The following is a 50630-nucleotide window of genomic DNA, read 5'->3' as shown; positions in this document are numbered from 1 at the left end:
GCGGCGGCCCGCCCCCCGCCGGCGCGCCCCCGCATTCCGGGGGGGGGCCCCCCCCCCGCCCGGGCGCCCCCCCCCCACGCCCGTTTCCCTCGGCGACGACTGACAGCCCCCCTCGCCCGACTGGACGAGTCCCGTCCGGGGTACTCGCCCCTCAGGCGCTCCACGCCCTTCCCCTCCTGCGCGCCTCACCGGCGCCCCACAGGAACATCCCGGGGCGGGCACAGCGGGCCGCCGGATCATGAAGGAGAAGAGACCAGACCAGACCAGGGGCCGGCGAGGGCCGGGACGTGAAGGGAGCGGCGATGGATTCCACGGGGTTCGCGATCATGCTGTCGGTGCTGCTGATCGTCGGCGCGGTGGTGTGCGTGGTGACCCAGCGCCGCGACCGGCGGCGTCCCGCGTCCGGCCTGGACGCGGAGGCCGAGGCCCACCACTGGCTCGTCCGGCTGGCCGGCGGGCTCGTCCCACCGGACGTACGGGCCTGGGCCGGGGCCGACGCAGCCGCGGAGCGCTCGCTGACGCACGCGGCCGAATGCCACCGCGCGGCCCGGCGCCGACTGGCCACGGCCCGCACCCCCGCGGAGTACGAGGAGGCCACCCGGCTGGCGAAGACGGGTCTCGAGCACCTCACGGCGGCGCGCGCGGGCCTGGGGCCCCGCCCCGCCGCACCGCCCTCGCACGGAACGTCGTCGGCGCTCGCGTCCCGGTAGAACGGGCGCGGTGGGACGCGGTTCGGTCGGCCGGGGTTCGACGGGACGGGGGTCGGTAGGGCGGGATCTGGTGGGGCGGGCCTGGTAGGCAGGGCTCGCCGGGTGCTTCCGCCGTGAAGGGTTCCGGTAGGGCGGGTCTTGGTCGGGCGGGTCTCGGTAGGACCGGGCTCGCCGGGCGTCTTTGCCGTGAGCAGGCCGAAAACGAACGTGTGTGCCTGAGGGTCGCTGCCTGACCTTGCCGTTCCACAGGTCGTTCCCATGCCTCTGACAGCCCAGGTCCCTACCTTCGCGGCCATGACGGGAAACCACGAGAACAACGCGAGCAACGGGGACGTCACCGGCGGTCCGAACGCCACGGCCGGACGGCAAGGGCCGCGGCACAAGCGGGATCTGACGCGCCGCAAGGTCGTCGTGGCCGGTGCGGGCGCGGCCGTCGCCGTCGGCGCGGGCGGGGCGCTCGCCGCCGGCGCCTTCGCCGGGGAGAAGAAGCCCGCGAAGGGCGGCGCCAAGGCCACGGCCTCCGCCGGTTCCGCCGAGGCCTGCTACCTGCTCACCTCCGAGACCACCGAGGGCCCCTACTACATCGACGCCGACAAGATCCGCCGGGACATCACCGAGGACAAGGAGGGCATTCCCCTCACCCTCGCCCTGAAAGTGATCGACTCCCAGACGTGCAAGCCCGTCGCCGACGCCGCCGTCGACATCTGGCACTGCGACGCCCTCGGCGTCTACTCGGGCTACGAGAGCCTCTCCACCGGCGGTGGCGGTGGCGGCGGCGCCCCGACCGACGCGCCCACCGGCGCTCCGACCGGTGAGCCGCCCTCCGGAGGCGGGGGCGGCGGCGGTCACGAGGAGCCGACCGACGACGAGCGCTATCTGCGCGGCACCTGGAGGACCGACCGGCAGGGCCGCGTCACCTTCAAGACGGTGTTCCCGGGCTGGTACCGGGGCCGTACCGTCCACATCCACACCAAGGTGCACGTGGACGGGAAGTGGACCGACGCCGGGTACGAGGGCGGGCACGCCTGCCACACCGGGCAGTTCTTCTTCGACGAGACGGCCGTCCTCGCCTCGGCCGCGGTGGCGCCGTACTCCACCAGCACCACCGAACGCACCACCCTCGCCGAGGACACCATCTACGACCAGAGCGGCACCCAGGGAGGCCTGCTCAAGCTGAAGTACGACAGGAGGAACATCGCGAGGGGTGTGGTCGGCTCGATCACCATGGCCGTCGAGCCGGACGCCACCCACGACGGCGCCGGCGCCGGCGTCCAGCCCGGCGCGTCGGCCTCGTCAGGCTGACCGCCGCTCGCGCTCCGGGGGGCGTCCCGTTCACTCGTCCGGTGACGCCCCCTCCTCCAGCAGCCGTTCCGCGATGTCCGTCGACCAGGCCTGGGCCCACGCCCGCAGGTCCGTGAGCTGGTCCTCGCTGAGGCCGTACGCCTCGAACGCCGAGTCCGGGAAGTGGTCGGTGCCCTCCAGACGGGTTCGCAGGGCGGGCAGGTCGAAGTCGTCCCGGGCGTGACGGCGGGCCAGTTCCTCCAGCTCGGGATGGGTGAAGCGGGCGGACGCCGCCCTCGCGTCGATCAGGTCGACGGCCAGCCCCCGGTCGTAGAGCGCCCGGATCTTCGTGCCCACCGCGTCCCCCGGAGCGAGCGCCGGCCCGTACGGGGTCGCGACGGGCGGGCTCCAGAACGTCTCCTTGTGCAGGGCCAACCGGAGGACGGTGTCCGAGTCGGGGTCCGGCACGGTCAGGTGCGCGGACAGCGGGTCCGTGTCCTCGAGCGTCACCCCGTGACGGCCCGCGGCGGTGAGCGCCGTGCTCAGCGACTCGGCGAGCCGGGACATCGGCACCGCGCTCTCCGTCGCCAAGTCCACGTTGGCGTGCGGACGTTGGATCAGACCGTGTGCCTGCAGGGCGTAGCCGCCCGCCAGTGCCCAGGGGGCGCCGGGGGCGGCCGTCCCGAAGACCTCGGCCAGCAGGCGGAGGTGGGGTCGGAGAAGGTCCACCGGGTAGTCGTACCAGGTGACCGGGGCGCGGCGGGGGACGCGGGCTCAGATCACCCAGCCCAGCCCGTTTCCGCCCAGCAGGGTGAGGCTCTGCTGGGCGAGTCCGACCGAGGCGGCGGTGAAGACCCGGCTGCGGGCGGCGACGGGGCCGGCGGTGAAGCCGGGGAAGGTCCACACGGCGCCCGTGCCCCGCGTGAGTGTAGGGCGGACGCGGCGCGCCCCGTGTCGCGGCCGGGGGCGAGGACGCTATTTGGCCACGTACTGCGTGAGGATCGCCTGAACCTCGTAGATGTCGACGCCCTTGGTGAAGGTCTTCTCGATCGGCATGGACGAGCCGGAGACCCAGATCTTCAGCTCGGCGTCGAGGTCGAAGGTGCCGGCGGTCTCCACGGCGAAGTGGGTGATGCTGCGGTACGGGATGGAGTGGTACTCGGTCTTCTTGCCGGTGATGCCCTGCTTGTCGACGAGGATCAGACGGCGGTCCGTGAACATGATGGTGTCGCGGATCAGCAGGAACGCGGCCTGCACCTGCTCCCCGTGACCGAGCAGCCGCGCGTAGTCCTGCTGGGCCTGTGCGGGGTCGATGGGGTGTGCGTTGCCGAAGAGTGCCATGTGGGTCCCCCAGGTGAGGTGTGCCGGTGGGTGGGCGCGTCGGTGTGGACGTCGGTGCGGGCGGCGGTGCGGGCGTGCCGCCGTATCGCGTGCGCCCCCCCTTGTCCGGGGGCCGGTCCGGTCCGCCGATCTGCGGTGATCCCTCCCCCGTGGGGGCCGTTCGCCCCCGATGCGCACCTTAAGGGGGTGGTGCGGGAATCGTGAAGGCGTTTCCTCGCGAGGCGTCCGGGTCCGCCGAAAAAATTCTCGATCAGCGGCAACTCTTCACCGCACGGCGACCACTGACCGGTCGTAAGCCCGCTCCTCCCCGTAAGGATCCCCCCGTGGCAGCTGCCTCCCACCGCCGGTCCCTCCGCTCGCGCCGCGTCCTCGTTCTCACCGCCGCCGCGGTGGCCGCGGGCGTCGGCGCCGGAGTCGTCGTGATGAACGCGAACGCCTCGCCCGTCGACCTGTACCACCAGACGCTCGCGGCCAAGGACGGCTGGGGCTCCTCCGGCGCGGGCACCACCGGCGGCGCCAAGGCCGACGCCGCGCACACCTTCACCGTCTCCACCCGCGCCGAGCTGGTGAAGGCGCTGGGCTCGGCGTCCGACACCGCCCCCCGGATCATCAAGGTCAAGGGCAGGATCGACGCCAACACGAACGACGCCGGGAAGAAGCTGACCTGCGCGGACTACGCGGCGGGCGCCGGCTACTCGCTGTCGTCGTACCTCAAGGCGTACGACCCCGCCGTGTACGGCCGCTCGAAGCTGCCCTCCGGCACGCAGGAGAAGGCCCGCGCCGCCGCCCAGACCAAGCAGGCGAAGAACGTCGTCTTCAAGGTGCCCGCCAACACGAGCCTGGTCGGCGTGCCCGGCACGGCCGCCGGGATATCCGGCGGCATGCTGCTGATCCAGAACGTGGACAACGTCATCGTCCGCAACCTGAACTTCGCCGCCACCGAGGACTGCTTCCCGCAGTGGGACCCGACCGACGGTTCCACCGGCAACTGGAACTCCAACTACGACTCGGTCTCCCTGCGCGGCGCCACCCACGTCTGGGCCGACCACAACACGTTCACCGACGCGCCCCACCTGGACAGCGTCAACCCGAAGTACTACGGCCGCGAGTACCAGGTCCACGACGGGTCCCTCGACATCACCAAGAGCTCGGACCTGGTGACCGTCTCGCGCAACCAGTTCACCAACCACGACAAGACGATGCTGATCGGCAGCAGCGACAGCGAGCCGGCCGGCAAGCTGCGCGTCTCGATCCACCACAACGTCTGGAAGGGCATCGTCCAGCGCGCCCCGCTGGCCCGCGTCGGCCAGGTCCACATCTACAACAACCTGTACGACGTGACGCCCCTCAACGGCTACGCGACGCAGTACAGCATCAACTCCCGCGCCAAGGCGCAGGTCGTCGCCGAGGACAACTACTGGAAGCTGCCGTCCGGCGGCAAGGTCGCGAAGCTCCTCAGCGGCGACGGCACCGGCGCGGTCAAGGGCTCCGGCAACCTCGTCAACGGCACGGTGACCGACGTCGTCGCCGCGTACAACGCCGCGTCCTCGAAGGACCTGAAGACGACGGTCAACTGGACCCCGACCCTGACGGCGGGCCTGGAGACGTCGGCGAAGAACCTGCCGACCTCGCTGGCGACGACGACGGGCGCGGCCGTCCTGAAGTAGCCCCCCATACACGCGAGGGCCGGGAGACCACGAGCCCCCGGCCCTCGCGTCCCCACGCCGCGGGGTGGTTCACACACACGGCTCGCTTCGGGGACGGACGGCTCTCCTTACCGCTTTCAGTACCCCAGGCAGGTGATCTGGACGACGTAGACGCGTTCGCTGCGTACGACGACCTGGTATCTGAACATTTCCTCCGCACCGAAGGCGTACTCCCACTTCCAGCTCAACCGCGCACTGCCTTCATGGCTTCGTCCAGGACGGCGCTCAGCTCCCTCAGGGCCTCCTGGGCGATGGCGGCATCTTCGTGCTCCAGCCTGCTCTGTGCCCGTGCGAAGCGGGAGGAGAGGCCGGGGCGCCGGGCGATCTCGATGTCCCGGGCCCAGGTGAGGACCCAGCTCCGCACCGGGCTGAGGGACTGCCACTCCACGGCCTTGGCGAAGGCGTCGTCCTTCGTGGCCTGCATCTCGTCCAGGCGACCGGGATCGACGACGGCGAGAGCCGTGCGCAGGGCGTCAGGACTCTGCTCGGGACGCGGGATCAGCTCGTGTCCGTGATCGGCCTGAGTGCTCATGGTGTCCTCCACAGGGTGCCCTGGCCAGGGTATCCAGACGAGGCCGCGGAGGAGCCGGATCGGGAGCTGAGCGGGCTGTGAGCGGCCTGTCACGATCGCCCCTGTTCGGTGGGGGAGGTCTCCCCGATACCGGCGTCGGAGGCACTGGAACCATGGCCCGTAGAGGCGCAGCCCCGGCAATGGCGGGGGTCGGGGCCGCGGTAGCCGAGGTTGCAGGTGTCGCAGATCCGCAGGGGGTACCGGACGGGTGGTGGTGGCTCTGGGGTGCGGAAGGGTGGGAGGGGCGGGAGCTTGGCTGTCAGGCGGTGGGCCAGGAAGGCGGCGGGGCGGACCAGGGGCTCCAGGGGCAGGTCGCCGGCCAGGGCCTTGCGTACGGCGGTCGGGGTGAGCTCGCGCTCCAGCCAGGCGGCGACTCCGGGGGCCAGGTGCTCGGCGTCGGTGGCGGAGAGGAGGAGGCGGGGGTCCTCGCGGCGGAGCTCGGCGAGGACGTCGGTGGCCTGCCGAAGGAGGGCGGGGGAGGTGTACGCGGGCTTCGGTACGGCGGGGAGGGCGCGGCGGCGCGCGGGTTTCTGCTGCGGGGCGGCGGCCGCGCGGCGGGGCGGGGGCTTGGGCGCCTCGCCCGTTTCGGTCGTGGCGCCGCGTCGGCCGGGCTGGTTGCAGGAGACCGTGCGGGTGACGATGCGGCCGGTCGGGGTGCGTTCGCGGGTGCGGCGCAGGTAGCCGTGGGTCTCCAGTTCGCGCAGGGCGGCGGCGATCCGGGTCGGGCCCTCGGGGAAGCGGGCGGCCAGGGTCTTGATGTCGATGGGGGCGCCGGTGGGGAGGGACTGGATGTGGCAGGCCAGTCCGATCGCCAGCAGCGAAAGGTCCGGGTGCTGGGCGAGGTGGTTGCCGATCACCGTGAAGCGGGTGGTGTGGCGGGCGTTGTCGTGGGTGACGCCGCCGGGGTGCCCCTTCGCGTGGGCGTGCCGGTAGGGGTGGTTTTTCCCGCTGATACGGGGCTGGGCGTGCGGGCGCACGCTAGGGTTTTGGGTGTCCATCGGGAAGGGTCGACTTCCTTGGTGGTCAGGCCCTCGCAGTGGGATGCCAGTCCCCGCGAGGGCCGTTGCATGTCTGGGATCGTTGTGCGGTGTCGTGCTGCGCTGAGCGTAGAGCAGGCAACCCAGCACTTATCCAGCCCAGTTGGCGATGTTCACTCGCGCGAGTGAGCGTGCACCGTGGGCGGGAGGGGTGGGGCTTGGCGGGGTCCTTTCCCTCTCGTGGTCCTTTGGGAAAGACGGCCGACGGCACCGGAACCCACGCGGTCGGGTTCCGGCGCCCGTGTCGTCATCCGTCGGCCGGGCGGCGGGGCGTGGGTGGACTTTTCGCTGTTCACCTGACCGGGCGTGGTCGCCCGTGCTTACCGTGAGCAGTGACAGCGCCGATACGCAGGGTGACTGTCCGGAGCTTGTCGGCCGCTGTCCGGACCGTCGGAAAGGGGCCTGCGGGTATGGGCGTCACGGCACGGCGGTACGACAGAGGGGTGCGGTATGTCGGTGGACGGCGAGGCGGTACGGCTGCGGACCGAGGCGGACGAGCCGGGGTGGGAGGTGGACCCGGACGACGAGTGGGGCGTGGCCGTACTCGCCACGGTGGGACGGCAGTTGCGGCTGCGGCGGGAGGCGGTGGGGATGCGTGCCGGCGACTTCGCGGTGGCGATCGGGTACGGAGAGGACCTGGTCTACAAGGTCGAGGGCGGGAAACGGATCCCCCGCCAGGAGTACCTGGACAAGGCCGACGAGGTGTTGGGCGCGGGCGGACTCGTCGCGGCGGCCTGGGAGGACGTGAAGAAGGTCCGGTATCCGAAAAAGGTTCGGGAGCTGGCCAAGTTGGAGGCCCAGGCGGTCGAGATCGGCATTTATGAGAGCAACGGCATCAACGGTCTCTTGCAGGTCCCCGACCACGCACGCGCCCTGTTCGAAGCCATGCAACCTCCTTACTCCCCGGACGAGGTGGAGCTGATGGTGGCCGCGCGCGCGGCTCGTGCGTCGGTCTACGAGCGTTCACCCGCGCCCGCGCTCAGCTTCGTCCTGGAAGAGGCGGCCCTGCGCCGTCCGATCGGGGGCAGAATGGTGTTGCGCCAGCAGCTCGAACGTCTGTTGGAGGTGGGTCGGCTGCACAACGTCGTTCTTCAGGTGATGCCGTTGAACTGTGAGACCCACTCCGGCATGGACGGCAAGATCGAGCTGCTGAAGTTCGCAGACGGTTCAGCAGTGGGCCGCTCCGACGGCGCGTTCAACGGTCGGCCGACTTCGGAACCCAAACACCTGCGCATCCTTGAGTTGCGGTATGGCACCATCCGGGCTCAGGCCCTCTCGCCAAGGGAGTCGCTGGCCTTCATCGAACAACTGCTGGGAGAGACATGATCCGCAAGACCACTGCCGGGGACGCATCCGAGCTGGCGTGGTTCAAGAGCAGCTACAGCAGTGGCAACGACGGCAACTCCTGCGTCGAGCTTGCTGTCACCCCCGGCACTGTGCACGTCCGCGACTCCAAGAACGTCGAGGGCCCCCGGCTGGCGCTCGCGCCCGGTGCGTGGGCGGACTTCGTGGCGTATGCCTCGGAGCGCTGACCCGGGGGCGGCCCGCGGGGCGCTCGTGACGGGCACTGCGTGCGGGGCGTCTCTCGTAGGGGCGGCTCAGGTGTCGTACGTGCCGTCCCACGGCTCCGCGAAGGCGAGGCGGTCCGGGTAGAGCTCCGCCCAGGTCTCCGGCTCGCCGTCGTCGTCCTTGTCCTCGCGGATGACGAGGCCGAACAGGACGTTCTCGTACGTGAGGTGGAAGGGGCGGACGGCGATGTCCGTGTAGGAGCGGCGGGGCAGGCTGCGCAGCAGGGTGGCCAGGCGGACGCGGGCACGGGTGAGGACCGAGTCGTCGCCGTGCGGGTCGCGCTGCTGCTCGGCCCATGTGCCGGCGCACCAGATGTCCGAGTCGCGGTAGCGGCCCTCGGCGTCGAAGGTGTGCAGCACGGTGTAGAGGCGTTTGTGCTCTTCCCAGCCGTCGTCGAGCCGGAAGCCCTGCGGGAAGGCGTAGGTGACCGACGCGAGGAACTGACCGTCCGCGTACCGCCCGATGGACTCGGTGCGGCGCCTCGGCTGGTAGGCGATCGGAATGACCTCGGGGACTGCCATGGCGGAAACCATACGGCTTGGCGAGAACATGCCGAAGAGGGGGGAACCTCTTCGCCTTTTCCTCTACGTCTTCTCCGTTGTGGCTTCTCCTGCGGACACCCGGGGAGGGACGCGGAACGTCCCTCCCCAGGCGCGGCGCGTCACTCCTCGGTGCCGCCGAAGCGCTCCTTGTACGCCGCCAGGTCCTCGTCCTGCAGCTTGGCGAACAGGACCGGCGGGACGGTGAAGGGGGCGCCGGCGGGGACGGAGGCGAGGGCGCGGGCCTCGTCGGCCGTCACCCAGGTCGCCGTGTCGTGGGCGAGGGAGAAGGCCTCACGCATGATCTTCGCCGTCGCCGGGATGAACGGCTCGGAGACCACCGCGTAGAGGTGGATCAGGTTCATCGCCGTGCGCAGCGTGAGGGCCGCGCCGTCCTTGTCCGTCTTGATCTCCAGCCACGGGGCCTTCTCCTCGAGGTAGGAGTTGCCCGCCGACCACAGCGCGCGCAGCGCGGCGGCCGCCTTGCGGAACTGGAGGGCCTCCATCTGCGACTCGTACTCGGCGAGCAGTTCGGCGATCTGCTCCCCGAGCCTCGTCTCCGCCTCGCCGGGCGCGTTGCCCGCCGGGACCTCGTCGCCGAAGCGCTTCTTGGAGAAGGACAGGACGCGGTTGACGAAGTTGCCCAGGGTGTCGGCGAGGTCCTTGTTCACCGTGGCCGTGAAGTGCTCCCAGGTGAAGGAGGAGTCGTCCGACTCGGGGGCGTTGGCGATCAGGAAGTAGCGCCAGTAGTCGGCCGGCAGGACGTCCAGCGCCTGGTCGGTGAAGACGCCGCGCTTCTGGGACGTGGAGAACTTGCCGCCGTAGTACGTCAGCCAGTTGAAGGCCTTGACGTAGTCGACCTTCTTCCACGGCTCGCGCACGCCCAGCTCGGTGGCCGGGAACATCACCGTGTGGAACGGGACGTTGTCCTTGGCCATGAACTCCGTGTAGCGCACCGGGTTCTCCCCGCCGTCGGCCTCGTACCACCACGACTTCCAGTCGCGGGTCTCACCGGCGGGGGCGGCGTCCGACCACTCCTTCGTCGCGGCGATGTACTCGATCGGGGCGTCGAACCAGACGTAGAAGACCTTGCCCTCGGCGGCCAGCTCCGGCCATGTGTCGGCCGGCACCGGCACGCCCCAGTCCAGGTCGCGGGTGATGGCGCGGTCGTGCAGACCCTCGGTCAGCCACTTGCGGGCGATGGAGGAGGCCAGCTGCGGCCAGTCCGCCTCGTGGCGGGAGACCCACTCCTCGACCTCGTGCTGCAGCTTGGACTGGAGGAGGAACAGATGCTTCGTCTCCCGGACCTCGAGGTCCGTGGAGCCGGAGATCGCCGAACGCGGGTCGATCAGGTCCGTCGGGTCCAGGACGCGGGTGCAGTTCTCGCACTGGTCGCCGCGGGCCTTGTCGTAGCCGCAGTGGGGGCAGGTGCCCTCGACGTAGCGGTCCGGGAGGAAGCGGCCGTCGGCCGGGCTGTACACCTGGCGGATCGCCCGCTCCTCGATGAAGCCGTTCTCGTTGAGGCGGCGGGCGAAGTGCTGGGTGATCTCGACGTTCTGCGGGGAGGAGCTGCGCCCGAAGTAGTCGAAGGCCAGCGCGAAGCCGTCGTAGACCGCCTTCTGGGCGTCGTGCGCCTGCGCGCAGAAGTCGGCGACCGGGAGGCCCTGCTCCTTCGCGGCCAGCTCGGCGGGGGTGCCGTGCTCGTCCGTCGCACAGATGTAGAGGACGTCGTGGCCGCGCTGGCGGAGGTACCGGGAGTACACGTCCGCCGGGAGCATGGACCCCACCATGTTGCCCAGGTGCTTGATTCCGTTGATGTACGGAAGGGCGCTGGTGATGAGGTGTCGAGCCATCGGAGGCTGCTCCCAGTCGGTCGTTCTTCGGCGGTCCTCTTATGGGCCTTGAACTTGAAATCGTAGCCGACACGGGTGGGCCGCCCGCCTCCCGTTTTACGGGGTGGGAGGCGGGCGGCCGGAGGTACGGGCGGGGCGGCGGCCCCGGTCGGGCGGGTGCGCCGGGCCGGCCGGGCGGGCGGGTCAGGGGCGCCAGGTGGCCAGGACGCCCTCGTACAGTTCGGCGTCCGTCAGCTCGCGCGGGGTCGGGCCCGCGTGGAAGAAGGACGTGTTCGGCGTCTTCAGCTTGCGCAGGTAGTCGAAGGCCTTGTTGTCGTGCTCACCGAACGCGACGAAGGAGAAGAAGACGGCCGGGTGGTTCTGCGCGGCGTCCGTGAGGGCCTGGGTGGCCGGGGTCTTCGCGTCCGGGGCGCCGTCCGTCTGGAACACGACCAGGGCGGGGGCGCCCGGGGCTTCCTTCCCGTGGCGGGCGAGGACTTCCTCCACGGCCGCGTGGTAGCTGGTACGGCCCATGCGGCCGAGGCCGGCGTGCAGCTCGTCGATCTTGTTCTCGTGCTCGGCGAGGGTCAGCTCGCCGGTGCCGTCGAGCTCCGTGGAGAAGAACACCACGGGGACCGTGGCCGCCGGGTCCAGGTGCGCCGCGAGGGCGAGGGTCTGCTCGGCGAGGGCCTGGGCGGAGCCGTCCTTGTAGTACGCGCGCATGCTCGCGGAGCGGTCCAGCACGAGGTAGACCTTGGCCCGGGCGTCGGCGAGGCCGGCGTTGCCGAGGGCGGTGGCGGCGGCGGTGTACGCGGTGCGGAGGGTTGCGGGGACCGCGGTGCGGGGCTCGGCCTCGCCTTCGGCCTCGGCCTCGTCGTCCCCACCCGCACCACCGGTGCGGCTCTCGTCGTCGGCTGCGGGTGGCCCCTGCGGGGCGTCCTCGCCGTCGGCGGCCGCGGGTGCGGGTTCGGCCGCCGCAGCGGCGGGTTCGAGGGCGGGCTCGGCTTCCGCCTCCGCCTCTGCCTCGGGTGCGGCGTCCGGCTGCGGGGCCGCGTCCGCGGTCGGCTCCTCGGTGGCGACCTCGGCGGCCTCCGGCTCCGGCTCGGCCGGGATCTCGGCGGCGGGCTCGTCCTGCACTGCCGCCGGCTCGGCGGGCGCTTCGGCCTCCGGCGCCTCTTCAACCGGGACGTCGGCCCCCGGCTCCGCTTCGGCCTCCGGCGCCTCTTCAACCGGGACGTCGGCCCCCGGCTCCGCTGCGGCCTCCGGCTCCGCCTCGGCCGGGACGTCGGCTTCCGGCTCCGCTGAGGCTTCCGGCTCCGCCGACGCCTCGGGCGAGGGCTCCTCGGCCTGCGGCTCGGCGGCCGGCGTCGTCGCCTCGGGCTCCTCGGCGGGTGCGTCCGCCTTCGCCGGTGCGTCGGCGGTGGGCTCGGCCTCCGTCTGCGCCTCCGCCTCCGCCTCAGGTGCGGCGTCCGGCTGCGGGGCCGCGTCCGCGGTCGGCTCCTCGGCGGGCGTGACCTCGGTGGTCGGCTCCTCGGCGGGCGTGACCTCGGCGGTCGGCTCCTGCTCGGCGGCGCCCTCGGCCTTCGGCTCGGCCTCGGTCTCGTCCGCGGCGGCCGTCGTCGCCTCGGGCTCCTCGGCGGGTGCGTCCGCCTCGGCCTTGTCCGCGGCTTCGTCGGCCGCCGTCTGCGGCTCTGTCTCGGCCGCGGCCTCCGACTCGGCGTTCGCCGCGACGTCCGCCGTCGGCTCCGCCGCGGTTTCGGCGGCCTCGGCGGACGCCTCGGCGTCGGTCTCGACGTTGGCGGCGGCGTCCGTCTCCGCCGGGCCGTCGGTGTCGGCGTCGCCGGTGGCTTCGGCCTCGGTCGGGGCGGCGGTGTCGGCGGTGGCTTCCGTCTCCGTCGGGGCGCCGGCCTCCGTCTCGACGTCGGCGTCGGCCGTGGCCTCGGCCTCGGGCGACTCGGCGGTGGGGGGCTCGGTCGGTGTTCCGGGGGCGGTGGACGCCTCCGGCTCCGGGGCGGTGTTCTCCTCGGACCTCGTCGGCTTGGGGACCGTGACGTTGTCGAAGGCCGCCGCCACCAGGTCGTGCTCGTTCGGGGACTCCGTGCGGGGTTCCGGGACCTGGGCCGTCGGAGTGGGCTCGGGAGAGGGGGAGGGGAGTGCCGGTTCCTGCGCCCGCGTCGGTGTCGACGTCGGCGCGGACGGCTCCGCGGCGGCGGTCTGTTCCTGCGAAGGAACCTGTTCCGCACCCTCTGCCTCGGCCGTGCGCCCCTTGCGGGACCTGCCGAATGCATTCCGCAGGAGAGTGAGAATGCCCATTTGCGCAACCCTTCGCATGAGTTGTAGCCGTCGATCCCTGGCCAGGACGGACACGTAAGGTTAGCGGCCCCCGGCGGTGATCTTGGGCAGGGGTGAGTGTGCGGAACGCGGGTGTGTCAACACCGCCTCGAAAGCCCGCCCTGCGGCCGTCATGCGGTGGGTGAGGCTATGGCCCGCGCCGCCGCGATCTCCTGGCGCAGGGGCTGCAGGACGCTGTCCGGCGGTCCGGTGAGGTCGGTGCGGACGGGATACAGGACCTCCGTGTCCCGCAGGCCCTCGGCCAGCTCGTCCAGCTGCAGCGTGACCTGGGCGACCTCCCGCGCCGACGGCGGTTCGGCCCCGTGCTTCACCCGCACCCGGGCCGCGGTCGTCGCGTCCACGATCCGCTCCACCGCCACGACCAGCGGCCACCAGGCGGCCGCCCGGCGTCCGGTCGGCGGCGGCTCGGTCAGCGCGCGCTGGAACTCCGTGCGCACGACCGACAGGTCGCGGTAGAGGCGGCGGCGCATGCGGGCGCGGGCGGCGGGGTCGACGTCGGGTCCGAAGGCCGCGTCCGCGTACCGGGCGGTGTCGGCGACCGCGTCGGCCAGCTTGTCGCCGACCCTGGTGTGCCAGCTCTCCGGCCAGAGCAGGTAACCGGCGACGAGCGCGATGCCGCAGCCGATCAGGGAGTCCGCCAGGCGGGGCAGCAGCAGGGCGGCCCCCTGGTGGTTGAGGGTGTCCGACAGGAGCAGGATCACCGGTGTGATCGCGGCCGTCTGGTAGCCGTAGCCGCGAGGGGTGAGCGCGGGGATGAGCGGGGCGAGCACGAGCATCACCGGCACGTCCCACCACCCCCTCGGCACCTGCGAGAGCACGGCCGCCGCGACCACCAGTCCGGCCACCGTGCCCAGCGCCCGCAGCAGCGCCCGGGAGAACACCGAGCCGAAGTCCGGCTTCAGGACGAAGGTGATCGTGAGGGCGACCCAGTAGGAGCGGGCCACCGGGACCGTGGAGACGAGGACCTGGGCCAGCCCGATGCACAGGGCCAGCCGCAGGCCGTAGCGCCAGGACGCGGCGGACAGGGCGACGTCCCGGGCGGCGTGGGCGGCCCGCGCCCGCAGCCCCGCCGGACGGCCTAGCCGGTCGTCCCCCGTGCCTGCGCCTGCGCCCGAGCCGACGCCCGGGGCGCCGGGTTCGGCGTCGGGGGCGGCTACCACCTCGGCGGCGTGCCGCAGGGCGTGGTCGACGGCACGCGCTGTCTCCGAGGCGGGGGCGGGCAGCCGCAGGTCTATCGGGCCGGTGAAGCCGGTCTCCACAGCCCGCGCGAGGTGCAGCACCGCCTCGGGGACCTCCCGGGGCAGCGGGCGGCCGGCCAGATGGGCCGCGGGAGCCGCCTCCACGACGGGGGTGACGGCGTTCAACTGGGCGACCAGCCGCGTCAGTTCGGGGCTGCGGCCGTGGTGACGGGTGCGGCGGGCCAGGATGAGGTCGTACGACTGGTTCAGCGACTGCGTGACGGTGTGCCGGGCGTCCTCGTAGGCGTCGGGGACGTCGCTGCCGCAGGCCGCCAGCAGGTCGGCGACCGTGCGGTACGCGGCGGCGACCGCGCTGCGCTCGGGGACCCCGGAGCGCAGCGGCCAGGCCAGCAGGGCGAGCAGGAGCACGAGGAGTCCGCCGCCGGTCATCAGCAGGGGCGCCAGCCACCAGGGGCCGGGCATGGGCAGCCCGGCCCCGACGACGCAGTTGAGCAGGAGCAGCAGTCCGGACACGGACGCGACGGCACCGATGGTCGAGATCATCCCGGAGACCAGCGCGACGCCGGTGACGGTGGCCACCGCCGGCCAGCCGAGCCCGTACACGGCGGATCCCAGGGTCACGCCGACCGCGCCGAACAGCTGGGGGACGGCGATGTTCAGGATCCGCATGCGGTAGGCGTCGGCGGTGTCGCCGATGACGCCGGAGAGGGCGCCCATGGAGGTGAGCGCTCCGTATGCGGGCTGTCCCACGGCGAGGCCCACCGCCAGCGGCAGCGTCATCGCGAGCGCGGCGCGGGCGACGGCGGGCCGGTTGACGGGGGAGGCCCGCTGCGGCTGGAGGTTCCGCACCAGCCAGTCGGGAGGGGTGAGGCCGATGGGGAACTCGCGGGACATGCGCTCATTATGAGCGCGCAGGTCAAGGCGGAGAACGGCGCGGAGCCCGGCTGTATCGGGGCAGGCCCGCGGCGGCGGGCGGCCCCGCCGGTGACGGGGGCGGCCGCACCGTCGTCCTACGGCTCCACGGCCGCCAGAAAGCGTGCCAGGACCTCGTTGAACTCCGCCGGGCGTTCCAGGTTCGGCAGGTGGGCGGCGCCGCCGACGACGTGCAGCACGGAGTGCGGGAGCAGGGCGTGCATCGCCTGCGCGTCCGCCACCGGCGTGTACGCGTCGTCCTCGCCGACCACGACCAGGGCGGGGACGGCGACCCGGGTCAGCAGGGGCCGGTAGTCGGGGCGTTCGGCCCGGCCGCGCAGGGCCGCCGCGGCGCCCTCCGGGTCGGTGGACGTCATCATGCGGTGGACGTGCGCCTTGACCTCGGGGTGCGCGGTGGGAGCGACCATCTTCTCCAGCACCTCGTCGGCGTAGCCGCGCATGCCCTCGGCCAGCAGACGGTCCGCCATGTCGTTGCGCGCCGTCCGGCCGCCGGGGGTCTCCGGGGACGGGGCGGTGTCGGCGAGGACCAGGCCGCGGACGCGCTCGCCGAAGCGGGAGAAGCACTCCATCGCGATCTGGCCGCCCATCGACAGACCGGCCAGGACGAACGCCTCCGCCTTCAGATCGTCGAGCAGTTCCTCCAGGTCCTCGGCGAAGCGGGAGAGCGGGGTGACGCCGGGGGTCACCGGGGACGCCCCGTAGCCGCGCAGGTCGGGGGCGATCACCCGGTGGGAGGCGGAGAACGCCTCGATCTGCGGAGCCCACATCGTGCGGTCGAACGGGTGGCCGTGGACGAGGACGAGAGGGAGCGCCTGAGTCATGTGCGCGCCTTCGTCCCCGTATGCGAGGAAGGGTGCCATGCGGCGACGGTAGGGCGGCCGCACAGCTCGGTGCAATAAGATCTTTGCTCTCGGTGCAATGAGGCCCACGGCGCTGCCCGTGCCCACGGCTCCGCCCGTGCCCACGGCTCCGCCCGTGCCCGCGTCGCTGCCCGTGCCCGCGGCGTCATGGGCGCCCTCTCGAGGAAGGTCCCTGTTCCGATGGCCGACTTCCGGTCGATCGCCGACCGCATCGCCGACGACATCGCCGCCGGACGGCTGCGTCCCGGCCAACGGCTGCCCCCGCAGCGGTGGTTCGCCCGAAGGCATCGCATCGCGCCGTCGACGGCCGGGCGGGTGTACGGCGAACTCGTGCGGCGCGGGCTCGTGGTGGGCGAGGTCGGACGGGGCACCTTCGTGCGGGCCGCGCCGCCCGTCGCGCAGGGGCGCGCGCTGGTGGAGGCGGCGACCGCCGCACCCGTCAACCTGGAGCTCAACTACCCTTCCGCGCCCGGTCAGTCGGAGCTGCTGGCCCCGGTGCTGGCGCCGCTGCTGCGGCCGGACGTGCTGACCGAGGCCCTGCGGCCGGGCGCCGCCGACGGCACGCCGGCCGCGCGTGAGGCCGCCGCCCTGCTGCTCGCCGTCCCCGGCTGGCGGCCCGAGCCGGAACGGTTCCTCTTCACGGGCAACGCCCGCCAGGCGATCGCCGCCGCGCTCGCCTCGCTGGTCCGGCCGGGCGGCCGGGTCGGGGTGGAGGAGCTGACGTATCCGCTGGTCAAAGAGGTCGCCGCGCGGCTGGGCGTGGTGCTCGTGCCGCTCGCCGGCGACGCGGAAGGCGTGCGGCCCGACGCGATCGCCGCCGCCCACCGCGCGGCCCCCCTCTCCGCCCTCTACCTCCAGCCGACGCTGCACAACCCGACGTCCGCGACCATCGGCGAGAACCGCAGAAGCGAACTGGGCCTGCTCGCGGTGGGGTTGGAGCTGCCCGTCGTCGAGGACCGCATCTGGTCGTTTCTGCATCCGGACGCCGTGCCGCTCGCCGTCCACGCCCCCGGCCTGGTCCACGTGGTGGACGGGCTCTCCAAACGGGTCGCGCCGGGCCTCGCCGTCGGCTTCCTCGTCGTGCCGGAGCACCGGACCCGGGAGGCGGCGGCCGCGGTCCGGTCGGGCGGGTGGAGCGCGGGCCGGTTCGCCGTGGAGGCGGCGACGCGGTGGACGCAGGAGGGCGTGGTGCGGCGGCTCGTCGAGGGGAAGCGGGCGGACGCCGAACGCCGGCAGACGATCCTCGCCGAGCACCTCGACGGGTTCGCCGTCCGCACCGATCCGCGCGCCTATTACGCCTGGTGGGAGCTGCCGGCGCCATGGCGCGCCGAGGCCTTCACGGCCGCGGCGGCCGCCCACGGCATCGCCGTCACCCCCGGCGCCGCCTTCGCCGTGGACCCGCACCGCACCCCGGACGCCGTCCGGCTCGGACTCGCCTCGGCCCCGGAGCGGGAACTCGCGCGGGCGCTGCGGGTGCTGGCCGGCGTCGCGGCGGGCGGACCCGCGGCGAGCGGGGTGGGCTGAGCGGGAGGGCCGCGGACGCGTTCACCCCGGACGGCGGTGCCATCGTGGCCGGTCAGGCCCTGACGCGGGTCGGCTCCGGAGGGGGCGCCGGGGTCGGCGCGGCGGCGGCGGGGGCCGCGGGGTGACGCCGGTGTCGCAGGAGACGGGCCAGGGGTGCGCCGGGGCGGCTGAGCCAGGTGGCGGCGGCCACCGTCAGGCCCAGCGCCAGCAGCAGCCAGGAGGCCGTGCGCAGGGTGGCGGTGAGGGCGTCGTAGACCGCACCGGCGGCCGGCCGGTGAGCCTCCTCGGGGAGGTCGTCGAGGGTCAGCCGGCGGCCGAGGGCGACCGCGAGGCCGAGGAACGCGCCGCCGAGCGCGGTGCCGAGGGCGGTCGCCGTGACGGCCCGGCGACGGCAGGCCGCCACCGCGATGCCCGCCACCCCGAACACGACGGCCGCCAGGGGCAGCCAGAAGCCTGCGACGTCGAGCACGTGGTAGCCCTTCCGGAGTGCGGCCAGGTCGTCGGACGGGAGCAGCGCCACCTGCGTGTGCTCGATGGGGATGTGTGCGGCGAACGGCACGTGATCCACCGTCAACTGCTGTTTGAGGGGCGTGGTGACGGTCGCCAGGTCCACGGTGACGGGACGTCCGTCGCGGCCGGCCCGGTCGTCCTGGAGCGCCCGCATGACCGCGGTGTGGGCCGCCTCGTTGCCCGCGTCCCACGCGGTGCGGTAGGCGCGGGTCGCGGTGAACGAGCGGAACGCGTCGCGCAGGAACAGCGGGTTCATCCCGGCCTCGCGCGCCACTCCGTCGCCCACGGTGTCGGCGACGGCGTCCCGCACGTCGGGATCGGAGGCGAGCGGCGCCATCGCCGTGACGTAACTGCGCGTGTCGGTGAGGCCGTACGCGGCCCAGGCCGCGAGCGCGCCGAACGGCACGAGCAGGCAGCACAGGGCGATGAGGGCGGCCGAGCAAGCGGTCCGCAGGCTTCGGGACACGCCTCCAGGCAACGGGTCCCGAGCGTGGAGCGCGAGCCCATGACGGCCGTGCGGGTGACGTGCCGGTCGTGGCCTCCGGTGGAGGGTTCACCCGAACGGGTGTTTCCTGGTTCTGGGGAGAAGGAGGCCGATCATGCGCACCACTGTGGCCCTGAGAACCCTGGCCGCGGCCCTGCTCGCGGGCGGCTCCCTCGCCGTCGCGGCGGGCGGCGCCACCGCCGCGCCTGCCGCGCCTGCCGCACCTGTCATGTCTGCCGGCGGCGGCGGCGAGGGGATCCGCGGCACCGTCGTCTCGCGCACCGAGCTGAACGTGCGACAGGAACCCACGACCCACGCGCCGGTCGCCGCGGCGCTCGCGCCCGGCAGCCATGACCTGGTGCAGTGCAAGGTCAAGGGCCAGAGCGTGAACGGCGACCCGGACTGGTACTGGCTCTTCGGAGCCCAGGGCTGGGCGAGCGCCGCCTTCGTGGACGTCGGCCGCGCACACGTGCCCGACTGCGCCGACCCGTGCCCGCGGTGGAAGGACGGCGACTGGACGAACTGGGACGACCCGTTCACCGACAGCTCGTTCGGCGTGTCCGGCTCCGGGTCGTTCAGCTTCTCCGGCACCTGGAGCTTCAGCGTCTCCGGAACGTCACAGACCTCGTCGGACGGCTGGGAGTGGGTACCGGTCGGCCGGTGAGTGGAGGGATGAGGGAAGACCCGGGCCCCGGCGGAACATCGCCGGGGCCCGGGTGCGGATGCGTCCCTCCTGGGGGCCTGGTGGGGGCCTAGCGGATGCGGTTTCCGTCCACGTCCTCACGCGTGTAGAAGCGGAAGAACAGCGCCGCGAAGGTGGACGCCGCCACCGCCAGCGCCCAGCCGGTCGAACGCAGCACGCTCGCGCCGGTCTCGCTGTACATGAAGCCGAAGGCGCAGCCGGCGAACACCGCCCACAGCGCGGCGTGCAGTTCGCGCCGCAGCCGCGGGGCGACGGCGTGCACGCCCAGCCAGAGCACCGCGACCGCGAACGCGCTCACGAAGCCGAGCAGCAGGTTCCAGCCGGTGATGGGGCCTCCGGCACGGTTGTTGGCCGCGACCCAGTAGCCGTAGACGAGGCCGAGCCCCACGGCTGTCGTCCACTCCGCGGCCCGGTGGGTCCGTTCGCTGAAGACGTCGGGGACACGGGTCGGGGCCGGCCGGGCCCGTATGCCTGACGCGGGTGCCGCATGAGCCATGAGAGGACTCCTCTCTCCTCGCCCCTGCCTTCCAGGGCACACCTGGGCGGGGGCGGTGGCAAGTCGGATGCGCGGATATTTCCTGTGGACGTGCCGCAGACGTCCCGCAGACGCCCTGCGACGGGCCGCGCGATCCGCGGTCCGCGAAGGGCGACTAACGCCCCGTAAGGGGAGGTTTGCAGTCCTGAGGCTCCCCTTTGCAGCAGCAGCGGTTACGGTGCTGAGGTACGTGATCGACAGGGGAGGGGACATGCGGGAGGGGACCATGCCCGGAACCGTGCTGCTGCTCGCGGCCTCGCCCAGAGGCAAGGGGTGTCTGGTCGACGCGGCCTCGGTGCTCCCCGTGCTGGCGGCCGTGCCGCCTCCCGTGCTGGCCGGCGCCGACACCGCGAACGTCGTCGAACTCGCCGATCCGCTGGAGCCGCAGGCCGTGCTGACCCGGCTGCGGGCCGCCGCGGCCGCGCCCGGCCCGCTGACCCTGTTCGTCGCGGGTCAGCTGCAACTCGACCGGCGGCAGCGACTGCCGCACCTCGCGCTCGCCAGGACGACGCCCTCCACCGTGCGCTACACCGGGTTCCCCTGGCACTGGTTCCGGGAGGAGCTGCGGCTGCGCGCGCCCGGCGCCACGACGGCCGTGTTCGACCTGCGCGCGGATCCGGAGACCTGGCAGTGGCTGCGAGGCAATCCGCTGGACTGCGGGCCCGCGACCGCCGTCTACGGGCGGATCGCGCCGCCGCCGGGCCGACGGGAGGTCGCCGCGCCGACGTACATGAAGGCGGTCGCGACGATACTGCGCAGCGGGGGCCGTCCGGCGGTCGAGCGGCTGCACCAGGCGGCGCTGGCCCGGATCGCCGGGGACGGCGAGGTCGGCGACCTGGTGCTCTCCGGCGCACCCTCCGCAGTCACGCCGGTCACATCGGTCCCCCCGGTCTGGCCCACGTCCGCCGCAGCGCCGTCGGTCGCCGCGGTCGCCTCGGCGACGGGAGCCCCCGCCGGTCCGGCCCTCTCGCCGCCGACGGCTGTCCTCCCCGCAACCGCAGGCGTCCCCGCAGCCGCGGGCGTCCCCGGCGCGCCTGACGGCGCCGTGGTCGCGGGCCCCGGCGCGCCTGGCGATTACGCCGTCGCCGCTGACCCCGTCGTCCTCGGCGGCGCCGTCGCCTCGGTCGCCGCGGGGACGGGAGCCCCCGCCCGGCCTGCGTTCTCGCCGCCGACGGCTGCCCTCCCCGCGGTCGCAGGCATCCCCGGCGCGCCTGGCGATTACGCCGTCGCCGCCGACCCCGCCGACCCCGCCGACGCCGTCGTCCTCGGCGGCGCCGTCGCGCCCGTCGTACCGCCCGCTTCCGTCATAACCGTCGGCTCTCCCGTACCCCCTGCTCCCGTCGTCCCGAACGGGCCCGTCGTGCCGGTCGGCTCCGTCGGGCCGGACGCCCCGGGGCCGGTCGTCCCCGTCCCCGCCGCACCGGCGGTCCCGGCCGACGCCGCTCCGGTACGCGTCTCCGACGCGGCCTCCGCCGTAACCCCGACCTCCGCCGTCGCCCCTGTCCCCGCTCCCGCCTCCGGCGTGCGCGTCGGGGCCCCCGCCCCCGCCACGCCCGAGGACGTGCCCCTCGCGGAGCTGACGCCCGCTGAGCCGACGTCCGTGCAGCTGACGCCTGCGGAGCCGACGCCTGTGGCCTCGCCGGTCCGGGTTCCCGGGCCGGGGGCCGCCGGTGGTGGAGGGGCCCGGGGTGGGCGGGAGAGGCGCGACCTCGATCCGCACGCGGCCATCTCCACCGCCGTCCGGTCCGGGCGGCACGCCGACGCCGACGTGCTCGCCGCCGGGCTGGAGCAGGCCGCGGCGGCGTCGCACGGGCCCGGGTCCGAGGCGGCGCTGCACTGGGCCGAGGTGCGCGCTGACCTGGCGATGTTCGCGGGGGACGCCGAGCGCAGCTGCCGTACCTGGATGACGGTCGCCTTCGCCCGGCTGGAGGCCGGGCAGCCGGTCGACGCGCCCGCCGTGGAGGCGGCGGCCGACCGGGCGCACCACCAGTGGGGACGGATCCCCGACGCGGCGCGGGCCCGGGCGCTGGGGCAGGCGATCGCGGAGCTGCGGGCCCGGGTGCCGGGCCGGCGCGAGGGCGCGCTGGACCACGTCCAGCAGCAGTTGCGGCAGCTGCAGACGACCGGGGGGTGAGCCCCGGCCCGCGCCCGGCACGGTGTCAGCGCTGGCCGGCCGCGTCCTGCTGGGCCGTCGGCGAGGACGGAACGGCGTCCGCGGTGGCGGCCGGGCCCGCGTTGGCGGCCGCGATCAGCGCCGTGACGGTCACCAGTGCCGCCGCGAGGGCCCTCGCGTATGGCGCGGCGGGGCGTGCGGAGAGGCGTGCGGAAGGGCGCGCGGAGGGGTTTCCGAACACGGCTGCCTCGCAACGTCGGTGACTGCGATACTCACGTCAGCAAGCGGTTAAGCGTGCTTAACTCACTGTTTAACCTAGGGGCTGGAATGCTCCAACGGCAAGAGGCGCAAGGGCGGTTGGGGGAGCCGGGAGTGGTGGAGCGGGACGAGCCGGAGGTCGTCGGACGCCGGGTGCAGCGGCTGCGCGTCGAGCGGGGACTGACCCAGCGCCAGCTGGCAGAGCCGACCTACACCCCTGCCTATGTCTCCACGCTGGAGGCGGGCCGGGTGCGGCCCTCCGACGAGGCGCTCAGACACCTCGCCGAGCGGCTCGGCGTCGACTTCGAGGAACTGGCGACCGGCCGGCCCGCACGGCTCGTCACCGATCTGCGGCTGCGGCTGACCGAGGCCCAGCGCGTGCTGGCCGCCGGGGAGGCCGAGGAGGCGGCACGGCAGTACCGCGCGCTGCTGGCGGAGGCGGAGCAGCACGCGCTGGGCGAGGAGCAGGCCTGCGCGCTGCTCGGGCTCGGCGAGTGCGGCATCGACACCGGAGACCTGGACGCCGCCCGCGACTTCTTCGAGCGGGCGGAGAGCCGTCTCGCCGGCGCCCCGCTGCCCGCACGCGTCCCCGCCCTGCGCGGCCGCGCCGTCGCCCACTACCTGGCAGGCGAACTGCGGTACGCGGTCTACCTGTTGGAGTCCACGCTCGACGAGCTCAACCGGGGCGGGCTGCACGACCCGGACGCGCTCCTGCTGCTGTACGCGTCGGTCATCGGCCCGTACATGGACATGGGGGCGGCGGCCCGTGCGGCGCAGGCGGCCGAGTTCGCCCTGGCGCTCGCGCCGCAGGTCGCCGACCCCGCGCTGGTCGCCCGCATGCACCGTTCGGTGGCCCGCACGCTGCTCGCCGAGGGGCGGCTCGCGGAGGCCGACGCCTCGCTGGCCAAGGCCGCCGAGCTGTACCGCCAGCTCCAGCTGCGCACCGAACTCGCCAACTGCCACTGGATGCGCGGTTACGTGTACGCCCAGAACGGTGAACTGGGGCGTGCCGAGGACGAGTTGAGGCAAGCCCAGGCCATGCTCTCCGCACAGCGCGCCGCCCTCTACAGCAGTCAGGTCGCCGTGGAGCTGGCCGACGTGCTGCACCGCCGGGGCAGGTCGGAGGAGGCCGCCGCGCTGCTGCGGGAGGTGCTCGGCGACCTGTCCCCCGAACGCGGCGCCGTGCACGCGGCCGGCGCCCACCGCCTCCTCGGCATCATCGCCGAGGACGCCCGCGACACGGAGGCGGCCGAGGAGCACTACGTGCGCGCCCTCAGCCTGCTGGAGCGTGCGGGCGCGGCCGGGGACCTCGCCGACCTGTGCCGGATGCTGGGGGACCTGCTGCGGCGCACGGGGCGGGTGGAGGCGGCGCTCGACGCGTACCGCACGGGTCTGGGCCACCGCACGGCGCCGGGGACGACGACGCTGGGACCCGCCCCGGCCCAGCCTCCCCTGTAACTCCCAGCCCTGGGCGCCCCCGGCGGTGCCCGGCGTCGGGGGCGCCCAGGGCGGTGTCCGGCGTCGGGCACGTCCCCCGGCGGTGCCCGGCGTCCGGCACGCCCCCCGGCAGCACTCGCCGTCCGGCGCACCCCGGTGGATCCCGCTCCCCGGGCGTGTCCCTCCCGGTGGCTCCCGCTCCCCGGGCGTGCTCCTCCCCCGGGGCCCCGCTCCGGCACGGCCTCACCCGTGGGCCGCCCGCCCGCGGCACGGCCGCCCCGGCGGTGCCGGTTTCCCTGGTGGGCCCGGGGTACTCGGCCGACGGAAGCCGCGCCGGGCGGACGGCCGGGCGGTCCGGCGGACGGAGGTGACGGGTGTGACCGACCGGGAGCGGGACCGGGTCGCCGACGTCATCGCCAGGGAGACGGACGACGCCGTCGCCCAGGACGTCCCGCAGCGGCTGTGCGACGCCGTGCTGAAGCTGCTGCCCGTGAGCGGTGCGAGCGTCTCACTGCGCGGCGAGGGGATGCCCGTGCCGCTGGGGGCGAGCGGGGAGAGCGCGGCATACGTGCTGGAGATGGAGGTCACGCTGGGGGACGGGCCCGGTCTGGAGGCCGCGGAGACCGGCGCCGTGGTCGCCGCCCCCGACCTGACCTCGGACCGGGACGCCGGCCGCTGGCCGGTGTTCGCGCAGCAGGCGGCGGCCGCCGGGGTCCGGTCGGTGTACGCGCTGCCGCTGGGCGACCGCGCGGTGTGCGTGGGCACGCTCGACCTCTACCGCGACGTCCCCGGCGAGCTGGCCGTCGAGGAGGTGCACACCGCCCGGGCGGTGGCCGACGTCGTGACGGCGGTGCTGCTGGCGCTCCCCCGGGACGAGCAGGACGGCCCGGACGGCGCCGGCCTCTGGCTCAGCCCGCTGGCCACCGATCACGGCGAGGTGTACCGGGCCGTCGGCATGCTGATGGCGCAGCTCGGCGTCCCCGCGGACGAGGCGCTGGCGCTTCTGCGGGGGCACGCCTTCGCGGGGGACCGCACGGTGCTGGAACTCGCGCACGACGTGGTCGAGCACCGCACGCGCTTCGACGACCCGGACTTCTGAGCGGGAGCGCCGCCGCTCAGCGTCCCCGGCGGCGCCCCACGCCCACGGCGTCCCCGCCCAGCTCAGATCTGCACCCGCCCCTGCTTCCTGACGTCCGCCAGTCGGCTCACGCCCAGCTGCACGGCCGCCTGCGTCGCGGCGTTGGGGACGTCGCCGAGACCGCCGTTGGTGAGGGCGAAGGCGTCCTCGCCGGCCCGTACGGCGGCGACGTCCAGGGTGAGCACCGTCGGGTCGCCGTCGGCGTTCTCGGCGGCGTCCTGTCCGGGGTTCTGTCCGGGGTTCTGTCCGGTGTTCTCCGGGGTGTTCTCCGCGGCGCCGGCCAAGCGCGTCACCGTGACCCGGAGCCCCTGGCGGGCGTCGCCCACCTCCGGCAGGGGCAGCTCGGAGACCTGCACGTCCAGCACGGCGTCGCCGGCCCCCTTGGCGGTGAACCGGGCGCACGTCTGCGGCAGCGTCCTCAGCCGGGCCAGCGTGCGGTCCACGTCCGCCGGACGGCTGCCGGTGAGCTGGTAGCGGAGCTGCGCGCCGGAGTCCGGGTCGTCGAGCGCGACGACCGCGCGGACCGGTCCGCCGAGCAGCTCGTCGGCGTAGAGGTCGTCGAGGAGACGCCCGCAGTCGGCCGGCGAGGCCGTCGCCTTGAGCATCCCGTCCCGCCAGGTCGCGGCGCCGCGGGTCGGGGTCCAGGGCGCGCCGAGGTCCCGCTCGGTGATGAGGGCGGCCTGCGCCTGGGCCTTGGTCAGCCCCGCCGACGCGGCCGGCGCGGACGGCTTCGCCGACGACCGCTCGACGGTGGGGGTGGCCGGAGCGGCGGTCGGCGGATGCTCCAGGCCGAGGGTGGCGCAGCCGGAGGTGAGGGCGGTGGCGGCGGTGGCAGCGGTGAGGAGGAGCGTGGAGGCCAGGCGGGGGCGGCGGCGGGTCATCGGGGGGTGCCTCCAGGAGTGGGCGCGGGCCCGGGCCGATGCCGGCGCCGGGCGATCCGGGGTGCTTTCTCCCACGTCAGCACCGGTGCACCGGGGGGACCAGCGCGGCGGTCCGTACGGGTTACCGGCGTTGGTGCGGGCGGGTGGGCGACGGCGGGAAAAGGGATGGCGTGCCGTGCTGCCTCGTCGTTACGGTGGCGGCATGAAGCGCGCCCAGCCGTCCCGCACGACGACGCCGGAGACCGTCCCGGCGCGCTGATCCATGACTGGATGTCCGAAGCCCCGGGGTGAGCGCCCCGGGGCTTCCGCGTTCCCGGTCCTCGCCCCGCCCCGAGCGAGGGAGCCCCACCCGTGAACGACGACCACTGCGCCCCCGACCACGACCTCGCCCCCGACCGCGACCTCGCCCCCGGCCGTCACTCCGCCCCCGGCCTCGCCCCCGGTCAAGGCCTCGCCGCGGGGCACGGCCCGGAAGAGGGCGGCGCCGCAGGTCAGGAGCGGGACCACCGCCGCCTCGGCCGCGCCCTCGGTCTGTTCGACACCGACCCCCTGATCGGCGCGGGTCTGCCGTACTGGCTGCCGGACGGGGCGATCGTCCGGCACGCCCTGGAGGAGTACGTCCGGGAGACCGAACGGGCCGCCGGCTACCGGCACGTGTACTCGCCCGTGCTCGGCAAACGCGAGCTGTACGAGATCTCCGGCCACTGGGCGCACTACAGCGAGGACATGTTCCCGCCGATGGAGCTGGGGGCCGAGCAGGTCGTGCTGCGGCCCAGTCTCTGTCCCCACCATGCGCTCATCTACCGTTCCCGCTCCCGCAGCTACCGCGAACTTCCTCTGCGCCTCGCCGAACTGGGCGGCATGTATCGCTCCGAGCCGTCCGGGGTGCTGGGCGGCCTGACCCGCGTGCGGGCCATCCAGCTCAACGACGCGCATGTGTTCTGCACCCTGGAGCAGGCGGTCGACGAGGCTCGCGCGGCGCTCGCCCTGATCGCCCGCGCCTACGCCGACCTGGGCATCCGCGCCTCCCGCCACCGGCTTTCGCTGCCCGGCGAGGGCGGCAAGTACGTGGCCGACCCGGAGCTGTGGCGGCGGGCCACCTCGCTGCTCAGGGAGGTTCTGGACGGCGCCGGCGTCGCCTACGAGGAGGCGGAGGGCGAGGCCGCCTTCTACGGACCGAAGATCGACGTGCAGATCACCGACCGCGCCGGCCGCGAGGCGACCCTCTCCACCGTGCAGATCGACTTCCACCAGCCCGAACGCTTCGACCTGCACTACGTCGGCGCCGACGGGTCCAGGCACCGTCCGGTGATGGTGCACCGCAGCGTCATCGGCAGCGTGGAGCGGGTCGTCGCCCACCTGATCGAGGAACACGGCGGGGCGTTCCCGGTCTGGCTGGCGCCGGTGCAGCTGGTCGTGCTGCCGGTGTCGCAGGCGCAGGAGGACGCGGCGGCGGAGCTGGTGGGCCGGGCGTCGGCCGCCGGGCTGCGGGCGGAGCTCGCGGGCCCCGAGCAGGGCAGCCTCGGCGCCCGGGTGCGGGCGGCGCGGCTCGCGCCGTACCAGGCGGTGATCGGGGAGCGGGAGGCACGCGCCGAGCGGGCCGCCCTGCGGCTGCGCGACGGCCGCCGCCCCGGTGAACTGCCCGTCGGCGACCTGGTCGCGCGGATCGCCGAGCGGGCGGCGGCGCGCGGCAGCGCACTGTGGGAGTGAGCACGCCCCGCAATAGGCTCGTGGACGACCGTGGTGCGGAAGGAGTCCCTGGTGACCGAGGCGAACGAGGCGAACAAGTCGGCCGAGCCGAACGAGCCGAACGAGGCGAGCGAGGCGAGCGCAGTGCCCGAGCAGCCCACTCCCGTGATCATCGACTGCGACACCGGCGTCGACGACGCCCTCGCCCTGCTGTTCGCCGTACGCCATCCAGGCCTGGACGTGCGGGCGGTGACCTGTGTCGCCGGGAACACCGACGTGGACGGGGTGGTCCGCAACACGCTGACCGTGCTGGAGCACGCGGGCGCGGGGGACATCCCGGTGGCGCGGGGCGCCGAGCGCCCGCTCATCGAGCCCGTCCGCACGGCGTCCCATGTGCACGGGCAGGACGGCATGGGCGACCTGGGCCTGCCCGCCCCCACCCGCCGCCCGGTCGACGTGGACGCGGTGACCCTGCTGCGCCGCGAGATCCTGGCCTCCCCGCGCCCGGTGACCCTCGTCCCCACCGCGCCGCTCACGAACATCGCCCTGCTGCTGCGCACCCACCCGGAGGTGACCCGCAACATCGAGCGGATCGTGTTCATGGGCGGTGCGGTGACCACCGGGAACGCCACGCCGGTCGCGGAGTTCAACGTGTGGCACGACCCGGAGGCGGCGGCGATCCTGCTGACCGCGGGCGTGCCGATCACGATGTACGGCCTGGACGTCTTCCAGCGGGTGCTGGTCCCGGCGGCGGACGTGGCGCGGCTGCGGGCGAGCGCGGAGCCGCGACTCAGGCTCGCGGGCGCACTGCTCGCGCACCGCGACCCGGCGAGCTCCGGCGACCCCACGCCCACCGGGGGCCTGGGCGACGCGGGCGCGCTCTGCGCGGTGGCCGACCCTGCGGGCCTGACCACCGAGCTCCTCCCGGTCGAGGTCTCCCTCGCCCCCGGCCCGTCCCGCGGTCAGACGGTCGTCGACCGCAGGCCGCGCCCCGGCGAGTCCGAGATCCACGGGGGCGTGCGCGAACAGGCCCTCGTGGACGTGGCGTTGGACGTCGACGTGGAGCGTTACGTGAAGCTGTGGCTGACCGCGGTGGAAGGCGCCTAGGAACAGCGGGACGGCGGAACAGCGGGACAGCGGAACGGCCGCCCGGTCATCCGGTACGGCCGTCCCGTCACTCGTCTCCGTCAACCCGACGTCGGCCCCGGCGCCGGCTCAGGGCCGGCGCCGGTCTCGGCGTCAGGCGCGCGTGGCCTTGCGGCGCCGCGTGGCGACGACGATCGCCGCGCCGCCCGCCAGCAGCGCCGCCGCGCCGCCCGCGATCAGGGGCGTGTCGCTGCTCGCGCCGGTCTCCGCGAGGTCGCCGCCGCCGCCGTTGGGCGTCGGGGCGGGCGCGGTGGTCGACTCGGAGGCGGACGGGGTGGGCGAGCCGCTGTCGGACGGCGACGCGGACGGCGACGTGGTGTCGCTGTCCGACGGGGTCGACGGCGTGCTGGAGGGGCTGCCGGACGGGCTGCCCGACGGGCTTCCGGAGGGGCTGCCGGAGGCACTGCCCGACGGCGGGGTGACCGGCGGCGGCTGCTCGGTGACCGTGCAGTCCTTCGTGCCGCCGTTCCAGGCCGCGATCAGCTTGTCCTTGATGACCGGGCGGTTCGGCCCCTTGGGCAGGTCGCCGTGGACGAAGCCGTCCTTCGCGTCGAGCTTGCCGTCGAACTTGACCGCGCCGCGGTAGAGGTCGATCTGGGCGAAGCAGCCCGCGTCGGGCACGGCGATGTCGAGGCTCTCGGTCTCGCCGGGCTTGACCGTCACGGTGTCGAAGTCGACGAAGACCTGCTCGCCGGAGGTGGCGAAGCTGGAGCCGTGGGCGAGGTACGAGGCCAGGGAGGCGGTGCACGTCGTCGCGTCGCCGGCGGCGCGGACCTTGACGTGGATCTTGCCGTCCTCGGTCGGCTTGAGGTTCTGGTCGTCGACGCGCACCGAGTCGAAGAAGCGCGTTCCGTCGAGCGAGAACTGGCAGCGGTCGGTCTGCGTCTCGGTGCCCGCACCCGTGCCCGGACGGTAGTGTCCGCCGGAGTTCCAGCCGTCGCCGCCGGGCGTCCCGGTGTCCGCGAAGGCGAGGGAGGCGGCGGCGACGGAGGCGGCGCACAGGGTGAGCGACACGGCGCCCGCCCCCAGCAGGCGGCGCACGGTGACAGTTCGCGCTATGGACATACGGATCCCGTTCTTGGCGAGTCGCCAGGGCTGACTGGTCCGGATCAGAAGACGAAGGCATCAGCGGAAGGCGTCAGGAGAGCAGCGGAGCAGCGGAGAAGGCCGCCGGGCTCATCGGTCACAGCTGCCACGAAGGCCACACGTGTCACAGAGGCCACAGCGTGCCCCCATCGTCGTGTGCATGTCGGACCGCTGTCAACCTGCCTCAAACCCCGGTGAGTTCAAGTTTCCGTCACATGTTCCCCATGTACGGAATGATCCGTTCCGAACGGTTCGACGTTCACTTTCCGGGCACAGTGGACAGACTTGCGTGCATGACCGATTTCTCCCCCCACCGACCCGACTGGTGGCGGCAGGCCGTCGTCTACCAGGTCTATCCGCGCAGCTTCGCCGACGCCGACGGGGACGGCCTCGGCGACCTGCGGGGCGTCACCGGCCGGCTCCCCCATCTCGCCGCACTCGGCGTGGACGCCCTCTGGCTCTCCCCCTTCTACCCCTCCGAGCTCGCCGACGGCGGCTACGACGTCGCCGACCATCGGGACGTCGACCCGCGCCTGGGCTCCCTGGCCGACTTCGACGCCCTCGCCGCCGAGGCCCACCGGCTCGGCCTGAAAGTGATCGTCGACCTCGTGCCGAACCACACCTCCCACCGGCACCCCTGGTTCCAGGAGGCCCTGGCAGCCGGCCCCGGCGCGCCCGCCCGCGACCGGTACGTCTTCCGCGACGGCCGAGGCCCGGGCGGCGCACTCCCGCCCACCGACTGGCAGTCCGTGTTCGGCGGCAGCGCATGGCAGCGCGTCCCGGACGGCCAGTGGTACCTCCACCTGTTCGCCCGTGAGCAGCCCGACCTGAACTGGGACCACGAGGAGATCCGCGAGGACTTCCGCACCACGCTGCGCTTCTGGTCCGACCGGGGCGTCGACGGCTTCCGCGTCGACGTGGCCCACGCCCTCGCCAAGGACCTCGCCGAGCCCCTGCGCGACCTGGGCGCGCCGGAGCTCAGCGGCGACGCCGGCCTCGCCCTGCTGGCTCCGGGCGCCCACCCCTTCTTCGACCGCGACGAGGTCCACGAGATCTACCGCGACTGGCGGCGCGTCCTCGACGCGTACACCCCGCCCCGCACCGCCGTCGCCGAGGCGTGGGTGCCGGGCGACCGCCGCGCCCTGTACGCCCGCCCGGACGAACTCGACCAGGCGTTCAACTTCGAGTACCTGCAGGCGGTGTGGGACGCCGAGGCGATCCGTGCGGTCATCACGGGCTCGCTGGCCGGCGCCCGGGCCGTCGGCGCCTCGGCGACCTGGGTCCTCTCCAACCACGACGTCGTACGCCACGCCTCGCGCCTCATGCTCCCGCCCGGCACGGACGACGGCGGCTGGCTCCTCTCGGACGGCCGTGCTCCGCGCGTCGACGAGACGGCCGGCCTGCGCCGGGCCCGCGCGGCGACGCTGCTGATGCTGGCGCTGCCGGGGTCGTCGTACCTCTACCAGGGCGAGGAGCTGGGCCTGCCCGAGGTGGCCGACCTGCCCGCGGAAGTCCTCCAGGACCCCCTGTGGGAGCAGTCGGGCCGCACCCGCAAGGGCCGCGACGGGTGCCGGGTGCCGTTGCCCTGGACGTCGGCCGGGCCGTCGTACGGCTTCGGGCCCGCGGGGGCCTGGCTGCCCCAGCCCCCCGCCTTCGCGCGGTACGCCGTCGAGGCGCAGGACGGGGTCGAGGGCTCCACCCTGGAGCTCTACCGCACGGCCCTGCGGCTGCGGCGCAAGCTGCTCGACGGCGAGGAGCTCACCTGGGAGCCGGATCCCGCTCCGGGCGTGCTGGCGTTCGCCCGCAGCGACGGCTGGCGGTGCGTGACGAACCTGTCGGACACGCCCGTGCCGCTGCCGACCGGGGAGGTGCTGCTGAGCAGCGCGCCCCTGGACGGCGCCGGCGCGGGAACGCTGCCGCCGGACACGACGGTCTGGCTGGCGGCACGCTGACCCCTGCCGGGCGCCTGCCTGCCGCCGTCACACCGACCGACACCGCCGCCGGCCCGGTGGGAACCCGTCTGCGTCTATGCGCTATCCGCCATTGCCGGTCTGCCCGGGGACCTGTCCGTTCACGGCCGCGCCCAGGTCGATCGGCGTGGAGGTGGCGTTCGGCGGCGGAGTGAGGACGACCATCGGCTGGCCGAGCGGCGGCACCGGCGGCGTCATGTCCGACTTGGGCAGCTTCGGCGGGGTGGTCTGGGTGAACAGCGTGGTGTCGAAGTCGACCAGGCCGGTCTTCTCCATCACCGTGATGTGGTCCAGAACGGTGTTGTTGGCCTGGTCGGCCAGAGAGCGCACCAGCGTGTTCTTCGTCGTCGAGCGGATCTTCGCCACGGTGTTGAAGATCGACCCGTGCGTCATGCGCAGGATGTTGGCGAAGTCGACGTCGAACTGCTTGCCCTGGTCCGACTTGAGAGTGTTGACGAACCCCTCCTGCTGCGGACTGGCCACGTTGGGGATGGTGATGTTCAGCATCGGGGCGATCTTGCGGCAGCTCTCGTCCAGCGCCGCGTGCCCGTCGATGAGGTGCTGGCTGGCGATGAGGACGCCCTTGCTCTGCCCCTTCTGCAGCCCGATCTGCCCGACCGGGTACTCCCACAGGCCTGCGGCCCGCACCGCGACCACGAAGGAGCGGTCGCTCTCGGTCAGAGGTCCCCACTGGGTGTTGGCGATGATTCGGTCACCCGAGGTCGACACGGTGTCCAGGCCGAGCATCGACGGGTACGCGAGGGCGCTGAGCGTCAGGGCCAGCGCGCCCCCCACGAAAATAGTTCCCATCATGTTGCGCGAAAGTGCCACCGTTCCTCCTGCCCGTCGGGGAATCCGCCGTCGTGTCGTCGTCCGGTGGGGACCCGGACGAAGAGAAGTACGCGCGCGGAGCCGTTCGGACTCATCCGGCCGCCAAAAAGTTGATGGACGATGCACTGGCCGGGCGAGTAAGTTCCCATAAGGAACTCGCTGGAGAGAGGGAACCCGCCGTGCAGCAGACCTGGAACGCCGTCGACGCCTACTTCAACGACCTGCTGGTGGAGGAGGACGACGCGTTGCGCGCGGCCGGCGCGGGCAGCGAGGCCGCCGGTCTGCCGCCCCATCAGGTCGCGCCCAACCAGGGCAAGCTCCTGCATCTGATCGCCCGCATCCAGGGGGCCCGCACGATCCTGGAGATCGGGACCCTCGGCGGCTACAGCACCCTCTGGCTCGCCCGCGCCCTTCCCGAGGGCGGCCGCCTGGTGACACTGGAGGCGGACGAACGGCACGCGCGGACGGCGGCGGCGAACATCGCGAGGGCGGGCCTGCGGGACGTCGTGGACCTGCGGGTGGGCAAGGCGTCGGACACGCTGCCCTTGCTGGCGGCCGAGCCGGGGCCGGGGGGCGGGCCGGCCGAGCCGTTCGACCTGGTCTTCATCGACGCCGACAAGCCCTCGAACCCGCTGTACCTGGAGTGGGCGCTGCGGCTGACCCGGCCCGGCAGCGTCATCGTCGGCGACAACGTGGTGCGCGAGGGCGCCGTCACGGACGCGGCGAGCACCGACCCGCGCGTCCAGGGAGTCCGCACCTTCACCGAACTGATCGCCCAGCACCCGAAGTTGACCGCGACGGCGGTGCAGACGGTGGGCGAGAAGGGGTACGACGGCTTCGTCATGGCACTGGTGACGGACTGACGCACGACGCGACGCGACAAGAGACGGACGACGCGACGCGACAAGACAAGACACGACACGGGACAGGGACTTGGGGGGCATGGGGGCATGGCGGCAACGGGGACGAGCACGGCACGACTGTCGGAGATCACGTACTACCCGGTGAAGGGATGCGCGGGGGTGACGCTCACCGAGGCGACGCTCACGTCGACCGGTCTGCCGGACGACCGCACGTACGCGATCGCCGACGAGAAGGGCGAGCTGCGCTGGCAGTGGGGAGACCCCCGGATGGCGCTGATCTCCCCGGAGTCGCGCGACGGCGAGGTGACGCTGCACGCGCCGGGCCGGGACCCGGTGCGGGCGGCCGACCCGGACGTGCACGCCTGGCTCACGGAGTTCCTGGGCGTCCCGAGCACCCTCGTCCGGCCGCCGGCGGGCAACGCCCACCGGCTGCACGTCGTCTCACGCGCCAGCCTGGACGCCCTGAACCGCCGCCTCGCCGCCCGAGGAGCCGCCCCTCTCCCCATGAACCGCTTCCGCCCGAACCTCGTCGTCGACGGCTGGGACGACCCCCACACCGAGGACCGCGCCGCCCGCCTCGCCGTGGCCGGCGCCGAACTGGCCTTCACCGAGGACACGATCCGCTGCGCCATCACCATGGTCGACCAGCGCACCGGCCGCCGCGTCGGACCGGAGCCCCTGCGCACCCTGGCGGACTACCGCCGGGGGGAGGCGGGCGGCATCGCCTTCGGCGCCTACTTCCAGGTCCGTCGGGCGGGACGGATAGCGCTGGGCGACGAGGTGACGGTGTCCTCCGGAACGTCCCCCGAAGTCGCCACGGCTCCCGAAGCCCCCGAAGCCGCCGGACCGTGACCGAAGCGGGCCGGGTCGGGTCGGTCCCCGCCCGATCGGTCCAGGCCGGGTCGCAGGCGGGGCCCGGGACGCGACGCCCTGGACGACGCTTTAGATGCCCTCGGCGTGCCGGACGTGCTTCGCGCCGTCCATGGCCTTCGTCTGGCGGCGTTCCCGCAGGGCCCGGTTGATGGTGTACATGCGGATCGCGGTGAACAGGACGACGGCCGCGCCGATGGCGGCCATCTGCCACTCGCCGTCCCGGACGGCCGCATAGAAGAGGAAGCCGCTGAAGACGACGCCGAAGACGACGAGCAGGGGTTCGCGCACCCAGAAGGGGAGCACGCGGATGACGAGACCGATCATCGGGTCACTTCAGCACCCGCAGCCCGCACCGGCTGTGACGGACGCCACAATTCCGGGAGTTCGTGTGTGCGTGGCGTGCAGAAGACGCGCTGAGGGCGCGCGAAGAACGCGCGAAGAACGCGCAAAAGCGCGCGAATGCCGACGCAGGGCGCGGCCTGGGCAGTTGGCGAACCGTTGACCGCCGGGGGGAAACGTTGACCGCTTCGCGGAGGAGTCCGGACGAACGGGAGGGCGAGTCATGAGGATCCCTCGACCTAGATTCGCTGCATGTCCATGCCACAGCGGCCCCATCAGCCTGCGAGGGCTGCCGCCACGCTCCCGGTCCTCCCCTACCGCAAACCCACCAGGGGCCGGGACTACTGGGTGATCGACGACGTCTTCCCCGAACCCGACATCACCGCGATCCGGGCGCGCTGCCTCGCCAAGGACGACTGGGTCAAGGGCCACCCCTACACCTCGGAGAGCTGGCCCGGACTGCGCACCATGCCCGGTCTCGAACCCGGTGAACTCGACCGCGTGGAGCGGCTGGTGCGCAAAGCGACGGGGGCGCGGAAACTGTGGGTGCAGCAGGCCCCCGGCGGCGGCACCCTCAACCACAACTGCGTCCAGGTCGTCGGTGCGGGGGAGAGCTCTCCGCGTCCGCACTCCGACTCGCGGGCGCTGTGCCGGTACGCGGCCGTGCTGTACCTCAACCCGGCCGTCCCCAAGGACTGCGGCACCAGCTTCTACCGGCAGTCCCTGCCGGGCGGGCGGCTCGGCGGCAACGTCGTCCAGGCCCCGCACAACAACCTCGTCGAGGCCCTCGGCACCCGGTTCGTCGCGCCGGACGCCTTCGAGGAGGACGTACGGGTGCCCCACCGGCACAACCGCCTGCTGCTGTACAACGCCAACCTCGTGCACAGCGCGACCGGTTACTCCGGCGCCACCCTCGAGGAGAAGCGCATGACGGCCGTCTTCTTCTGGATGGCCTGACCCGTCCACGCGAACCCCGGTCGAACTCCAGCCGACTCCAGCCGAACCCGGTCCCGACGTCCGGGCGGGCCGCTTCAGTAACGCACCGCGCGCACCGCTTCCGTCTTCACCTCGCCGGAGAGCGCGCGGTGGCTGCGGGCGATGGCCTTGGCGCTCTTGCCGGCCGGGACGTCGGTGACGGTGACGAGCACGGAGTCGAGCAGTTTGCCGCCGGAGTCCTTGAAGTCCACCTCGACGGCGAAGGACTTCGTCGAGTCGGCGCTGTTCGTGACGGTCACCTCGACCGCGCTGCGGTCGCCGTCGGCGGTCGGCGTGCCGAGCTTCACGTCGTCCTTGGCGTCGACGCCGTTCTCGATCCCGTCGAGCTTACGGCCCACCTCCGCGGTCGCCGACGCGAACGCCTCCGACGCCTGCGAGGCGAGCGAGGAGGCGGCCGCGGTGGCCTGAGCGCCCACCGACTGCGCGGCGGAGGCCGCCTTGCTGGCCACGGAGGACGGGCTGTCGTCCCCCGAGCAGCCGGTGAGCGCCGTGAGCGCGGCCAGCCCCGTCAGCAGGGCCGCGCCCCGCACCGCCGCCGGACGGGCGCCCCACTTCCGGCTTCTGCGGTTCGCTGCCATCACGCCTCCAGGTCGGTCCCTGTGTCCTCGGATCTCCAGTGAAGGCGCGGACCGTCGCGCCCGCATGCCGGCTCACCCGAACGGCGCACCCCCGTGGTGGCGGCCCCCGCCCGGACGGATCGTCGAGGGGCAGTCGCCGAGCCAGAGCCACAGACATGGCCAGAGCCAGAGACACAGTCAGAGCCGCCAGAGACAGAGACGGGGTAGTCCCATGAGCGACCAGCCGCACTCACAGCCGTCGTCGCACGGGTCCCCGGTGTGGGACCCGTCCCACCAGGGCACCGGCACGCCGGCCTGGGCCTCGCCCCCGGCCGGCGGGCAACTGGCCGCCGGCGGGGTCGTCTTCGGCGGCGTGCTGATGTTCGTCAGCGGTGTCCTCGCCGTCTTCCAGGGCATCGCCGCGATCGCCGAGGACGACGTCTACTCCCGGGTCGGCAGCTACGTCTACGAGATGAACCTCGCCGGCTGGGGCTGGGTCCTGCTGATCGTGGGCGTCGTGGCCACGGCGACCGGATGGGGGCTGCTGATGGGGGTGGAGAAGGCGGAGTGGGCCCGGATCAGCGGCATCGTGCTGGCGTCGCTCAGCCTGATCCTGCAGTTCCTGTTCCTGCCGTACGCACCGGTCTGGGCGGTCATCCAGATCGCCATCGACGTCTTCGTCATCTGGGCCCTGGCCTCCTACCGCCCGCTCCAGGGCTGAGGCGCCCGTTCGCCGGTGCGGCCGCCGGGCCCCGTACCGGGCCTGGGGAGCACCGGCGCTCCGGACACCTGCACGGACTTGCGGCGCAGCCACGGCAGGGGCGGCACCTGGGATCCCAGGTACGGGGTGATCCGCACCTCGAAGTGCAGATGCGGTCCGGTGACGTTGCCGGACGCGCCGGACAGCCCGAGGCGCTGGCCGGCCGCGACGCGCTGGCCCCGGCGCACGTCGATGCGGGACAGATGGGCGTACTGCGTGAAGTAGCCGTCCCCGTGCCGCACCAGGACCTGGTTGCCGAAGCCGTCCCCGCAGGTGGTGACGCGCACGACGCCGGAGCCGACGGCGTACACCGGGGTCCCGGAGTCCACCGCGAAGTCCTGGCCGGTGTGGCGGCGGGCCCAGCGCGAGCCCTTCGCGGCGTAGCCGGCGGACAGCCAGTAGCGGCGGGTCGGGGCGGTCCAGGGGGCGGAGCGCTGCTCGGGCGCCCGGCTGCGGTCCCCGAACGGACAGCGGCCCGCGCGCCCGGACGGGTCGACGGCGACCGGGTCGCCGGTCTCCCTGGCCCCCGTCCGCAGCAGGTCCCACAGGTCGTCGCGGACGGCCTTGCGGCGCTCTTCGGCCTCTTCGACGGCCGACGGGAGGGCGTCGGCCTCACGCAGCCGGTCGACCCGCTCGCGCGCCTGCTCGTGGATGCGGACGGCCCGGACGGCCCGGTAGCGCTGTCCGTCGCCCCCCGCTGCGGCGGGCACGGCGGCGAACGCCGTCAGCAGCAGGGCGAGCAGGGCGGCCCCGGTCGCGGCGCTGAGGCGCGCCCGCGTCCGCGGGAAGCGCGCATGATGTTCTCGTCCCATTTCCGGATCATCCGACCGGCGGTGCGTCCAAGGGCGGCGCCTGGCCGGACGGAGGCCTCGGGTTCAGCCGAACGGCCCCCTCCCGCGCCCACCAGGGAGCGGTAGACGGCCGAGGACCGTGGATTGTCGGCGCACTGCCACACGCCGTGCGGACAGTAGTCGCTGATGGTCTGGTACAGCGGCCGGTGCGTGGCGAACCAGTCGAGCATGCCGCGCATGTACTCCGGGTCGTCGCCGTTGCGGAACAGCCCCCACTCGGGATACGACACCGGCTTGCCGTGCGCCCGTGCGAACCGGACGTGCTCGGCCAGGCCGTAGGGCTCGGCGACCTGCTCCGCGAAGGACATGCCGGCGGGCTGGTCGTAGGCGTCCATGCCGACGACGTCGACGTGCGCGTCGCCGGGATAGCAGGCGGTCCAGGGGACGGCGTCGCGTCCCCGGCTGGGCGTGAACTCGAACCGCAACCGCTGCCCGCCCGGCGCCGACCGCACGGCCTCCACGATCCTGATCCAGTACCGCTTCCAGGCCCGCGGATCGGGTCCGCACCGATGGGTGTACGTGGTGCCGTTCATCTCCCAGCCCACCACCAGCACCGTGTCCTGCAGTCCGAGCCCGACGAGCCGCCGGGCCAGCGCCCGGAAGTGCTCGTCGTAGTCGCCGTTCGCCCCTCGGCGCAGCTCCTCCCGCACGACCGCGTCGGACACGTGGTCCTCGGCGCCCTCCAGCATCGGCACGTTGAGCACGAACATCCGGCCGGCGCGGGCATGCGTCCACCGCGCCCAGTGCTCCAGGTAGCCGGGCGCCCCCTCGATGTTGCTCCACAGGTCCCCGGGCAGATACGCGTGCCCCACCCGGGGCGTGGCGACGCCCAGCCACTCGTCCAGCCCGGCGATCCGCCGCACGCCGGCGTCGTCGTACCCGACGTACGCGCCGAACGCCCCGGTCGCAGCCCCCGTCCCCCGTCCGACGGGCACGCAGGCGGGCCCGGCCAGCAGCACGAGGACGGCGAGCAGCGTGAGCAGGACGCGGTGGGCGCGCGGGGAGCGGAACACCGGCACAGGATGACGCCCCCACCCCCACCCCACCCCGCACTCCCGCCAGAACCACCCGGACGGGACGCCTCTCCCCGGCAACCGCAGCGCCCCCGGCGGCAACCCATGAACGTACGAGCGAGTGGACGACCGACTGAACGACCGACGGAACGGCCGCTCCCAGCACAGCGCACCAAGGCGCGGATCGCTCGCGTCGCTCGGTAGCTCAGGCCGCTCGGATCGCGCAGATCTCATCGCACGGCACGTGAATCCCGTACCTCACACGAGGAGTTCACCATGCTAGGCAATCCAGCACCCCCGCATTCGGGACCGCATCCGCATCCACGTCGACGTGCCCGTCGGCGCACCCCCGCGCGCCTGCTCGCCGTGATGGCGGCGCTCGCCGCGTTCCTCCTGCACGCCACCGGCTTCGCCGCGCCGCGCGCTGAGGCCGCGAACGAGTGGAACCCGCCGGCCAACCTGGTCCAGCCGCTCAACGAGGTCTGGAACCACGTCTCGACGACCTACCCCGACCTCTACGGCTTCCGCAACTACGGCTGGGACCAGGTCATGGCCAACCGCGGCAGCATCAACTACTGCGTCCGCTGGGAGTCCGACGCACCGGTCAGCGCGGCGCTGCGCGACCGGATCCACGCGGCCCTGAAGAAGCAGTTCGCCAAGTGGATGGCCGTACAGGTGGAGGGCGGCCGAGGATACGACAACTGGCCCTACACCACCGTGCCGGTCAACATCGTCGGCTGGGCGGTGAAGAACCGCTCCACCCTCCAGTGGACGGACAACTCCGTCGACGTCTACACCAACCGACTCGACGGAGCCGGCGCCCCGCAGTGCGCCCCCGACTGCGGCCGCTTCTTCCACCAGGACGGCAACTACTCCAGGTGCCCCGGCGGCGCCGCTCGCCACTACGACCAGTCCCTCTGGCTCACCAAGGGATTCGGGGGCGGCGCCGGCGGCGACTGGGGCCAACGCGTCGGGCAGGAGTACTTCACCTCGGCCCTCAACCAGGAGAACATCCACATCTACCTGCACGAGGTCGGCCACACCTTCGGCCTCGACGACTTCTACGACTGGACCCCCACCGGCCAGTGCTGCTTCGTCATGAACGCCGGCAGCGCCACCCAGATCACCGAGTTCGACAAGTGGATGTTCCGCGACTTCTGGCGCCACCTCAAACCCCGCTACGGCCTCTGAGCCAACGCTTCCCGGCCCTCTGAGCCCAACCCCTCCCCGCCCGCACGGCGACGGTTCTCACGACCGTCGCCGTGCGCCGTTTCTGCAGGCGGAGCTGCGGATCGAGGGGACGCCCGGGGTGCTCGCGGTGGGGGCCGATCTGCGCACCGGCAGGCTGCGCACGTCCGTTGAGATCCCCGCGCCCGACCAGGGATATCCGCTGACCTGGGTGAAGCGGCTGATCCGCCGCCTCGCGGAGGCTCCGGCGGACCTGCATGTGGAAACCCTGGTCGAGGACGGTCCCGGCGGCCCGCGCGGCACCCTGGAGCGGCTCCGCCCCGAACCGGCCGATCTGCTGCCGAAGAACGGCGCGAGGATCACCGGTTTCCGGCTCACCCTCTTCAAGGGCATGGGCAGCGGTCGCGGCAATGCCGAGTCCGGGTTCATTCGCAGCGTGGACGACGCCGTGCAGCGATTCCACTCCTCGGTCGTCGTCCGTCTGGAGCATCCGGCTCCGCGGGGTTCCGCGGGTGCTTCGTCGGGGAACCCGGCGGGGTGAGATCCCTCCGCTTCGGCGTCCCCGTGGGCAGGAAGGCCACGGGGACGCCGCGTTTCACCGGCGCCGAAGTCGCCGCTGCGGACAAGACGTCGTGTGACGAGGCAACCGGATGCGGGGAGTTGGGGGTCTTCTGAGGCGACAGTGCCTTCTCGGACGTATTCCTGCTCGTGTGCAGGGTTCCGACGTTCGGCGGCGACCGGCGTCGGCGATCCGAGCACGGTGTACGGGGTGGACGGCCGAGGCGGAGGGGCGAGCGCCGGTGAGCGGAACGAGAAGGCGTGGACAGGAGCCGGTGCGGCCGGCCGGCCGGGGGAGCAGGCAGGCGGGCCGGTCCGGCGGGACGCGGCTGACCCGGCGCGGGCGCGTCGTCGCCTGGGGCGCGGGGGTGAGCGCCGTGGTGCTCCTCGGGGCCGGCGGGACCGCCGCCTGGATCTGGCACGACCTCAACGACAACATCACCTCCGCCGAGGTGGACGACAAGCTGGGCGCCGACCGGCCGCAAAACCTGAGCCCCGGATCGAAGAACATCATGGTCGTGGGGTCCGACAGCCGTGACGGCGCCAACGCCGAGTACGGCAAGGACCTGACGACCATGCAGTCCGACACGCTGATGGTGCTGCACATACCGGCCGACCGTAAGTGGGCCTCGGTGGTGTCCCTCCCGCGTGACTCGTGGGTGGAGATACCCGGGTGCCAGAAGGGCGACGGCACGTCGTCCACGCCGCACCACTTCAAGATCAACGAGGCTTTCGCCCTCGGCGGCAGCAACGGCAAGGTCGCCGAGGCCGCCGCGTGCACCATCAAGACCGTCGAGGCCAACACCGGTCTGCGCATCGACCACTTCATGTCGGTCGACTTCTCGGGCTTCAAGGGCATGGTCGACGCGCTGGAGGGCATCGAGGTCTGCCCGAAGCAGGCCATCCACGACGAGAAGGCCCACCTGGACCTGGAGGCCGGCTGCCAGACCGTCAAGGGCGAGAAGGCGCTCGGCTACGTCCGCACCCGCTACAGCGTGGGCGACGGCTCCGACATCGGACGCATCGGGCGGCAGCAGGAGTTCATGGACGCGCTGGCCAGGAAGGCCAAGTCCAAGCTCACCAGCCCCGACGCGATGTACGGCTTCCTCCAGTCGGTCACCAAGTCCCTCACCACCGACCCCGACATGGCCGGCATCAAGCCGCTGTACGGGCTCGCGGACGAGCTCAAGGGGATCCCGAGCGACCGGCTGAGCTTCCTCACCGTGCCCAACTACGGGCGCGTCGCCGACCAGCCCAGGGACAAGGCCAACGTCGTGTGGCAGTACCCGCAGGCCGCCGACCTGTTCACCTCCCTGGCCAAGGACAAGGAGGTCACCAAGGCGCAGTTGGACGCCTCGAAGAAGAACGTGGTGTACGCCTCCAGCGTGCGGGTCCAGGTGCTGAACGGCACCGGCGTCCCGGGGCGTGCGGCGGCCGTCGCGGAGAGGCTGAAGAAAGCCGGTTACACCGTCACCGGCACGGGCAACGCCCCCGGGACGGTGGCGAAGACGACCGTCACCTATCCGTCGGGCCTCGAGAGCAAGGCTGCCGTCCTCGCGTCCCGGCTGCCCGGCCTGCGTCCCACGGCGGACGGTTCGGCCGCCGCAGGCGTCGTCACCCTGGTCGTCGGACCGGAGCTGAAGGTGGAAGACGTCGCCTGATCGTTTCGCAGCCGTTCTTGGTCAACAGGGCTCCGGAAATGGGGTAAGGTTGATCTTGAGCCGGTCACCGGGAAGAAAAAACGGTGAACGACCTCTGCGTTGGTGGTCCAAGGAAAGACGCCCCGCTTCCTGCGGGGAAATGCAGGTGCAAGGCCTGCCCGGCGCTCCATCAGGAAGAGCCCCACCCCGTGTCCACGGGGTGGGGCTCTTCCTCGTCTCCGTCCCCCGCCCCGCTCCGCCCGGACCGGCCCGGTCGGTCGTCACCGGCGAGCGGCGGACGGTATCCGCGGCCCCGGCCGCGCCGCCTCGACCGTTCGGCCGATACCGCCCGCCGCTTCTGCGCCTACCGTGAACGGCATGAGATCAGCCTGGCTACGGGGCAGTGCGCGGGGCGCGGCCGTCGGCGCGCTCCTGGCGGCCTGCGTCCTCGACTTGGTGATCGCCGCCGAGGACGGAGAACCGTGGGGTCCGGCGGTCATCCTCGCCGTCGGCCTGGTCGCGGTGCTGTGGCCCGCCTCGCGGCGCCCGGCATGGCTCACCCCGCAGCTGCGCACCGCCGTGCCCGCTCTGCTGTCCGCCCTGTACACGGTCGCCACGCTGGTCCTGGACCGCGAGAGCTCCTTCGGGCCGGGCGAGCTCGCCGTCCTGCTGTGCCTCCTCTTCGTCGCCGTGCGGCACTGCCCGCCGAACCGGCTCCTCGTGTGCGCGGCGCTGGACGCGCTCGCCTTCCTCGCCACGCCGTGCCGCCAGTTCTGGCCGCTGTGGGACCAGGCCGGCGCGGGGCTCGCCTACGTCGTCGTCGGACTGGTGTTCGTCCTGCTCGTCGGCTCGCTCGCCGCCTACCTGCGCTCGCTCGACTACCGCCGCACCGTCGCCGTTGACGACACCCGCCGCGAGGAACGCCTCGCCATCGCCGCCGACCTGCACGACTTCGTCGCCCACCATGTCACCGGGATCCTCGTGCAGACACAGGTGGCGCGCATGATGACGACCGCCGCGCCGGAGGGGCCCGAGCGGCTCGACCCGGTCCTCGCCGGCATCGAACGGGCCGCCACCGAGGCACTCGCCTCCATGCGGCGCACGGTCGGCGTCCTGCGGGACACGCCCGAGGCCGACCGGCGGCCCGTCGGCGACCTGGCCGGCGTCACCAACCTCGTCGAGAACTTCACCGGACGGCCCGGCCAGGCGGTCGTCCTCCACCGTTCCCCGGCCGTCGGCGACGACCTCCCGCACGAGGTGCAGGCCGCCGCCTTCCGCGTCGTCCAGGAGGCGCTGACGAACGTGCGGCGGCACGCCGCCGACGCCCGTGCCGTCACCGTCCGCCTCGACCTCGACCGCGGCCGGCTCGACGTCAGCGTGGTCGACGACGGCCACGGCGGCGCGCCCCTGCCGGCCGAAGCCCACGGCGGCGGCTTCGGCCTGGTCGGCCTGCGGGAGCGGGTCACGGCGCTGGGGGGCGACCTGAACACCGGTCCGCTGCCCTCCGGTCACGGATGGCAGGTCCACGCCCTGTTCCCTCTCGCCCGTGCCTAGCGCGGCCGGCGGCCGGGAGGGGCCGCCCGGCCGCTCTCTCAGCGCCCGCCCGTGCCGTTGCCCTTGGCGGGCGAACGGCGGCGGCCCTGTGCGGGCCTGCGGGGGCGGGAGGCGGAGCCGCCGCGCTCGGAGGAACCGCGCTCGGCTCCGCCGCGCTGGGCGCCGCCGCGCTCGGAGCCGCCCCCGCGGGACGGGTTCTTGCGGGCGGGCCGAGCTTCCGCGGCAGGCGGCGGGGTGAGCACGACGGGGACGCCGGACGGCGGCTGTGCCCCGGTGATCCGGTTCAGCTCGGCGCCCCCGGAGCGGACCTGGGTGGTCTGCGGGGTGATGCCGGCGTCGGCCATCAGGCGGGTCATCTCACGGCGCTGGTGGGGCAGGACGAGGGTGACGACGGTGCCGGACTCGCCGGCGCGGGCGGTGCGGCCGCCGCGGTGCAGGTAGTCCTTGTGGTCGCCGGGCGGGTCGACGTTGACGACGAGGTCGAGGTTGTCGACGTGGATGCCGCGGGCGGCGACGTTGGTGGCGACCAACACCGTGACGTGTCCGTCCTTGAACTGGGTCAGGGTGCGGGTGCGCTGCGACTGGGACTTGCCGCCGTGCAGGGAGGCCGCCCGGACGCCGACCGCCAGCAGCTTCTTGGCCAGCCGGTCCGCCGCGTGCTTGGTGTCCAGGAACATGATCGTCCGGCCGTCGCGGGCGGCGATCTCGGTCGTCGCGGCGTGCTTGTCCTCGTCCTCCACATGCAGCACGTGGTGGTCCATCGTGGTCACCGCGCCGGCCGACGGGTCGACCGAGTGGACGACGGGGTCGTGCAGGTAGTTGCGCACCAGCCGGTCGACGTTGCGGTCGAGGGTCGCCGAGAACAGCAGCCGCTGCCCGTCGGGGCGCACCAGGTCGAGCAGTCGCGTCACCTGCGGCATGAAGCCCATGTCGGCCATCTGGTCGGCCTCGTCGAGGACGGTGACGGCGACCTGGTCCAGCCGGCAGTCGTCCCGGTCGATGAGGTCCTTCAGACGCCCGGGGGTGGCGACGACGACTTCGGCGCCGCCGCGCAGGGCGCTCGCCTGCCGGCCGATGGAGAGTCCTCCGACGACGGTGGCGATGCGCAGGCGCAGGGTGCGGGCGTAGGGGGTGAGGGCGTCGTTGACCTGCTGGGCCAGTTCCCGGGTCGGGACGAGGACGAGGGCCAGGGGCTGGCGGGGTTCGGCCCGCTGCCCGGCGGTGCGGGCCAGCAGGGCGAGGCCGAAGGCGAGGGTCTTGCCGGAGCCGGTGCGGCCACGGCCCAGGACGTCCCGGCCGGCCAGCGAGTTCGGCAGCGTCGCCCCCTGGATCGGGAACGGCGTGGTGACGCCCTCGGCGTCGAGAGCGGCCAACAGCCGCTCGGGCATGTCGAGTTCGGAGAACGCCTCGACCGGCGGCAGCGCCGGGGTGAGCGTCACCGGCACCGCGAACTCGCCGCCGGACGCGGCGGGTCGGCTCCCGCGTCCGCTCCGCCCGGCTTTGGCCGTACGGGAGGGCGCGCCCTGGCGCCGGTCCGTACGGGAGCGGACCGAGCTGTTGCGGTTCATCCGGTGCCTTTCTCGAAAACTTCCGGACGCCATGAACCGGGGCCCGCACTCAGGAGTGCGGGCCCCGGTCGTGTCGTCCGCTTGAAACAGACTCAGACGACGGTTCAGGCGGGGAGGATGTTCTCCGCCTGCGGGCCCTTCTGGCCCTGCGTCACGTCGAAGGTGACCTTCTGGCCTTCCTGAAGCTCACGGAAGCCGGACGTGGCGATGTTCGAGTAGTGGGCGAAGACGTCCGGGCCGCCACCCTCCTGCTCGATGAAGCCGAAGCCCTTTTCCGAGTTGAACCACTTCACGGTGCCAGATGCCATGCTGTATCTCCTTTGGGGCAATGCCCGGTGCCCGCACCTTGCGGAACCGGTGTCGCAGCATCAGAAAAGCCCCAAAAACAAAAAGAGTGCCCGTCGACGGAAGGTCGAAAGAGCACTCTGAAGCCTCTGGTAACCGAAACTGCCACTTTTCTCACGGTAGCACAGGTCGGGATGAGGAGCGGGAACGGTTTTCTGGGTTCCCCTACGCGTCGCGCTGAGTACGCGTACTCAGGAGGCGAGGGCCCTTCCGGCGGCAGGCTGGACGCGTCAGCAGCCAGGCTTCGGCCGTCAGAGGAGTCCACCGTGGGGAAGACCGGCATTCGAGTACGTGTTCGATCTGCTCGGGGGCTTGTGCTGGCCGGAGCGGCCATGGCGGCCGCGGCCGCTTCCACGCTCACCGGGTGTTCCCTGCAGATCGAGGAGGCCGTCTGCGGAGGCGGCCACTACCCGGTGCTCGCGGTGAACAGCGGCGGCGGGGACTGCGTGCCGGACGGCGAGGAACCGGCCGAGGGCTGGGCCCGCTATCCGGAGGGAAAGGTCCCGGAGAAGGTCGGCGACAAGTGGTACGTCTACTGGAGCACGCACACGCTCGACGGGAAGGGCGCGATCGTGGAACTCCCGGAAGGCGAATAGCGCCGGGAGAGGGTCTTCGAGTGCCGTAGAGGTGGCCGTACGGGGGCCGTTGTATAAACAGTTCATGATCTATCACGTCGTGCGCGCGGACGAGTGGAACGCCGGAGCCGACCGGCCCTACGCGCCCGCCTCTCTCGCCGAGGACGGGTTCGTGCACTGCTCGCCCGACGCGGAGACCACGCTGGCCGTCGTCAACGCGTTCTACCGGACCGCCCCCCGGCCCCTGCTGGCGCTGGTCCTCGACGAGGAACGGCTCGCCTCCAGGTGCGCCTGGGAGGCGGCCGACCCCGCTCCGCCGCCCGGCGCCCGCCCCGGCACCCTGTTCCCGCACGTGTTCGGACCGCTCGACCGGGAGGCCGTGGTACGCGTCCTCGAGGTCCGCTGGGACGCGGACGGCCGGGCGACGGGTCTGACGGACGCCGGCTGAAGCAGGGGGCGAGGTCAGCCGAGGCAGATCAGGCCCAGCAGACAGACGTCGGACGGCGAGGTGGACGCCGTCCCGGAACCCGTCCCGGACGACGATGACGACGGCGACGAGCCCGAAGCGCCGGACGAGGACGACGGGTTCGAGCCGGAGCCCGAGCCGGAGCCCGAGTTCGAGTTCGAGCCCGGGTTCGAGCCGGCGCCCGTGCCGGAGCCCGAGGTCGACGTCGAGGCGCCCGAGCCGCCGGTCGCGGCCGGGGCGGAAGGCTGCTGCCCCGCCGTTCCGGTCAGGGCGCCGACCGTAGAGCCGTAGACGGAGGATCCGTGTCCGCGCTGCTGTCCCGAGGAGGTCCGCGCCGACTGCGCCGCGGTGTCGGCGACTGAGGCGGAGTCCGGACGGGCGCCCGACGCCGAGTCCTGCCGCCCGGTGTGCCCGGTGGCCGCCGGCTGTGACGGCGAGGCGGCGGACGGCGCGTCGCGCCGGCCGTCGGACCGGCTCACCGTGGGGACGGTGTGCTCCAGGGTCGGTTCCTCCCCGCCGGCGGCGGTGGGGGTCTCCGGCGCCGAGGCCGCCTGGGTCCGGTCGCCGTTCTGCCGCTCCAGCGCGGCGACCGCGAGGCCGCTGACGAGCGTCACGGCCGTCACGACCACGGCCCGCCGCTGGTTCTTCTTCCAGCGGGCCAGCTGCCGCCGCCGTGCCGCCCGGCCCTGGGGCGCCGCGGACACCGCGGCCACGGACGGCGAGGCCGTCTCGCGCGTGAGGTCGACGTCCATGTCGGCGTCGGCGTCGGCGTGGACGTGGGCGTCGGAGTCGGAGCCCGCGTGGAGGCCGAGGGCGACGTCGAGAGCCCGGTCCGCAACACGCTCGGGAACGCGTTCGGAGCCGTTTCCGGGAAACCTGCCGGACAGGGACGCGGCGGTGAAGGGCGTGGAAGCGGAAGACGCGGGGGCGAAGGGCCTGGAGGCGACAGGCGCGGCGGCCGCGTACGGGGACGTCGCCCGTGCGGTCCCGGCCCGGACGGCGTGTCCGTGGGTCGGTATCGGGGCGATGTCCGGAGCGTAGGCGCCGCACCCCGGACACACCAGGGCGCCGTTGAGATGCCGACGACACGAGGAGCAGTAGTCCATCTGCGGTCTTCCTATTTGACGTGCCGTCGCTCCGTCGGGGCCGCGACCTGATCACGTTCGCACGGGGGGTCGAACGGCCAGCAACGCTAACGACTCGTGCGGAGGACTGTGTGCAGCCTGTGTGATGCTCCTGCGCGAATGTGTTGAGGGATGTCGGCATGCGGCGCGCGCCCGCCCCCGGCCGCTGGGGAGCGGGGAAGCCGGGGCGCCCCGCTCGGGGCTGCTTCTGTGTCGCCCCTGCCGCCCTTTGCGTACATCCATGTGAACGAGAATCATGTACGCGTCTATTGACGCGTTCAGGACAGTGCCCCTAGCTTCCGGGAAAAAGCGCTTTCCGTACCTCTGGCAGACGACCCGCACCGTCCTGGAGATGGAGAGAACGACATGCTTGTGAGACCCGTCATCGCCTGCGCCGGCCTGGTGGCAGGCGCGCTCGTCGCGTTGTCCGGCACCACGGCGCAGGCCGCCACCACCCGCTACGAGGCCGAGGCCTCCCCGGCGGTCTGCACCGGCACCATCGACTCCGACTGGACCGGGTACTCCGGCAGCGGCTTCTGCAACGGAGCCAACTCGACCAGTGGATATGCCCAGTTCACCGTGAACGCGGCCACGGCCGGCACGGCGACGCTGAACGTCCGCTTCGCCAACGGCGCGGCGGCCGCCCGCCCGGCCGCGCTGGTCGTCAACGGCACGACCGTGCAGACGCCGTCCTTCGAGGCCACCGGCGCCTGGTCGACATGGGTCGGCAAGACGCTCACCGTGACGCTCGCCGCGGGCGCCAACACGATCCGGCTCAGCCCCACCACGTCCGCCGGACTGCCCAACGTCGACCGTCTCGACGCCGACGTGTCCGGCGACACGACGCCGCCTGCCGGCTCCGCGCTCTACGTGGCCCCGGGCGGCGCCGACGGCGCGGCCGGCACGCAGAGCGCGCCGACCACCCTCGCCTCGGCGATCAGCCGGGTGGCCGCCGGCGGAACCATCTACCTGCGCGGCGGCACGTACTCGTACGGGTCGACGGTCACCGTCCCGGCCACCAGCAACGGCACCTCCTCCGCCCGCACCACGCTGGCCGCCTACCCGGGCGAGACGCCGGTGCTCGACTTCTCGGCGCAGAGCGAGAGCCCCTCCAACCGCGGGCTGCAGCTGTTCGGCTCGTACTGGCACGTCAAGGGTCTCGTCGTGCAGCACGCCGGGGACAACGGGATCTACGTCGGCGGCAGCGACAACGTCGTCGAGCGCACGGTGACCCGCTACAACCGCGACACGGGACTCCAGCTCGGCCGGATCGCCTCCACCACGCCCGCCGCCCAGTGGCCGGCCCGCAACCTGATCCTGAGCGCCGAGTCGCACGACAACGCCGACTCCGACGGCGAGGACGCCGACGGCTTCGCCGCGAAGCTCACCACCGGCGTCGGCAACGTCTTCCGCTACGCCGTCTCGCACAACAACATCGACGACGGCTGGGACCTCTACACCAAGACGGACACCGGCGCCATCGGCCCGGTGACCGTCGAGGACTCCCTGTCGTACAACAACGGCACCCTCTCCGACGGGACCGTGAACTCCAACGGCGACCGCAACGGCTACAAGCTCGGCGGCGACGACATCGCCGTGAACCACGTCGTGCGGCGCAGCATCGCCTTCCACAACGGCAAGCACGGGTTCACCTACAACAGCAACCCGGGCTCCATGGCGGTGTCGAACAACCTGAGCGTCGACAACGCCCAGCGCAACTACTCGTGGGACGCCGGGACGTCGGTCTTCCGCGGCAACGCCTCCTGCCGGTTCTCGGTCAGCGGCTCGAACGACAAGACCGTCGGCGACGCGGACGGCTCCAACCAGTTCTGGTCGGGCTCCAACGGCAGCCGGTGCGCCTCGTACTCCGGCGCCCTCGGCTGGTCCTTCGCCTCGGACGGACGCCTGGTGGTGACCCTGGGAGGCAGGCAGGTGTCGCTCTAGGGAGCGTGCCTCGTGAGTCGCGTCCGCCGGCGCCGTGACGGCGCCGGCGGGCACGGATCACGCCCGGGGCGAGCCGGTCCTCGGCGCCCCGTCCGCCTCCGCCCCGCCGGGCCGCCCCGGCCGGTGAGGTGCGTGACATCCGAGGTCACGGTGGAACCCCGGACATCTGTTCGCCGTCAAGAAAGGCGAACCACACGAACAGATGAACGCACGGAACGACATGGGGTGGGCGCGCGGTGGACAGGCGGATCAGGGGGGCGGCACTGGCCTGTCTCCTTTTGACGGCGGGCCTGGCGACGGGCTGTACGACCGAATCCCGCGCGGAATCCTCCTCCTCCGCCACCCCGGACGCCTCCGCGTCGGCCAAGCAGGCCGGCCGGGGCGAGGCGGGCGCACGGGCGGGCACGGAGCCCGACGCCCGGGCGGCCACCGCGGCCGCCTACCGCAAGTGGGGGCTCCAACCGCTCGCCGCGCCGCCGGCGCCGCCCGCCACCAAGCCGTCCCCCAAGGCCGCCAAGGACGGCGGGGTGCCGGTGATCAGCGAGATACCCACCAAGCAGAAGATCGTCTTCCTCACGTTCGACGACGGGGCCGAGAAGGACCCGAAGTTCGTGACGATGATGCGGGAACTGAAGATCCCCTTCACGATGTTCCTGACAGACGCCGCCATCCGCGCCGACTACGGCTACTTCAAGCCGCTCCAGCACTTCGGCGACGGCGTCCAGAACCACACCCTGACCCACCCGAACCTGCGCACGCTGGGCGCGAGCGCCCAGAAGCAGGAGATCTGCGGCCAGCAGACCAAGCTCAAGGCGGAGTACGGGACCACGCCCAGGCTGCTGCGCCCGCCCTACGGCAACTGGAACGAGGACACCCGGGCCGCGGCGGCGTCCTGCGGCCTCGAGGCGATCGTCCTGTGGCGCGAGTCCATGCAGATCACGAACATGCAGTACCAGCGCGGCGACAAGAAACTCCACCCGGGCGACATCATCCTGGCCCACTTCCGCGGCCCGTCCGAGCTCAAGGGCACGACGATGACCGAGATGACGGCGAACCTGCTGCGTCACATCCAGGAGCAGGGCTTCGACAGGCTCGACCGCGACCACTTCCGCGAACTGCTGCGCGGCCGGCCGAAGGTGGTCGCGCTCACTCACTGCTCCAACGTCACCGGCGTCGTCCAC

46 protein-coding genes and 1 pseudogene are annotated in these 50630 nt (G+C 73.1%); 25 read left to right on the top strand and 22 right to left on the bottom strand.

Annotated elements, in window-relative coordinates:
- Positions 1-302 precede the first annotated feature (302 nt).
- Both ABT300_RS15550 and ABT300_RS15545 read left to right on the top strand, forming a co-directional pair.
- Positions 303-710 carry a hypothetical protein gene (locus ABT300_RS15550; RefSeq protein WP_351675356.1) on the top strand — a complete coding sequence of 136 codons (408 nt, stop codon included), beginning with the start codon at positions 303-305 and terminating at the stop codon, positions 708-710.
- Positions 711-1004: 294 nt separating this feature from the next.
- Complete coding sequence (locus ABT300_RS15545; RefSeq protein ID WP_351675354.1) at positions 1005-2012, top strand: intradiol ring-cleavage dioxygenase; 1008 nt, start codon at positions 1005-1007, stop codon at positions 2010-2012.
- Between the two features lie 30 nt (positions 2013-2042).
- Here the strand turns inward: ABT300_RS15545 and ABT300_RS15540 are convergent, their stop codons facing one another.
- The 3 genes from ABT300_RS15540 to ABT300_RS15530 all read right to left on the bottom strand — a co-directional run bounded on the left by ABT300_RS15540 (position 2043) and on the right by ABT300_RS15530 (position 3332).
- The gene (locus ABT300_RS15540) at positions 2043-2720 is read right to left on the bottom strand and encodes a hypothetical protein (protein ID WP_351675352.1); all 678 of its coding nucleotides are present in this window, start codon (positions 2718-2720) and stop codon (positions 2043-2045) included.
- 45 nt (positions 2721-2765) lie between these two features.
- Positions 2766-2897, bottom strand: coding sequence for a hypothetical protein (locus ABT300_RS15535; protein ID WP_351675349.1), 132 nt, complete (start codon positions 2895-2897; stop codon positions 2766-2768).
- Between the two features lie 69 nt (positions 2898-2966).
- On the bottom strand, positions 2967-3332 hold the full coding sequence (locus ABT300_RS15530) for a PH domain-containing protein (RefSeq protein WP_351675346.1): 366 nt from the start codon (positions 3330-3332) through the stop codon (positions 2967-2969).
- A 323-nt stretch (positions 3333-3655) separates the two neighbouring features.
- Between ABT300_RS15530 and ABT300_RS15525 the strand changes: the two genes are divergently transcribed.
- Complete coding sequence (locus ABT300_RS15525) at positions 3656-4999, top strand: pectate lyase family protein (RefSeq protein ID WP_351675343.1); 1344 nt, start codon at positions 3656-3658, stop codon at positions 4997-4999.
- 223 nt (positions 5000-5222) lie between these two features.
- Here the strand turns inward: ABT300_RS15525 and ABT300_RS15520 are convergent, their stop codons facing one another.
- Both ABT300_RS15520 and ABT300_RS15515 read right to left on the bottom strand, forming a co-directional pair.
- Positions 5223-5570, bottom strand: a complete 348-nt coding sequence (locus ABT300_RS15520) for a hypothetical protein (RefSeq protein WP_351675340.1) — start codon at positions 5568-5570, stop codon at positions 5223-5225.
- Positions 5571-5659: 89 nt separating this feature from the next.
- On the bottom strand, positions 5660-6607 hold the full coding sequence (locus tag ABT300_RS15515) for a helix-turn-helix domain-containing protein (protein ID WP_351675337.1): 948 nt from the start codon (positions 6605-6607) through the stop codon (positions 5660-5662).
- 489 nt (positions 6608-7096) lie between these two features.
- On the opposite strand from ABT300_RS15515, the gene ABT300_RS15510 reads away from it, so the two are divergent.
- Positions 7097-7972, top strand: coding sequence for a helix-turn-helix domain-containing protein (locus tag ABT300_RS15510; RefSeq protein WP_351675335.1), 876 nt, complete (start codon positions 7097-7099; stop codon positions 7970-7972).
- Complete coding sequence (locus ABT300_RS15505; protein WP_351675332.1) at positions 7969-8178, top strand: DUF397 domain-containing protein; 210 nt, start codon at positions 7969-7971, stop codon at positions 8176-8178. The genes ABT300_RS15510 and ABT300_RS15505 overlap by 4 nt, the downstream gene beginning before the upstream one ends.
- Positions 8179-8244: 66 nt before the next feature.
- Here ABT300_RS15505 and ABT300_RS15500 read toward each other — a convergent pair whose 3' ends face one another.
- The 5 genes from ABT300_RS15500 to ABT300_RS15480 form a co-directional block, all read right to left on the bottom strand.
- On the bottom strand, positions 8245-8736 hold the full coding sequence (locus tag ABT300_RS15500; protein WP_351675330.1) for a hypothetical protein: 492 nt from the start codon (positions 8734-8736) through the stop codon (positions 8245-8247).
- Between the two features lie 140 nt (positions 8737-8876).
- A complete protein-coding gene (metG, locus tag ABT300_RS15495) occupies positions 8877-10607 on the bottom strand; it encodes a methionine--tRNA ligase (RefSeq protein ID WP_351675327.1) in 1731 nt (576 codons plus the stop codon).
- Between the two features lie 183 nt (positions 10608-10790).
- On the bottom strand, positions 10791-12899 hold the full coding sequence (locus ABT300_RS15490; protein ID WP_351675324.1) for a VWA domain-containing protein: 2109 nt from the start codon (positions 12897-12899) through the stop codon (positions 10791-10793).
- A 149-nt stretch (positions 12900-13048) separates the two neighbouring features.
- Positions 13049-15031 (bottom strand): FUSC family protein, encoded by a 1983-nt coding sequence (locus tag ABT300_RS15485; protein WP_351675321.1) that lies wholly within the window; start codon positions 15029-15031, stop codon positions 13049-13051.
- A 116-nt stretch (positions 15032-15147) separates the two neighbouring features.
- The gene (locus tag ABT300_RS15480; RefSeq protein ID WP_351675319.1) at positions 15148-15930 is read right to left on the bottom strand and encodes an alpha/beta fold hydrolase; all 783 of its coding nucleotides are present in this window, start codon (positions 15928-15930) and stop codon (positions 15148-15150) included.
- Between the two features lie 180 nt (positions 15931-16110).
- Here ABT300_RS15480 and ABT300_RS15475 point away from each other — a divergent pair, with 180 nt between their 5' ends.
- Positions 16111-17454 (top strand): aminotransferase-like domain-containing protein, encoded by a 1344-nt coding sequence (locus tag ABT300_RS15475; protein ID WP_351675316.1) that lies wholly within the window; start codon positions 16111-16113, stop codon positions 17452-17454.
- 52 nt (positions 17455-17506) lie between these two features.
- On the opposite strand, the gene ABT300_RS15470 is transcribed toward ABT300_RS15475, so the two are convergent.
- Entirely contained in the window at positions 17507-18430 is a 924-nt protein-coding gene (locus ABT300_RS15470) for a hypothetical protein (protein ID WP_351675313.1), read from the bottom strand.
- 133 nt (positions 18431-18563) lie between these two features.
- Here ABT300_RS15470 and ABT300_RS15465 point away from each other — a divergent pair, with 133 nt between their 5' ends.
- Positions 18564-19112 carry an SH3 domain-containing protein gene (locus ABT300_RS15465; protein ID WP_351675311.1) on the top strand — a complete coding sequence of 183 codons (549 nt, stop codon included), beginning with the start codon at positions 18564-18566 and terminating at the stop codon, positions 19110-19112.
- Positions 19113-19200: 88 nt separating this feature from the next.
- Here ABT300_RS15465 and ABT300_RS15460 read toward each other — a convergent pair whose 3' ends face one another.
- A complete protein-coding gene (locus tag ABT300_RS15460; RefSeq protein WP_351675308.1) occupies positions 19201-19647 on the bottom strand; it encodes a hypothetical protein in 447 nt (148 codons plus the stop codon).
- A 265-nt stretch (positions 19648-19912) separates the two neighbouring features.
- Between ABT300_RS15460 and ABT300_RS44495 the strand changes: the two genes are divergently transcribed.
- From ABT300_RS44495 to ABT300_RS15440, 3 genes are all read left to right on the top strand, one after another.
- Positions 19913-21820, top strand: a complete 1908-nt coding sequence (locus tag ABT300_RS44495) for a hypothetical protein (RefSeq protein ID WP_502977947.1) — start codon at positions 19913-19915, stop codon at positions 21818-21820.
- A gap of 351 nt (positions 21821-22171) precedes the next feature.
- Entirely contained in the window at positions 22172-23515 is a 1344-nt protein-coding gene (locus tag ABT300_RS15445; protein WP_351675371.1) for a helix-turn-helix domain-containing protein, read from the top strand.
- Positions 23516-23870: 355 nt separating this feature from the next.
- Positions 23871-24593, top strand: coding sequence for a GAF and ANTAR domain-containing protein (locus ABT300_RS15440; protein ID WP_351675305.1), 723 nt, complete (start codon positions 23871-23873; stop codon positions 24591-24593).
- A 62-nt stretch (positions 24594-24655) separates the two neighbouring features.
- Here ABT300_RS15440 and ABT300_RS15435 read toward each other — a convergent pair whose 3' ends face one another.
- Positions 24656-25513, bottom strand: coding sequence for a hypothetical protein (locus ABT300_RS15435; protein WP_351675303.1), 858 nt, complete (start codon positions 25511-25513; stop codon positions 24656-24658).
- A 351-nt stretch (positions 25514-25864) separates the two neighbouring features.
- On the opposite strand from ABT300_RS15435, the gene thrS reads away from it, so the two are divergent.
- Together thrS and ABT300_RS15425 are read left to right on the top strand one after the other, a co-directional pair.
- Complete coding sequence (thrS, locus tag ABT300_RS15430; RefSeq protein ID WP_351675300.1) at positions 25865-27223, top strand: threonine--tRNA ligase; 1359 nt, start codon at positions 25865-25867, stop codon at positions 27221-27223.
- 123 nt (positions 27224-27346) lie between these two features.
- Positions 27347-28309, top strand: a complete 963-nt coding sequence (locus tag ABT300_RS15425; protein WP_351675369.1) for a nucleoside hydrolase — start codon at positions 27347-27349, stop codon at positions 28307-28309.
- 132 nt (positions 28310-28441) lie between these two features.
- Here ABT300_RS15425 and ABT300_RS15420 read toward each other — a convergent pair whose 3' ends face one another.
- Positions 28442-29413 (bottom strand): LAETG motif-containing sortase-dependent surface protein, encoded by a 972-nt coding sequence (locus ABT300_RS15420; RefSeq protein WP_351675297.1) that lies wholly within the window; start codon positions 29411-29413, stop codon positions 28442-28444.
- A gap of 314 nt (positions 29414-29727) precedes the next feature.
- Here ABT300_RS15420 and ABT300_RS15415 point away from each other — a divergent pair, with 314 nt between their 5' ends.
- The gene (locus tag ABT300_RS15415) at positions 29728-31386 is read left to right on the top strand and encodes a glycoside hydrolase family 13 protein (protein WP_351675294.1); all 1659 of its coding nucleotides are present in this window, start codon (positions 29728-29730) and stop codon (positions 31384-31386) included.
- Between the two features lie 81 nt (positions 31387-31467).
- Here ABT300_RS15415 and ABT300_RS15410 read toward each other — a convergent pair whose 3' ends face one another.
- Positions 31468-32214 carry a DUF4142 domain-containing protein gene (locus ABT300_RS15410; RefSeq protein WP_351675367.1) on the bottom strand — a complete coding sequence of 249 codons (747 nt, stop codon included), beginning with the start codon at positions 32212-32214 and terminating at the stop codon, positions 31468-31470.
- Positions 32215-32414: 200 nt separating this feature from the next.
- Here ABT300_RS15410 and ABT300_RS15405 point away from each other — a divergent pair, with 200 nt between their 5' ends.
- The gene (locus tag ABT300_RS15405; protein ID WP_351675292.1) at positions 32415-33098 is read left to right on the top strand and encodes an O-methyltransferase; all 684 of its coding nucleotides are present in this window, start codon (positions 32415-32417) and stop codon (positions 33096-33098) included.
- A gap of 87 nt (positions 33099-33185) precedes the next feature.
- Positions 33186-33950 (top strand): MOSC domain-containing protein, encoded by a 765-nt coding sequence (locus ABT300_RS15400; protein WP_351675290.1) that lies wholly within the window; start codon positions 33186-33188, stop codon positions 33948-33950.
- Positions 33951-34040: 90 nt separating this feature from the next.
- Here the strand turns inward: ABT300_RS15400 and ABT300_RS15395 are convergent, their stop codons facing one another.
- Positions 34041-34295: a hypothetical protein gene (locus ABT300_RS15395; RefSeq protein ID WP_351675287.1), complete on the bottom strand. Its 255-nt coding sequence runs from the start codon at positions 34293-34295 to the stop codon at positions 34041-34043.
- 267 nt (positions 34296-34562) lie between these two features.
- On the opposite strand from ABT300_RS15395, the gene ABT300_RS15390 reads away from it, so the two are divergent.
- Positions 34563-35267: a DUF6445 family protein gene (locus ABT300_RS15390; RefSeq protein ID WP_351675284.1), complete on the top strand. Its 705-nt coding sequence runs from the start codon at positions 34563-34565 to the stop codon at positions 35265-35267.
- 74 nt (positions 35268-35341) lie between these two features.
- Here ABT300_RS15390 and ABT300_RS15385 read toward each other — a convergent pair whose 3' ends face one another.
- Positions 35342-35884 carry a hypothetical protein gene (locus ABT300_RS15385; RefSeq protein ID WP_351675281.1) on the bottom strand — a complete coding sequence of 181 codons (543 nt, stop codon included), beginning with the start codon at positions 35882-35884 and terminating at the stop codon, positions 35342-35344.
- 211 nt (positions 35885-36095) lie between these two features.
- Between ABT300_RS15385 and ABT300_RS15380 the strand changes: the two genes are divergently transcribed.
- Complete coding sequence (locus tag ABT300_RS15380) at positions 36096-36584, top strand: DUF7144 family membrane protein (RefSeq protein ID WP_351675278.1); 489 nt, start codon at positions 36096-36098, stop codon at positions 36582-36584.
- On the opposite strand, the gene ABT300_RS15375 is transcribed toward ABT300_RS15380, so the two are convergent.
- Entirely contained in the window at positions 36563-37435 is an 873-nt protein-coding gene (locus tag ABT300_RS15375) for a M23 family metallopeptidase (RefSeq protein WP_351675275.1), read from the bottom strand. The two genes, ABT300_RS15380 and ABT300_RS15375, sit on opposite strands and share 22 nt — an antisense overlap.
- Positions 37348-38487, bottom strand: a complete 1140-nt coding sequence (locus ABT300_RS15370) for a glycoside hydrolase family 26 protein (RefSeq protein ID WP_502977946.1) — start codon at positions 38485-38487, stop codon at positions 37348-37350. The genes ABT300_RS15375 and ABT300_RS15370 overlap by 88 nt, the downstream gene beginning before the upstream one ends.
- A 369-nt stretch (positions 38488-38856) precedes the next feature.
- Here ABT300_RS15370 and ABT300_RS15365 point away from each other — a divergent pair, with 369 nt between their 5' ends.
- The 4 genes and pseudogenes from ABT300_RS15365 to ABT300_RS15350 all read left to right on the top strand — a co-directional run bounded on the left by ABT300_RS15365 (position 38857) and on the right by ABT300_RS15350 (position 43427).
- Entirely contained in the window at positions 38857-39678 is an 822-nt protein-coding gene (locus ABT300_RS15365; protein ID WP_351675361.1) for a hypothetical protein, read from the top strand.
- A gap of 82 nt (positions 39679-39760) precedes the next feature.
- A pseudogene (locus tag ABT300_RS15360) lies at positions 39761-40216 on the top strand (TerD family protein); the annotation flags it as partial.
- A 292-nt stretch (positions 40217-40508) separates the two neighbouring features.
- A complete protein-coding gene (locus ABT300_RS15355) occupies positions 40509-41894 on the top strand; it encodes an LCP family protein (RefSeq protein ID WP_502977948.1) in 1386 nt (461 codons plus the stop codon).
- Between the two features lie 357 nt (positions 41895-42251).
- Positions 42252-43427 (top strand): sensor histidine kinase, encoded by a 1176-nt coding sequence (locus ABT300_RS15350; RefSeq protein WP_351675272.1) that lies wholly within the window; start codon positions 42252-42254, stop codon positions 43425-43427.
- A gap of 38 nt (positions 43428-43465) precedes the next feature.
- Here the strand turns inward: ABT300_RS15350 and ABT300_RS15345 are convergent, their stop codons facing one another.
- Positions 43466-44995 (bottom strand): DEAD/DEAH box helicase, encoded by a 1530-nt coding sequence (locus ABT300_RS15345; RefSeq protein ID WP_351675270.1) that lies wholly within the window; start codon positions 44993-44995, stop codon positions 43466-43468.
- A gap of 104 nt (positions 44996-45099) precedes the next feature.
- The gene (locus tag ABT300_RS15340) at positions 45100-45303 is read right to left on the bottom strand and encodes a cold-shock protein (RefSeq protein ID WP_057577999.1); all 204 of its coding nucleotides are present in this window, start codon (positions 45301-45303) and stop codon (positions 45100-45102) included.
- Positions 45304-45672: 369 nt separating this feature from the next.
- Here ABT300_RS15340 and ABT300_RS15335 point away from each other — a divergent pair, with 369 nt between their 5' ends.
- Positions 45673-45936, top strand: a complete 264-nt coding sequence (locus tag ABT300_RS15335; RefSeq protein ID WP_351675268.1) for an SCO0607 family lipoprotein — start codon at positions 45673-45675, stop codon at positions 45934-45936.
- A 64-nt stretch (positions 45937-46000) separates the two neighbouring features.
- Entirely contained in the window at positions 46001-46363 is a 363-nt protein-coding gene (locus ABT300_RS15330) for a DUF952 domain-containing protein (protein WP_351675265.1), read from the top strand.
- A gap of 14 nt (positions 46364-46377) precedes the next feature.
- On the opposite strand, the gene ABT300_RS15325 is transcribed toward ABT300_RS15330, so the two are convergent.
- Positions 46378-47487 carry an SCO2400 family protein gene (locus ABT300_RS15325; RefSeq protein WP_351675262.1) on the bottom strand — a complete coding sequence of 370 codons (1110 nt, stop codon included), beginning with the start codon at positions 47485-47487 and terminating at the stop codon, positions 46378-46380.
- Positions 47488-47871: 384 nt separating this feature from the next.
- Between ABT300_RS15325 and ABT300_RS15320 the strand changes: the two genes are divergently transcribed.
- Together ABT300_RS15320 and ABT300_RS15315 are read left to right on the top strand one after the other, a co-directional pair.
- A complete protein-coding gene (locus ABT300_RS15320; RefSeq protein ID WP_351675259.1) occupies positions 47872-49449 on the top strand; it encodes a right-handed parallel beta-helix repeat-containing protein in 1578 nt (525 codons plus the stop codon).
- Positions 49450-49685: 236 nt separating this feature from the next.
- Positions 49686-50630: polysaccharide deacetylase family protein (locus ABT300_RS15315; RefSeq protein WP_351675256.1), on the top strand; the 945-nt coding region annotated here is incomplete at its 3' end.

Source organism: Streptomyces sp. NPDC001027 (assembly GCF_040299045.1).
In the GTDB taxonomy this organism is placed as follows: Bacteria; Actinomycetota; Actinomycetes; order Streptomycetales; family Streptomycetaceae; genus Streptomyces.
The sequence above is the reverse complement of the archived record's forward strand: the minus strand, read 5'-3'. Positions and strand labels throughout refer to the sequence as shown.

What these genes read in the sequence shown, in the direction of transcription:
- ABT300_RS15500 (WP_351675330.1), bottom strand. Translation starts at nt 8,736, where the DNA reads ATGGCAGTCCCCGAGGTCATTCCGATCGCCTACCAGCCGAGGCGCCGC.
- ABT300_RS15485 (WP_351675321.1), bottom strand. Translation starts at nt 15,031, where the DNA reads ATGTCCCGCGAGTTCCCCATCGGCCTCACCCCTCCCGACTGGCTGGTG.
- ABT300_RS15415 (WP_351675294.1), top strand. Translation starts at nt 29,728, where the DNA reads ATGACCGATTTCTCCCCCCACCGACCCGACTGGTGGCGGCAGGCCGTC.
- metG (WP_351675327.1), bottom strand. Translation starts at nt 10,607, where the DNA reads ATGGCTCGACACCTCATCACCAGCGCCCTTCCGTACATCAACGGAATC.
- ABT300_RS15395 (WP_351675287.1), bottom strand. Translation starts at nt 34,295, where the DNA reads ATGATCGGTCTCGTCATCCGCGTGCTCCCCTTCTGGGTGCGCGAACCC.
- ABT300_RS15375 (WP_351675275.1), bottom strand. Translation starts at nt 37,435, where the DNA reads ATGGGACGAGAACATCATGCGCGCTTCCCGCGGACGCGGGCGCGCCTC.
- ABT300_RS15320 (WP_351675259.1), top strand. Translation starts at nt 47,872, where the DNA reads ATGCTTGTGAGACCCGTCATCGCCTGCGCCGGCCTGGTGGCAGGCGCG.
- ABT300_RS15465 (WP_351675311.1), top strand. Translation starts at nt 18,564, where the DNA reads ATGCGCACCACTGTGGCCCTGAGAACCCTGGCCGCGGCCCTGCTCGCG.
- ABT300_RS15410 (WP_351675367.1), bottom strand. Translation starts at nt 32,214, where the DNA reads ATGGGAACTATTTTCGTGGGGGGCGCGCTGGCCCTGACGCTCAGCGCC.
- ABT300_RS15515 (WP_351675337.1), bottom strand. Translation starts at nt 6,607, where the DNA reads ATGGACACCCAAAACCCTAGCGTGCGCCCGCACGCCCAGCCCCGTATC.
- ABT300_RS15490 (WP_351675324.1), bottom strand. Translation starts at nt 12,899, where the DNA reads ATGGGCATTCTCACTCTCCTGCGGAATGCATTCGGCAGGTCCCGCAAG.
- ABT300_RS15385 (WP_351675281.1), bottom strand. Translation starts at nt 35,884, where the DNA reads ATGGCAGCGAACCGCAGAAGCCGGAAGTGGGGCGCCCGTCCGGCGGCG.
- ABT300_RS15530 (WP_351675346.1), bottom strand. Translation starts at nt 3,332, where the DNA reads ATGGCACTCTTCGGCAACGCACACCCCATCGACCCCGCACAGGCCCAG.
- ABT300_RS15365 (WP_351675361.1), top strand. Translation starts at nt 38,857, where the DNA reads ATGGCGGCGCTCGCCGCGTTCCTCCTGCACGCCACCGGCTTCGCCGCG.
- ABT300_RS15345 (WP_351675270.1), bottom strand. Translation starts at nt 44,995, where the DNA reads ATGAACCGCAACAGCTCGGTCCGCTCCCGTACGGACCGGCGCCAGGGC.
- ABT300_RS15475 (WP_351675316.1), top strand. Translation starts at nt 16,111, where the DNA reads ATGGCCGACTTCCGGTCGATCGCCGACCGCATCGCCGACGACATCGCC.
- ABT300_RS15390 (WP_351675284.1), top strand. Translation starts at nt 34,563, where the DNA reads ATGTCCATGCCACAGCGGCCCCATCAGCCTGCGAGGGCTGCCGCCACG.
- ABT300_RS15505 (WP_351675332.1), top strand. Translation starts at nt 7,969, where the DNA reads ATGATCCGCAAGACCACTGCCGGGGACGCATCCGAGCTGGCGTGGTTC.
- ABT300_RS15550 (WP_351675356.1), top strand. Translation starts at nt 303, where the DNA reads ATGGATTCCACGGGGTTCGCGATCATGCTGTCGGTGCTGCTGATCGTC.
- ABT300_RS15460 (WP_351675308.1), bottom strand. Translation starts at nt 19,647, where the DNA reads ATGGCTCATGCGGCACCCGCGTCAGGCATACGGGCCCGGCCGGCCCCG.
- ABT300_RS15420 (WP_351675297.1), bottom strand. Translation starts at nt 29,413, where the DNA reads ATGTCCATAGCGCGAACTGTCACCGTGCGCCGCCTGCTGGGGGCGGGC.
- ABT300_RS15435 (WP_351675303.1), bottom strand. Translation starts at nt 25,513, where the DNA reads ATGACCCGCCGCCGCCCCCGCCTGGCCTCCACGCTCCTCCTCACCGCT.
- ABT300_RS15335 (WP_351675268.1), top strand. Translation starts at nt 45,673, where the DNA reads ATGGCGGCCGCGGCCGCTTCCACGCTCACCGGGTGTTCCCTGCAGATC.
- ABT300_RS15325 (WP_351675262.1), bottom strand. Translation starts at nt 47,487, where the DNA reads ATGGACTACTGCTCCTCGTGTCGTCGGCATCTCAACGGCGCCCTGGTG.
- ABT300_RS15520 (WP_351675340.1), bottom strand. Translation starts at nt 5,570, where the DNA reads ATGAGCACTCAGGCCGATCACGGACACGAGCTGATCCCGCGTCCCGAG.
- ABT300_RS15330 (WP_351675265.1), top strand. Translation starts at nt 46,001, where the DNA reads ATGATCTATCACGTCGTGCGCGCGGACGAGTGGAACGCCGGAGCCGAC.
- ABT300_RS15350 (WP_351675272.1), top strand. Translation starts at nt 42,252, where the DNA reads ATGAGATCAGCCTGGCTACGGGGCAGTGCGCGGGGCGCGGCCGTCGGC.
- ABT300_RS44495 (WP_502977947.1), top strand. Translation starts at nt 19,913, where the DNA reads ATGCCCGGAACCGTGCTGCTGCTCGCGGCCTCGCCCAGAGGCAAGGGG.
- ABT300_RS15480 (WP_351675319.1), bottom strand. Translation starts at nt 15,930, where the DNA reads ATGGCACCCTTCCTCGCATACGGGGACGAAGGCGCGCACATGACTCAG.
- ABT300_RS15545 (WP_351675354.1), top strand. Translation starts at nt 1,005, where the DNA reads ATGACGGGAAACCACGAGAACAACGCGAGCAACGGGGACGTCACCGGC.
- ABT300_RS15340 (WP_057577999.1), bottom strand. Translation starts at nt 45,303, where the DNA reads ATGGCATCTGGCACCGTGAAGTGGTTCAACTCGGAAAAGGGCTTCGGC.
- ABT300_RS15400 (WP_351675290.1), top strand. Translation starts at nt 33,186, where the DNA reads ATGGCGGCAACGGGGACGAGCACGGCACGACTGTCGGAGATCACGTAC.
- ABT300_RS15510 (WP_351675335.1), top strand. Translation starts at nt 7,097, where the DNA reads ATGTCGGTGGACGGCGAGGCGGTACGGCTGCGGACCGAGGCGGACGAG.
- ABT300_RS15380 (WP_351675278.1), top strand. Translation starts at nt 36,096, where the DNA reads ATGAGCGACCAGCCGCACTCACAGCCGTCGTCGCACGGGTCCCCGGTG.